Source organism: Pseudomonas sp. DSP3-2-3 (genome assembly GCF_049898225.1).
Taxonomy (GTDB): Bacteria; Pseudomonadota; Gammaproteobacteria; order Pseudomonadales; family Pseudomonadaceae; genus Aquipseudomonas.
In genome coordinates, this window is sequence record NZ_JAFCXH010000016.1 from 56,023 (window position 1) to 113,693 (window position 57,671).

At 59.2% G+C, this 57,671-nt stretch carries 42 protein-coding genes (2 of these 42 only partly in view); 21 read left to right on the forward strand and 21 right to left on the reverse strand.

Features of this window, described 5'->3' with window-relative positions:
* The 3 genes in view from glgB to ACP7E4_RS18790 are tightly spaced (at most 17 nt apart) and all read right to left on the reverse strand, a layout consistent with a single transcriptional unit that may run on beyond the window.
* Positions 1-51, reverse strand: the 5' portion of a protein-coding gene (gene glgB / locus ACP7E4_RS18780) for a 1,4-alpha-glucan branching protein GlgB (protein ID WP_426116854.1). Its footprint begins 2,175 nt before the window's first position; 51 of the gene's 2,226 nt are visible here — the first part of the coding sequence; it begins with the start codon at positions 49-51; its stop codon lies off the left edge, out of view.
* Positions 48-3,374, reverse strand: a complete 3,327-nt coding sequence (treS, locus tag ACP7E4_RS18785) for a maltose alpha-D-glucosyltransferase (RefSeq protein ID WP_426116856.1) — start codon at positions 3,372-3,374, stop codon at positions 48-50. Before treS ends, glgB begins: the two co-directional genes overlap by 4 nt.
* A 17-nt stretch (positions 3,375-3,391) precedes the next feature.
* Complete coding sequence (locus tag ACP7E4_RS18790; RefSeq protein WP_426116858.1) at positions 3,392-5,422, reverse strand: alpha-1,4-glucan--maltose-1-phosphate maltosyltransferase; 2,031 nt, start codon at positions 5,420-5,422, stop codon at positions 3,392-3,394.
* Positions 5,423-5,768: 346 nt separating this feature from the next.
* Between ACP7E4_RS18790 and ACP7E4_RS18795 the strand changes: the two genes are divergently transcribed.
* Positions 5,769-5,945, forward strand: coding sequence for a hypothetical protein (locus ACP7E4_RS18795; RefSeq protein WP_426116860.1), 177 nt, complete (start codon positions 5,769-5,771; stop codon positions 5,943-5,945).
* Positions 5,946-6,007: 62 nt separating this feature from the next.
* On the opposite strand, the gene ACP7E4_RS18800 is transcribed toward ACP7E4_RS18795, so the two are convergent.
* On the reverse strand, positions 6,008-6,541 hold the full coding sequence (locus ACP7E4_RS18800; protein ID WP_426116862.1) for an MgtC/SapB family protein: 534 nt from the start codon (positions 6,539-6,541) through the stop codon (positions 6,008-6,010).
* 172 nt (positions 6,542-6,713) lie between these two features.
* Here ACP7E4_RS18800 and ACP7E4_RS18805 point away from each other — a divergent pair, with 172 nt between their 5' ends.
* From ACP7E4_RS18805 to mapR, 3 genes are all read left to right on the forward strand, one after another.
* Positions 6,714-6,962 carry a DUF3203 family protein gene (locus tag ACP7E4_RS18805; protein WP_426116864.1) on the forward strand — a complete coding sequence of 83 codons (249 nt, stop codon included), beginning with the start codon at positions 6,714-6,716 and terminating at the stop codon, positions 6,960-6,962.
* Between the two features lie 184 nt (positions 6,963-7,146).
* Positions 7,147-8,556 carry a cytochrome c oxidase accessory protein CcoG gene (gene ccoG, locus ACP7E4_RS18810; protein WP_426116866.1) on the forward strand — a complete coding sequence of 470 codons (1,410 nt, stop codon included), beginning with the start codon at positions 7,147-7,149 and terminating at the stop codon, positions 8,554-8,556.
* Positions 8,557-8,600: 44 nt separating this feature from the next.
* Entirely contained in the window at positions 8,601-10,043 is a 1,443-nt protein-coding gene (mapR, locus tag ACP7E4_RS18815; RefSeq protein ID WP_426116868.1) for a GntR family transcriptional regulator MpaR, read from the forward strand.
* On the opposite strand, the gene ACP7E4_RS18820 is transcribed toward mapR, so the two are convergent.
* From ACP7E4_RS18820 to ACP7E4_RS18855, 8 genes are all read right to left on the reverse strand, one after another.
* Positions 10,040-10,786, reverse strand: coding sequence for an SDR family oxidoreductase (locus ACP7E4_RS18820; protein ID WP_426116870.1), 747 nt, complete (start codon positions 10,784-10,786; stop codon positions 10,040-10,042). The genes mapR and ACP7E4_RS18820 overlap by 4 nt on opposite strands.
* A gap of 125 nt (positions 10,787-10,911) precedes the next feature.
* Positions 10,912-13,011 (reverse strand): putative bifunctional diguanylate cyclase/phosphodiesterase, encoded by a 2,100-nt coding sequence (locus tag ACP7E4_RS18825; RefSeq protein WP_426116872.1) that lies wholly within the window; start codon positions 13,009-13,011, stop codon positions 10,912-10,914.
* A gap of 220 nt (positions 13,012-13,231) precedes the next feature.
* Positions 13,232-14,713, reverse strand: a complete 1,482-nt coding sequence (locus ACP7E4_RS18830) for an efflux transporter outer membrane subunit (protein WP_426116874.1) — start codon at positions 14,711-14,713, stop codon at positions 13,232-13,234.
* Positions 14,710-17,817: an efflux RND transporter permease subunit gene (locus tag ACP7E4_RS18835; protein ID WP_426116876.1), complete on the reverse strand. Its 3,108-nt coding sequence runs from the start codon at positions 17,815-17,817 to the stop codon at positions 14,710-14,712. The genes ACP7E4_RS18830 and ACP7E4_RS18835 overlap by 4 nt, the downstream gene beginning before the upstream one ends.
* Before the next feature lie 94 nt (positions 17,818-17,911).
* Positions 17,912-21,007: an MdtB/MuxB family multidrug efflux RND transporter permease subunit gene (locus ACP7E4_RS18840; RefSeq protein WP_426116878.1), complete on the reverse strand. Its 3,096-nt coding sequence runs from the start codon at positions 21,005-21,007 to the stop codon at positions 17,912-17,914.
* Positions 21,004-22,311 carry an MdtA/MuxA family multidrug efflux RND transporter periplasmic adaptor subunit gene (locus tag ACP7E4_RS18845; RefSeq protein WP_426116880.1) on the reverse strand — a complete coding sequence of 436 codons (1,308 nt, stop codon included), beginning with the start codon at positions 22,309-22,311 and terminating at the stop codon, positions 21,004-21,006. Before ACP7E4_RS18845 ends, ACP7E4_RS18840 begins: the two co-directional genes overlap by 4 nt.
* A 173-nt stretch (positions 22,312-22,484) precedes the next feature.
* On the reverse strand, positions 22,485-22,985 hold the full coding sequence (gene tpx / locus ACP7E4_RS18850; protein WP_426116882.1) for a thiol peroxidase: 501 nt from the start codon (positions 22,983-22,985) through the stop codon (positions 22,485-22,487).
* 90 nt (positions 22,986-23,075) lie between these two features.
* Positions 23,076-23,993 carry a LysR family transcriptional regulator gene (locus tag ACP7E4_RS18855; RefSeq protein ID WP_426116884.1) on the reverse strand — a complete coding sequence of 306 codons (918 nt, stop codon included), beginning with the start codon at positions 23,991-23,993 and terminating at the stop codon, positions 23,076-23,078.
* Positions 23,994-24,114: 121 nt separating this feature from the next.
* On the opposite strand from ACP7E4_RS18855, the gene ACP7E4_RS18860 reads away from it, so the two are divergent.
* A complete protein-coding gene (locus ACP7E4_RS18860; RefSeq protein ID WP_426116886.1) occupies positions 24,115-25,110 on the forward strand; it encodes an aldo/keto reductase in 996 nt (331 codons plus the stop codon).
* Between the two features lie 91 nt (positions 25,111-25,201).
* On the opposite strand, the gene ACP7E4_RS18865 is transcribed toward ACP7E4_RS18860, so the two are convergent.
* From ACP7E4_RS18865 to ACP7E4_RS18875, 3 genes are all read right to left on the reverse strand, one after another.
* Positions 25,202-28,891 (reverse strand): translocation/assembly module TamB domain-containing protein, encoded by a 3,690-nt coding sequence (locus tag ACP7E4_RS18865; RefSeq protein ID WP_426116888.1) that lies wholly within the window; start codon positions 28,889-28,891, stop codon positions 25,202-25,204.
* Positions 28,888-30,621: an autotransporter assembly complex protein TamA gene (locus ACP7E4_RS18870; protein ID WP_426116890.1), complete on the reverse strand. Its 1,734-nt coding sequence runs from the start codon at positions 30,619-30,621 to the stop codon at positions 28,888-28,890. Before ACP7E4_RS18870 ends, ACP7E4_RS18865 begins: the two co-directional genes overlap by 4 nt.
* Positions 30,622-30,688: 67 nt before the next feature.
* Positions 30,689-31,339 (reverse strand): GNAT family N-acetyltransferase, encoded by a 651-nt coding sequence (locus tag ACP7E4_RS18875; RefSeq protein ID WP_426116892.1) that lies wholly within the window; start codon positions 31,337-31,339, stop codon positions 30,689-30,691.
* A 217-nt stretch (positions 31,340-31,556) separates the two neighbouring features.
* Here ACP7E4_RS18875 and xthA point away from each other — a divergent pair, with 217 nt between their 5' ends.
* Positions 31,557-32,369, forward strand: coding sequence for an exodeoxyribonuclease III (xthA, locus tag ACP7E4_RS18880; RefSeq protein ID WP_426116894.1), 813 nt, complete (start codon positions 31,557-31,559; stop codon positions 32,367-32,369).
* Between the two features lie 217 nt (positions 32,370-32,586).
* Entirely contained in the window at positions 32,587-33,879 is a 1,293-nt protein-coding gene (locus ACP7E4_RS18885; RefSeq protein ID WP_426117022.1) for a substrate-binding domain-containing protein, read from the forward strand.
* A 202-nt stretch (positions 33,880-34,081) separates the two neighbouring features.
* On the opposite strand, the gene ACP7E4_RS18890 is transcribed toward ACP7E4_RS18885, so the two are convergent.
* Positions 34,082-35,314, reverse strand: coding sequence for an acyl-CoA dehydrogenase (locus ACP7E4_RS18890; RefSeq protein WP_426116896.1), 1,233 nt, complete (start codon positions 35,312-35,314; stop codon positions 34,082-34,084).
* Between the two features lie 169 nt (positions 35,315-35,483).
* Between ACP7E4_RS18890 and ACP7E4_RS18895 the strand changes: the two genes are divergently transcribed.
* From ACP7E4_RS18895 to ACP7E4_RS18925, 7 genes are all read left to right on the forward strand, one after another.
* Entirely contained in the window at positions 35,484-36,434 is a 951-nt protein-coding gene (locus ACP7E4_RS18895; RefSeq protein ID WP_426116898.1) for a LysR family transcriptional regulator, read from the forward strand.
* A gap of 129 nt (positions 36,435-36,563) precedes the next feature.
* On the forward strand, positions 36,564-36,965 hold the full coding sequence (locus ACP7E4_RS18900) for a MerR family transcriptional regulator (RefSeq protein WP_426116900.1): 402 nt from the start codon (positions 36,564-36,566) through the stop codon (positions 36,963-36,965).
* Positions 36,966-36,994: 29 nt separating this feature from the next.
* Positions 36,995-37,894, forward strand: coding sequence for a hydroxymethylglutaryl-CoA lyase (locus ACP7E4_RS18905; protein ID WP_426116902.1), 900 nt, complete (start codon positions 36,995-36,997; stop codon positions 37,892-37,894).
* Between the two features lie 710 nt (positions 37,895-38,604).
* Positions 38,605-39,768 carry an isovaleryl-CoA dehydrogenase gene (locus tag ACP7E4_RS18910; RefSeq protein WP_426116904.1) on the forward strand — a complete coding sequence of 388 codons (1,164 nt, stop codon included), beginning with the start codon at positions 38,605-38,607 and terminating at the stop codon, positions 39,766-39,768.
* 74 nt (positions 39,769-39,842) lie between these two features.
* Entirely contained in the window at positions 39,843-41,450 is a 1,608-nt protein-coding gene (locus ACP7E4_RS18915) for a carboxyl transferase domain-containing protein (protein ID WP_426116906.1), read from the forward strand.
* A gap of 19 nt (positions 41,451-41,469) precedes the next feature.
* Positions 41,470-42,300, forward strand: a complete 831-nt coding sequence (locus ACP7E4_RS18920; RefSeq protein WP_426116908.1) for a gamma-carboxygeranoyl-CoA hydratase — start codon at positions 41,470-41,472, stop codon at positions 42,298-42,300.
* On the forward strand, positions 42,297-44,258 hold the full coding sequence (locus ACP7E4_RS18925; RefSeq protein ID WP_426116910.1) for an acetyl/propionyl/methylcrotonyl-CoA carboxylase subunit alpha: 1,962 nt from the start codon (positions 42,297-42,299) through the stop codon (positions 44,256-44,258). Before ACP7E4_RS18920 ends, ACP7E4_RS18925 begins: the two co-directional genes overlap by 4 nt.
* 84 nt (positions 44,259-44,342) lie before the next feature.
* Here the strand turns inward: ACP7E4_RS18925 and ACP7E4_RS18930 are convergent, their stop codons facing one another.
* A complete protein-coding gene (locus tag ACP7E4_RS18930; protein ID WP_426116912.1) occupies positions 44,343-47,828 on the reverse strand; it encodes an indolepyruvate ferredoxin oxidoreductase family protein in 3,486 nt (1,161 codons plus the stop codon).
* A 176-nt stretch (positions 47,829-48,004) separates the two neighbouring features.
* Between ACP7E4_RS18930 and ACP7E4_RS18935 the strand changes: the two genes are divergently transcribed.
* The 3 genes from ACP7E4_RS18935 to ACP7E4_RS18945 all read left to right on the forward strand — a co-directional run bounded on the left by ACP7E4_RS18935 (position 48,005) and on the right by ACP7E4_RS18945 (position 50,702).
* On the forward strand, positions 48,005-48,472 hold the full coding sequence (locus ACP7E4_RS18935) for an Lrp/AsnC family transcriptional regulator (protein ID WP_426116914.1): 468 nt from the start codon (positions 48,005-48,007) through the stop codon (positions 48,470-48,472).
* A gap of 445 nt (positions 48,473-48,917) precedes the next feature.
* Entirely contained in the window at positions 48,918-49,463 is a 546-nt protein-coding gene (locus ACP7E4_RS18940) for a DUF4880 domain-containing protein (RefSeq protein ID WP_426116916.1), read from the forward strand.
* A gap of 99 nt (positions 49,464-49,562) precedes the next feature.
* On the forward strand, positions 49,563-50,702 hold the full coding sequence (locus ACP7E4_RS18945) for a M14 family metallopeptidase (protein ID WP_426116918.1): 1,140 nt from the start codon (positions 49,563-49,565) through the stop codon (positions 50,700-50,702).
* Between the two features lie 329 nt (positions 50,703-51,031).
* Here ACP7E4_RS18945 and ACP7E4_RS18950 read toward each other — a convergent pair whose 3' ends face one another.
* Positions 51,032-51,577, reverse strand: coding sequence for a cytochrome b (locus ACP7E4_RS18950; protein ID WP_426116920.1), 546 nt, complete (start codon positions 51,575-51,577; stop codon positions 51,032-51,034).
* A complete protein-coding gene (locus ACP7E4_RS18955; protein WP_426116922.1) occupies positions 51,574-52,671 on the reverse strand; it encodes a catalase family peroxidase in 1,098 nt (365 codons plus the stop codon). The genes ACP7E4_RS18950 and ACP7E4_RS18955 overlap by 4 nt, the downstream gene beginning before the upstream one ends.
* Positions 52,672-52,843: 172 nt before the next feature.
* On the opposite strand from ACP7E4_RS18955, the gene ACP7E4_RS18960 reads away from it, so the two are divergent.
* Positions 52,844-53,356 carry an RNA polymerase sigma factor gene (locus ACP7E4_RS18960; protein ID WP_426116924.1) on the forward strand — a complete coding sequence of 171 codons (513 nt, stop codon included), beginning with the start codon at positions 52,844-52,846 and terminating at the stop codon, positions 53,354-53,356.
* On the forward strand, positions 53,353-54,111 hold the full coding sequence (locus tag ACP7E4_RS18965) for an anti-sigma factor family protein (protein WP_426116926.1): 759 nt from the start codon (positions 53,353-53,355) through the stop codon (positions 54,109-54,111). Before ACP7E4_RS18960 ends, ACP7E4_RS18965 begins: the two co-directional genes overlap by 4 nt.
* Positions 54,112-54,211: 100 nt before the next feature.
* On the opposite strand, the gene ACP7E4_RS18970 is transcribed toward ACP7E4_RS18965, so the two are convergent.
* Entirely contained in the window at positions 54,212-55,420 is a 1,209-nt protein-coding gene (locus ACP7E4_RS18970; RefSeq protein ID WP_426116928.1) for an MFS transporter, read from the reverse strand.
* A 105-nt stretch (positions 55,421-55,525) separates the two neighbouring features.
* Between ACP7E4_RS18970 and ACP7E4_RS18975 the strand changes: the two genes are divergently transcribed.
* Entirely contained in the window at positions 55,526-56,101 is a 576-nt protein-coding gene (locus tag ACP7E4_RS18975) for a TetR/AcrR family transcriptional regulator C-terminal ligand-binding domain-containing protein (RefSeq protein ID WP_426116930.1), read from the forward strand.
* 3 nt (positions 56,102-56,104) lie between these two features.
* On the forward strand, positions 56,105-57,403 hold the full coding sequence (locus tag ACP7E4_RS18980) for a leucine-rich repeat-containing protein kinase family protein (RefSeq protein WP_426116932.1): 1,299 nt from the start codon (positions 56,105-56,107) through the stop codon (positions 57,401-57,403).
* A 63-nt stretch (positions 57,404-57,466) separates the two neighbouring features.
* On the opposite strand, the gene ACP7E4_RS18985 is transcribed toward ACP7E4_RS18980, so the two are convergent.
* Positions 57,467-57,671, reverse strand: partial view of a YebC/PmpR family DNA-binding transcriptional regulator gene (locus ACP7E4_RS18985; protein WP_426116934.1) — the final stretch only. It continues 500 nt past the right edge of the window; the window shows 205 of its 705 coding nt (coding positions 501-705); its start codon lies off the right edge, out of view; it ends in the stop codon at positions 57,467-57,469.

A 57,671-nucleotide genomic window follows, 5' to 3' on the forward strand; every position in this document is an offset into this window, starting at 1 on the left:
GGCTGCGGGCATCAACTGCGGAGCCGCGCCGGTTTTATCAGGCGCATTCATTGAGACTCTCCATCAGACAGGTTGAGCAGCCCACGCAAGCCTTGCAACGGCACCGACAACCAGGTCGGGCGGTTTTCAGCTTCGTAGACCACTTCATAAGCAGTTTTTTCAAGGGTGAAAAGCTCAAGTGCGGCACTTTCACCCTTGGCATCTTTCCAGGCATGCGCCAGTTTCGTGGTCGTCGAGCGGTAGCCGTCGATGAAAGCTTCACGGGCCTGACTCAAATACGCCTCGGCGACACGACGGCGCGCAGCGCCAGCCTCCGGTGAAGTATCGACACTTTGCGCACTGCGCACGGCCATGGCCGCGGCATAGTCAAAGGAACGCAGCACACCGCTCACGTCTTTGTACGGGCTGTGCTTGGCGCGTCGTTCGTGCATCGGGCGAGCCGGTTCGCCTTCGAAATCGATCAGGTAGGCATCGCCCTTGACCACCAGGATCTGGCCAAGGTGCAAGTCGCCATGCACCCGGATACGCAAACCGCCCACCGAACGCTTGGCCAAAACCTGCACGTGATTGAGGATTTGCTTGCGCTTGCCCAACAGATCGGTCACCAGTTTCTGATCAACCGCGTCAAGGTGCGACTTCTGCTGCTCCAGGTACTGCAAGGCGCGCTCAATTTGTGCTCCCACGCTTTTACCGGAAGTCTGGCTTTCCTTGACCGTCGTTACTTCGGCAGTGAAGTCGGCATTGTCGGTTTTGGCCGCCAGCACCTGATGCATTTCGCCGAGGCGTTGCCCAAGGTTGCGGGAAAAATCAGCCAGCTCCAGCAATGCGTTGTAATGCTGTTCCTGTCCGGAAACCCCGTGCGCCATTTCATCGCGCACCGCACGTTCCAGGTTGTTCTGCGTCCATTCCCACGCGTCGCCCTGATTGCTCAGATAACCCTGGGCAATCATCAGCAGGTTAGGTTCGCCATCATTACCCACCCGCACCACCGAACCCAGCAACGGTGAAATGTGCATGTAGCCCGCATTGGTCAGGTAAGCACCCATTTCCAGCTCCGGGTGAACCCCTGCCGTGACCTTACGGATCATCTTCAGCACCACGCTGCCGCCCACGACTACCGAACTGTTGGACTGTTCGGCAGACAGGTAGCGCACTTCCGATTCAGTATTCAGCCCAAGCGGTTCGAGCAACGCGGTGCGCTCGAATCGCAACTCACCTTCGCTGCTGTGCAGCACGGTTTCAGCCTGCATGCCTTGAATGACCGCACGAATGAAGGTTTCCAGGGTGAAGGCGTCGGTGATCAAGCCGACCTGACGTCCGCGACGAACACGGGCCAGCGCCAGTTGCTGAGGCAATGCGCTGCTGATGTCATCCTCAGCCAACAGGCCGAACGGCAACTGATAGCGGCCTTGATGATCACCAGCGGTGACTTCGATTTCGCTGAGCAGAACCGGGTGCGATGCATCGCCAAAACGCACTGCATAGGCGATGTGCACCTTGTCGATGGCCTTGTCCTTGGCCGCAAACCAGCGGCGTTTAGGCAAGTAGACCGCCAGCGAGTTGTTTTCCATCGTGCTGCGCAACGGTTCGTCGAGCAGCTCTTCGAGTCGTTTTTTCAGAACCATGGTCGGAAAGTCCGGGATGCTCTGCGCGGGCTCTACGTGCCAGCTTGGCATCTGATTCTCCGATGCCAACAAAAACCAGTAAAAACCATAGGGCGGCAAAGTCAGTAGATAGTTGAGCTGGCCAATAGGCGGAAACGCACTGCCGCCCAACATCTCGACCGGCACCGTGCCTGCATGATTGGACAAATCCAATTCTGCGGCCTGCGACGCACTGGAAACGTTAGCCACGCACAGGATGATTTCGTTCTTGCCATCCGGTCCGGTGTACTCGCGAATATAGGCCAGAATCCGTCGATTGCTCGGCGAAAGCATTTTCAACGTGCCGCGACCAAAGGCTTTCTGCTGCTTGCGCACAGTCAGCATGCGCCGATTCCAGTTCAATAGGGAATGCTTGTCATTGTTCTGGGTTTCAACGTTGACCGACTGGTAACCGTACAGCGGGTCCATGATCGGCGGCAGCACCAGGCTGGCCGGATCGGCGCGGGAAAAGCCACCGTTGCGGTCGATAGACCACTGCATTGGCGTGCGCACACCGTCCCGGTCGCCGAGGTAAATGTTGTCGCCCATGCCGATTTCATCGCCGTAATACAAAGTCGGCGTGCCGGGCATCGATAACAGCATGCTGTTCAGCAATTCAACCCGACGGCGGTCGCGCTCTACCAGCGGCGCAAGACGTCGACGAATACCCAGATTGATACGAGCGCGGCGGTCAGCAGCGTAGTAATTCCACAGGTAATCACGCTCACGATCGGTGACCATTTCCAGGGTCAGCTCATCGTGGTTGCGCAAAAAGATCGCCCACTGGCAGTTGGCCGGGATTTCCGGGGTCTGACGCAGGATGTCGGTGATCGGAAAGCGGTCTTCCTGCGCCAGCGCCATGTACATGCGCGGCATCAACGGGAAGTGGAAGGCCATATGGCATTCATCGCCATCCTTGCCTTTGGTTTCCCCGAAATACAGCTGGGTGTCTTCCGGCCATTGATTGGCCTCGGCCAGCAACATTCGGTCCGGATAATTGGCGTCGATTTCGGCGCGAATCTTCTTCAGAACCGTGTGCGTTTCCGGCAGGTTTTCGTTATTGGTGCCGTCACGTTCGATCAGGTACGGGATCGCATCCAGACGCAGGCCATCAATGCCCATATCCAGCCAATAGCGCATCACTTCCAGAACCGCTTCCATAACCGCCGGATTGTCGAAGTTCAGGTCCGGCTGGTGGGAGTAGAAACGGTGCCAGAAGTACTGGCCCGCCACCGGATCCCAAGTCCAGTTGGACTTCTCGGTGTCGAGAAAGATGATTCGCGTACCGTCGTATTTCTGGTCGCTGTCGGACCACACGTAAAAATCCCGAGCCTTGGAGCCCGGCTTGGAGGTGCGGGCCTTCTGAAACCATGGATGCTGGTCGGAAGTGTGGTTGATGACCAACTCGGTGATCACCCGCAAGCCACGTTTATGGGCCTCGGCAATAAACTTCTTCGCGTCAGCCATGGTGCCGTAATCGCTGTGCACACCCCGATAATCGGCGATGTCGTAACCATCGTCGCGGCGCGGCGACGGGTAGAACGGCAACAGCCAGATGGTGTTGACCCCAAGCTCGGCAATGTAATCCAGCTTGGCGATCAGGCCGGGAAAGTCACCAATCCCGTCGTCGTTCGAATCGAAAAAAGACTTCACGTGAACCTGGTAGATCACTGCGTCCTTGTACCAGAGCGGGTCATTGATAAACGCCGCGCTCTTGGGCTTCTTCGCCATAAATGTGTCCCTGCTGCTTAATTCGTGGACTGGATACGCCAGATGCCGAAAGGCTGGTATGCCGGGTCAAGACGCGTGGTCTGGGTTTTCCCGTACCAGGTCCAGCGATGCCCGGTCATCAAATCTTCGCCGGAGGTTGCGGCATCGTCAGGCAGCCCCATTTCCCACAGCGGCAGTTCAAATTGCCCCTCTTGCACATTGAACGGATCAAGGTTGATGGCCACCAGAATGAAGTTGCTGCCATCTGCACTGCGCTTGCCGAAGTACAAAATATTGTCGTTCCAGACGTTATAAACCTTCAGGCCCAAGTGGGTCTGCAACGCCGGATTCTGGCGTCGGATACGATTCAATTGAGCGATTTCGGGGATGATATTGCCGGGCGCCGTAAAGTCTCGTGGACGCAGCTGGTATTTCTCCGAGTCCAGATACTCTTCCTTGCCCGGTACTGGCGCGGCTTCACACAGCTCGAAACCGGAATACATGCCCCACAAGCCGGAGCCCATGGTCGCCAGTGCCGCCCGTATCAGGAAGCCAGCACGCCCGGACTGCTGCAGGAACGGCGGGTTGATGTCCGGGGTATTGACGAAGAAGTTCGGACGGTAGCATTCGCGCCACGGCGACTCGTTGAGCTCGGTCAGGTACTCGGTCAATTCGGCCTTGGTGTTGCGCCAGGTGAAATAGGTGTAGCTCTGGGAGTAGCCGACCTTGCCCAGGCGCGCCATCATGCCCGGCTTGGTGAACGCCTCAGCCAGGAACATGACTTCCGGATGCTGACTGCGAATATCGGCAATCATCCATTGCCAGAAAGGCAGCGGTTTGGTGTGGGGATTGTCGACACGGAAAATCTTGACCCCTTCCTTGACCCAGCCCAGGACCACGTCGCGCAGCTCCAGCCAGAGGCTCGGAATCGCGTCAGGCGCATAGAAATCGACGTTGACGATGTCCTGATATTTTTTCGGCGGATTTTCCGCGTAGCGGATCGTGCCGTCCGGGCGCCAGGTGAACCAACCCGGATGTTGCTTGAGCCACGGGTGGTCCTGAGAACACTGAATGGCGAAATCCAGTGCGATCTCCAGACCATGCTCGGCAGCAGCGGCAACCAGATTACGGAAGTCCTCACGGCTACCCAATTGCGGGTGAATGGCATCGTGACCACCCTCCTCGCTGCCGATGGCATACGGGCTGCCCGGATCGTCAGGTCCGGCGGTCAGTGAGTTGTTCGGGCCTTTACGGTGCGAGCGGCCAATCGGGTGGATCGGCGGGAAATACAGCACGTCAAAGCCCATGTCGCGGATGGTGGGCAGACGCGAGTGAACATCGTTAAACGTGCCATGACGCTCGGGACTGTCGGTGATCGAGCGCGGAAACAATTCGTACCAGCTGGCAAACTGCGCGAGCTCTCGCTCCACATCCAGCGGAAACTCGACGCTGCGACTCAGGAACGCCTGATTATCAGCCTGCTCCATCAGCGCAGCCGTTTCACTGTGCAGCAACAACGCGACTTTTTCCTCGGCCTCGGCGGCTTCAAGCTCGCCAATCGCTGCTTTAATCTGCTGCTGCAGCTCGCCCTTGCTGCGTTCGGCGGCATGTTCCAGCTGAATACGACCTTCAATCAACTCCAGCTCGATTGAAACGCCGGCACTGAATTTTTTCTCTAGTTCATAGCGATAGCTGGCGAACTGATCGATCCAGGCCTCCAGGCGGAAGACGTGGCCCTTGACAGAGGTCGGGGTGAACTCACCGACCCAGTTGTCATTGACCAGCTCGCGCATCGACGCGGTGTGCCAATGGGCTTCATCGGCAGCACGCCAGCGAATCTTGACCGCCAGTTTATCGTGCCCGTCAGCGAATACCTTGCTGGTGACGGGGACTGGCTGGCCCACGATTGCCTTGGCGGCAAACAGCCCACCGTCGATCACCGGAGTCGTGTTTTCGATCACGATGCGCGGCAATTGCAAGGCTTGGGTCAGGGTTATAGGTCGAGCCGGGTGTTGGGTATCGGTGGCCAGGGAATCCGGACCAAATGGCTGATCGGCAGTCACATTCATCGAGCATCACTCCTCACGCCCCAGGGACGCTCCTGTGCGAATCCATGCAATAAAGGTTGCGTACAGCCCGAAACAGGCTGCTGGACAAAAATTTGGCAACCGGAGCAATTCATACTGACTCGTGTGATCCGGTCGCCTAGTTTCCGAGCGGTGCGGCAGGCTAAAAGTTCAAAGAGCTTTCAAGTGGACCGAGCACTGGCGCTTGTCAGCGTAGACACAACTGGAGAGGAACGTGGAGTCATCTGCAATAGCACGCTGTCCAAACCTTCGAGCCTGACGTGACCGCCATTGCTGGCAGGTCCTGCACGCCACACTCCACAGCGCATCCAATAGCAAGGTGAAGCCAATGAGCATTCCGATCCCGCCAGAAACGCCCGATCCGATGATTGATGATCCTGCATTGCCGGTACCCAAGCCTGATGAAGATCCGCCGCCGACCATGCCGCCGGTGATCCCGACGCCCATGGGCGATCCGCCAGCTGAAGAGCCGCCAGCGATTCTGGGCGAAGATTTCCCGGAGTAATTTTCCAGAGCAAAAAGCCCCGGCGTAAATAGCCCCCGGAGCAAACCGCTGAACGACAGCAGTCAGGGTTTTTCCGAGCCATCGTCCTTGTCGCGATTTTCCTCGGGTGGGTCGAGCCGGGCCACAATGGCCGGCATCAGACTGAGAATGCCCCAGGCCAGTATGGTGCTCAGCACTGCGGTGGCTTCACGTCCCATTCCCGCCGCGATGCCAATCGCGGCGGTCATCCACAGACCTGCGGCGGTCGTCAGCCCTTTGACCTGACCGGTCTGCTGCTCGCGTCCCTTGAGGATCGTGCCCGCACCGAGAAAACCGATGCCGGCCACAATGCCCTGGATAACCCGGCTCATTGCCGCATCGTCAGCCCCCGCCAGACGCGGCGCCAGGACAAACAACGCCGCCCCCATCGCCACCAGCATATGCGTGCGAACCCCGGCAGCCTTGCCCTTCTGCTCACGTTCAAAACCAAGAATCCCGCCCAGCAACGCGGCGATCAACAACCTGACCGTAACCCGGGTCAGCTGAGACGCATCGGTGATATCGGAGAATTCCTGTTGCAACGTGACGCCGACTTCGTGCCACCACGGGTGATCCATTGGAGCTCCTGCATCGAATAGTAAATAGAACACCACAGCCCCGCTCCTGCAGAGGACGTGCCACGTCTGAAATAGACAGCGCCTCCAGCCCGGAGTGCTGGCACACCGCTTAGAACGTTGCCCTCGGCAAGCGGTCGTAAACCAAGTAGGCCTCATTTCAAAGGAGTTCACCATGCCACTGGAATTTGATAGCACCAACGAACACTGTTCAGCAGAAATCGACGGCGTTCGGCGCAGCAGCCGGGTGGTCGACATTGCGATCACCACCAATGATGCGACACATATGTCCGAGGCCGAGATCGATGGGATAAAAGTACCCATTACCGAGGCTGAAGCGGATGCGCTGACCATCTACAAGGCCAAGGATCTGCGCCACCACACGGTGGACCGCGACCCCGAGGATCCACTGACGGTCGTTTGATCCAGCACAGCCCGGCAGTCGACGGATTGACTCAGATCACGCTGACTGCCGCTTTGCTTGCATCCCGTAAACATTGCCCGAAACCTCATCTGATACGGTTTTTTATCGTCAAGCTGAATCTGTTTTGAATACAGACCGGCGCGCATAGTCTCGTCACCTGATTAGCGGCAGATGAGTACTTGGCATGAGCGACAGAATCCCCGTACAGAGCATTGAGCCCGGCCAACCGGTTCGTTCCAGATCCCGGCCAACATCCGGCAGCCTGATCCACACCCGCAGTTTTACCGGCCTGTTCCGCTCCCTGCGTTTGAGTGGTACCGGGCTGCTTTTCCTGCTGTTCTTCGGCACGGCCTGGCTGCAATGGGGCAATCGCCAGGCGGTCTTGTGGGACCTGGCCGAGAGCAAGTTTCATATATTCGGCGCCACGTTCTGGCCGCAGGACTTCATCCTGCTCTCCGCGCTGCTGATCATTTGTGCATTCGGACTGTTTGCTATCACTGTGTTTGCGGGACGGGTCTGGTGTGGTTACACCTGCCCACAGAGTTCCTGGACGTGGATTTTCATGTGGTGCGAAAAGCTCACCGAAGGCGAACGTCACCAGCGTATCAAGCTTGAGGCCGCGCCCTGGGGCGTCGACAAACTGCTGCGCCGTTCGGCCAAACACACGTTGTGGCTGCTGATCAGCGTGCTGACCGGCCTGACCTTCGTCGGCTATTTCACGCCCATCCGCCCGCTTGCCGAGGAGTTGCTGACTCTGGAAATGGGCGGTGTCAGCCTGTTCTGGGTGGTGTTCTTTACGGCGGCCACCTACATCAATGCCGGCTGGCTGCGCGAAGCGGTGTGTCTGCATATGTGTCCGTATGCGCGATTCCAGAGCGTGATGTTCGATCAGGACACCTTGACCGTTGCTTATGATCCGGCGCGCGGCGAACAGCGCGGACCGCGCAAGCGCGAAGCCGATCCGGCGGCATTGGGCCTGGGCGACTGCATTGACTGCCAGGTCTGCGTTCAGGTCTGCCCCACCGGTATAGATATTCGCGACGGCTTGCAAATGGAATGCATCGGTTGTGCAGCGTGCATCGACGCCTGTGATTCGATCATGGACAAAATGGGCTACGAACGCGGCCTGGTACGTTATGCCTCCGAGCGGGAATTGGAAGGCGGCACGACCCATCTGCTGCGCCCGCGTCTGCTGGGTTACTGCGCGGTGCTGCTGCTGATGATCGGCGCCCTGGCCCTGGCACTGATTGAACGGCCCATGGTGTCCCTGGACGTCAGTAAGGATCGCGGCCTGTTTCGGGAAAACAGCGAGGGCCAGATCGAGAATATCTATAGCCTGAAGATCATCAACAAGACCCAGCACACACAGCACTACCGGCTGGCCCTCGCTGACAGCCCGGGCTTCGAACTGCATGGCAAGACCGACCTGAGCCTGGCCGCCGGGGAAATCACCGACTTGCCAGTGTCCGTAGCAATGCTGGCCGAACGACCCGGCAGCAGCTCCCAGACTATTGCCTTCGAGGTGGTCGATCAGGATCAGCCTGAAATCCGCAGCCTGGCGACCAGTCGCTTCGTTGCACCTCTGAACCGTTGATCGAGTAGCGTATGCTTTGCACGCCCTCCAGCCCGCGAGACACCATGAAGCGCTACGAGAAGTACGCCGACGATATTGCCGAGTTGATTCGCAGCGGCGTCCTCGCGCCCGGTGCGCGAGTGCCGTCGGTGCGTTACGCCAGCCAGGCCCACGGCATCAGTCCCTCGACAGTGTTCCAGGCCTATTACCTGCTGGAGCGCCGTGGCCTGATTCGCGCCAGGCCGCGCTCGGGTTATTTCGTTAACCCCAGCGTTCTCGTGCAGCCGGCGCAGACGCTCCGCGAGCCGCAGGTCAGCGAATCCACGGAGGTGGACGTCAGCGAACTGGTGTTCTCGGTACTGGACTCTATCAAGGACCCAAATACCGTGCCGTTCGGATCGGCGTTCCCCAGCCCGCTGCTATTTCCGCTGCAACGCCTGTCCCGCTCCCTGGCCAGTGCCAGCCGGGACATGGACCCGCGCATGGTCGTCACCGACATGTCGCCGGGGCACCCGCAGTTGCGTCGGCAAATCGCCCTGCGCTATTTAGTCAACGGCACGGTCGGCGGCCTGATGCTGCCCATGGAAGAGCTGCTGATCACCAACGGAGCGCTGGAAGCGCTGAACCTGTGCCTGCAAGCCGTCACTGAGCCGGGCGATCTGGTGGCAATCGAAGCGCCAGCGTTCTACGCCTGCCTGCAAGTGCTGGAACGTTTGAAACTCAAGGCGGTAGAGATTCCGGTGCATCCCCAGGACGGCATCGACCTGGGCATTCTGGCGCAAACCCTGGAACGCTATCCGGTCAAGGCCGTCTGGTGCATGACCAGTTTCCAGAATCCCAGCGGCGCCTTGATGCCTGAGGCACGCAAACGCGAATTGGTCGAGCTGCTGCGCGAGCATCAGGTGCCACTGATCGAAGACGACGTGTACGCCGAGCTGTATTACGGGCCGCATGCGCCGAAACCCGCCAAGGCTTTCGATACCGATGGACTGGTGATGCATTGCGGATCGTTTGCCAAGAGCCTTGCCCCGGGTTACAGAATCGGCTGGGTAGCGGCAGGACGTTATGCGCAGAAAATCGAACGACTCAAATTGATGACATCGCTGTGCGCTTCGATGCCAGCACAGGCGGCCATCGCCGATTATCTCGAACACGGGGGCTATGACCGTCATCTGCGCAAGCTGCGCTACGCCCTGGAAGATCAGCAACGCGCCATGCTCGCGGCCATCGGTCGCTATTTCCCGGCGCAAACCCGGGTCAGCCAGCCAGTAGGCGGTTATTTTCTCTGGCTGGAGTTACCCGACTCAGTGGACTCGTTGCAGGTATTCAGGATTGCACTGGCCCAAGGCATCAGCATCGCGCCAGGACCGATATTTTCCCCGACCCAACGCTTTGCGCATTGCATCCGCCTCAACTACGGCAGCCCGTGGAACGACGCAGCGGAAAAGGCCATGGAAACCCTGGGCCGGATCGTGCGCTCGATGCTTGTGGCACCGGAGCCCGCTTAGCGTCCACCCGCCAGATCAATGAAAGTTCCGGTGGCATACGACGCTTTTTCCGACAACAGCCAGACAATCGCTTCGGCGACCTCTTCAGCCGCACCGCCACGGCCCATGGGAATCCCCGGCTCCAGCTTGCTGACCCGAAACGGGTCGCCGCTCAAGGCGTGAAAGTCGGTAAAGATATAACCCGGCCGCACTGCATTGACCCGAATCCCCTCGCCCGCCACTTCTTTGGACAACCCGATGGTGAAGGTGTCCAGTGCGCCCTTGGAAGCTGCGTAGTCAACGTATTCACCGGCTGAACCCAGGCGAGACGCCGCCGAGGAGACGTTGACGATGCTGCCGCCCTTGCCGCCATGGCGCGGCGACATACGCAACAACGCGTGCTTGCTGCACAGCATTGGTCCGACCACGTTACTCATCATCATCTTCAGCAAGCGAAACTCGGACATCTCTTCGACGCGAGACGCATGGGCGACGGTTGCGGCATTGTTGACCAGATGCGTGACGCGCCCCAGATCAGCATCGATACGACTGAACAGACGGATGATTTCGTCTTCATTGCTGACATCGGCCTGAACCGTGATTGCCTGGGCGCCCAATTCCCGGACCTGACCGCAGACCCGTTCGGCAGCCGTGTGATCGGACAGGTAGTTGATACAGATTCGATAACCCTGAGCGGCGGCAAGCAAGGCCGTAGCGGCACCGATACCCCGTGAACCTCCAGTGATGAGCAGAATTTTGTCCATTATCTTCTCGTGACGTGTTTCAGAAACCGATTGTGAGTGCCTGCTGCCCCGACGAGCCCGGCAGGGAGGCGGCAAACCATGATCCTGCCAGCGATCAACCATAAACGCCACCACCAGCGACGCACTTACTTCTCAGTCTGGACCGTCTGAAACTTGCGCGCCTCGGCGGCGTGGATATCGGCGATGAACTGCGCAGCGGGCAGCGGATGTCCCAGCAAGAATCCTTGCAAGGAATCACAGCCTAGCCGGGTCAGGAAATTCTGCTGCCGATCGGTTTCGACGCCTTCCGCCACGATACGCAGATTCAGCGCCTGACCCAGGGCGACGATGGCCGAGACAATGGCCGCGTCATCGCTGTCGTGCTCCAGATCCCGAACAAAACCACGGTCGATTTTAAGCTCGTTGGCAGGCAACCGCTTGAGGTACATCAGGCTTGAATAACCCGTGCCGAAGTCGTCGATGGACAAGTCGACACCCATGTCCGACAACTGTTGCAACACCATCATGCTGGCGTCGGCGTCGTTCATGGCAGTGGTTTCCGTGATTTCCAGGGTCAGGCTGTTAGGCGGCAGTTGATGACGCCTCAGGGCCTGAGCAACGATATCCACCAGATTGGCATGGCAGAACTGCAGCGCAGACAGGTTAACCGCCACGCGCCAATGGGTGTAACCCATCTCAAACCACACGCGCATCTGCCGGCAGGCCTCGTTCAGCACCCATTCGCCAATGGGAATGATCAAACCGGTCTTTTCCGCGAGGCCGATGAACGTGTCCGGCAACAGAATGCCCTTTTGCGGATGTGCCCAGCGCAACAACGCTTCAGCACCAATCGGCAGACCGCTGATGGCGTCGAATTTGGGCTGGTAATACAGGCAAAAATCATTCTGCTTGAGGCCCGCGCGCAAATCCTGCAACAGCTCAAGCTGAATGCGCGCATTGGTGTTCATGGTGGCATCGAAGAACGTGTAACCATTCTTGCCCGAGTGCTTGGCGTGGTACATCGCGGCGTCGGCGTTCATCAGCAATTCCTGCTGCGTATTACCACTTCCAGGATAAAGGCTGATCCCGATACTGACCGAGATCTGCAAGGCCTGCTCCGCGACCCGGAACGGCTGAGCGATGACATTGACCTGACGCGCCGCGATCCTGGCCGCGTCTGCAATGTCATCCAGCTCGACCAGCAACACGAACTCATCGCCACCAATGCGCGCCAGCGTGTCGTGGCGATGCAGATTGGAACGCAGACGCAAGCCCACTTCGCGCAACAACTGGTCGCCCACATGATGGCCGAAGGCATCGTTGACCGGTTTGAAGCCGTCCAGATCCATGAACATCAGCGCAAAACGACCACCTACTGCGTCTACCTTGCGCATTGCCTGTTCGATTTTTTCGGCCAGCAACACGCGATTCGGTAAACCGGTCAAGGTGTCATGCAGCGCCAGATGCGTCAGTTCGCGATTGGCTTCGGTGAGTGACTGGGACAACGCAGCCGTGCGGGTTCGCAAATGCGCATCCAGAACCAAGACCAGCAGCGTGATAGTCAATATCGCCAGAACCGTGACCAGCACCAGTGAATCCAGGCCATCGGCGCGCATTCCATTATTCAGTGCGCCGCAGACGCTGCCGTCGGCAAAACTTGCCGCCGCCATGGCGATGTAATGCATACCGATGATAGCCCCGCCCATCACCAGCGCTGCCAGCAATCGCACCGTGCGCGCATAGGCAGTCTGCTGGCGCAGGCGCATTGCGATCCACAGCGCCACAGCCGATGCCGCAATGGCGACCAGCACCGAAGTCACGACCGTTACGACGTCGTAGGTGATATCCGGCTGCATGCGCAGCGCGGCCATGCCGGTGTAGTGCATCGCGCTGATGCCAGCGCCCATGAACAACGCCCCGAGCCCCAGCAGCAGCCGGGGCAAGGCAGGCTGGCTCACCAACCACAGGGCAAAACCGGAGGATAAGATGGCGATCAGCATCGAAAGCAGAGTAATCGGCAGATCGAATGCCAGTTCGATAGGCAGATGAAACGCCAACATCCCGATGAAATGCATGGCCCAGATGCCAATGCCCATGGAAAACGCGCCACCACCGATCCACGCCAGCAAAGCACGACCCTGGGACGTCGCAATGCGCCCGGCAAGATCCAGCGCGGTGTAGGACGCAAGGATGGCAACGAAGATGGAAACCAGAACTAGCGAAGGAGTGTATTGACCAATCAACATGAGCGGCTCGCGGCGTAGAACAACGAGCTAATCCATGCCCAGTCAGAGCCGCGGGATTCTACGCAGTTTCCGACAAATGTCGCGGTCCGTCGTCGCAAATGTGGCGCATAGCCATTAATAATTTCCCGCGCTCTGAACCTTAGCCTGAAAAACCCGCAAAGCCCCGGAATACGAGGCCTCAAGCATCATCTTTCGAAGCAATCTTGACGCCAGTGACCCGTCAGTCTTGCAGTTTCAGGCCGCTGTCAGACTCCCAACCGCCGCCCAGTGCCGCGATCAACTGCACGCTGGCAATCAGGCGACTTTGCAGCAAGGTCAGCACGCTGCGTTCGTTGCTCAGCGCGGTGGTCTGGACATTGACCACGTCCAGATAACCGATCAGACCGGCCTTGTACTGATTGCTGGTCAAACGCAACGAATCACGAGCCGCAGCCAATGCTTCGGCGCGCACGCCCGCCTCTTCCTCGTAGACCTTGAGCTGCACCAAGTAGTTTTCCACCTCCTGGAACCCGTTCAGCACCGTTTGCCGATACTGCGCCACGGTCTGATCGTAGACCGCTTCGGTGCGATCGACTTCAGCCGAGCGTTGCCCGCCGTCGAACAGGGTCATTGCCAACTGCGGGCCAACTGACCAGAAGCGATTTGGCAGACTGATCCAGTTGGCGAAGGTACTGCTGCTGTAGCCGCCACTCAGGCTCAGGGTCAGGTCTGGATAATAAGCCGCCTTGGCGATGCCGATATTGGCGTTGGCCGCCATGACCGAACGCTCGGCCGCCGCGATGTCAGGCCGCCGCTCAAGCAACTGTGAAGGCAAGCCGACCGGAATCGCTGGTAGCGCCGGAATCGACGTGCTCGCCGCCAGATTGAAGTCCGCTGGCGCCTGACCCATCAGCACGGCGATGGCGTTCTCGAACTGAGCGCGTTGCCACATCAGATCAATCAAATCGGCTTGTGTGCTTTTCAGCTGGGTTTGCGCCTGCGCCACCGCATCGCGTCCGGAAATGCCCGCACGGTATTGGTTTTGGGTCAAGGTCAAGGAACGCTGGTACGCATCGACCGTGGCTTCAAGCAGACGCTTTTGTTCGTCGATGACGCGCAATTGCAGGTAATTCTGCACCAGTTCCGATTGCAGGCTCAGCTGCATGGCGGCCAGATCGCCAAGGCTCGCCTGGGCGCTGGCCGTATCAGCCTCCAGCCCGCGCCGCAGCTTGCCCCAGATGTCGGCTTCCCAGCTGACGCCCAGTTGCGCGTTGTAGGTATCGCGAATCCCGCTGCTGGAACTGCTCAGGCTCGAACTGCTGCTGCCGGTGCCCTGGCTGGAGCGGTTTTTACTGGTGGTCAGGTCGAGAGTCGGAAAGAACGCGCCCCGTGAGCTGCGGACCAACGCCTTGGCCTGGCGGTATTGCGCCTCATATTGGGCGACGGTCTGGTTGGAACTGTTGAGTTTTTCCACCAGCCCGTTGAGCTGTGCGTCCCCGTACAACTCCCACCAGGCGCCACGGGCCAGCGAATCACTTGGCGTGGCCTGACGCCAGCCCTGCGCGGCCTTGAACTGTACCGGAGCCGCCATCTCAGGCTTGTGATAATCCGGGCCGACCGCGCAGGCACTCAAGAGCAGAACGCACAGCCCCAGGCCCAGACCACGCGCGGCATTGCGCGCAGGCCATTGTTTGACGGCTTTGATTTTCTGGCGTTCGGTCATAGCGGAGTTTCCAAAGCAGCATCGGTGCGCACGCCGCGCCACTTGTTGAAACGGTGGCGCAGACGGTCGAGGTAAAGGTAAACCACCGGGGTGGTGTAAAGAGTCAGGATCTGGCTGACGACCAGCCCGCCAATAATCGTCAAGCCCAGCGGCCGGCGCATTTCCGCGCCTTCAGCACTGCTCAGCAATAACGGCAGCGCACCGAGAATGGCCGCCAGGGTCGTCATCAGAATCGGCCGCAGACGTTGCAGGCAGGCACTGCGGATCGACTCCAGCGGCGTCATCCCGCCGTGACGTTCCAGTTGCAGCGCCAGGTCGATCATCAGGATCGCGTTCTTCTTCACCACGCCGATCAGCAGGAATAACCCGAGCAGGGAAATCAGACTGAACTGCCCGCCCAGCACATAGATACTGAGCAACGCGCCGACACCTGCCGACGGCAGCGTGGAGAGAATCGTCAAAGGGTGAATGTAGCTTTCATAAAGAATACCGAGCACCAGATAAACCGCCAGCAACGCGCCGAGAATCATCCACGGCTGGCTCTTCTGGGTCGCGGCGAACGCGTCAGCAGTGCCGGCCATTTTCGCGATTACATCTGACGGCAAACCCACTGCCGCCACTGCGCGTTCGATCGCCACGGTGGCGTTATCGAGGCTGACCCCTTCGGCCAGGTCGAACGACACGCTGTCCGAAGCGAACTGCCCTTCATGGGAAACCCGGTCGTTTTCGAGGCTGCGTTCATAGTGGGCAATGCTCGATAGCGGCACACGCTGACCATCGGCGGTAATCACCTGAACCTGCTCCAGGGTGACCGGGTCCTGGGCGTATTTCGGATTGACCTCCATCACTACCTGATACTGGTTCAGGCTGTCGTAGATGGTGGACACCTGGCGCTGGCTGTAGGCGTTATTGAGCACCGAGGTGACCATGTTCATGTCGATGCCCAGGTGCTTGGCGGTGTCTCGGTCGACTTGCAAGGTCACCTGTTGCGCGCCGCGGCCTTCGCGGGCGTCGATGGCGGTCAGTTCCGGCAAGGATTTGAGCGCCGCGACCACTTTCGGATACCACTCGCGCAGACTGCCCAGATCGCCGCTTTGCAGAATGTACTGATATTGCGAAGTGGTCTGCTCGCGGCCGCCGCCCAGCTGTAAATCCTGGTCAGGCATCAGGAACACCCTGCCCCCCGGCACCTTGGGCATTGTTTTGCGCAGGCGCTCGACGACCTGTTCTGCGGATATCTTGCGCTCCTGAATGTTCTTCAGGCGCACGATCATGAAAGCGTTGTTGGTGCCGTTGTTGCCGCCGATGAAGCCGGCGACGGTATCGACTGCCGGGTCGGCCATCACTGCGCGCCGGAATATTTCCATCTTGGGCTGCATGACGGAAAACGACAGGCCATCGTCGCCCCGCACAAAGCCGATCAACTGCCCGGTATCCTGGGTCGGCAGGAACGTCTTGGGCACTACCACATACAGCGCGATGTTCACGCCGATGGTGATCAGCAGGCTGAGCAGCGTCAGCCGGCGATGGCGCAGGACCCAGCCCAGGCTGCGGTCATAACCATCGACCATGCGGTCGTTGATGCGCTGGCTCCAGCGTTGCAAGGCGTTTTCTTCGCCAGACACATGCGGCTTGAGCCAGCGGGCGCAGAGCATCGGCGTCAAGGTCAGGGACACCACCAGCGAAACGATGATCGACACCGACAGCGTGATGGAGAACTCGCGGAACAGACTTTCGACCAGCCCGCCCATGAACAGGATCGAAATGAACACCGCGACCAGCGATACGTTCATCGACAGCAACGTGAAGCCCACTTCCTTGGCGCCCAGATAAGCCGCCTGCATCGGCGCAACGCCCTTGTCGATATGCCGGGAAATGTTTTCCAGGACGACGATGGCGTCATCCACCACCAGACCCGTGGCGAGAATCAGCGCCATCAGCGACAGGTTATTCAGGGAAAATCCGCACAGGTACATGATCGCGAAGGTGCCGACCAATGAAACCGGAACCGCCAATGTCGGAATCAGTGATGCGCGGAAATTGCCAAGGAACAGGAACACCACCAGGATCACCAGCACTACGGCGATCAGCAGGGTCATTTCTGCTTCATGCAGCGTGGCCTTGATGACCGGCGAGCGGTCCAGGGCCACTTCGAGCTTGACGCTGGCCGGCATCACCGCTTCCAGCGCCGGCAGCTGCGCGCGAATCTGCGCCACGGTTTCGATGATATTCGCCCCGGCCTGGCGGTTGATCACCAGCAGCACGGCGGCCTTGTCGTTGAAATAACCGGCGTTGTAGCGATCTTCCACGGCGTCGCTGACCTTGGCCACATCCTTGAGCCGCAATGCCGCGCCATCCTGATAGCGAATGATCAGCGGCTCGTAATCCTTGGCCTTTTCCAGCTGGTCATTGGCCTGGACTTGCCAGTTGCTCTCGGCGGTTTCCACCGAACCTTTGGGCCGTCGCACGTTGGCGCCGGTAATGGTCGTGCGCACTTCGTCGAGGGAAACGCCGTACTGATTGAGCAATTGCGGCTCAAGTTCAACGCGCACGGCGGGCAGCGAACTGCCGCCAATCTGCACCTCGCCGACGCCGGTAACCTGAGACAAGCTTTGCGACAGGATGGTCGACGCAAGATCGTAAAGCTGGCCTTTTTCCAGGACATCAGAGGTCAGCGCCAGGACCATGATCGGCGCCTGGGACGGGTTGACCTTCTTGTAGGTCGGCATGCTGCGCATACCGCTGGGCAGCAGATTGCGCGACGCATTGATTGCCGCCTGCACCTCGCGCGCCGCACCGTTGATGTCGCGATCCAGATCGAATTGCAGAATCACCCGTGTCGAGCCCTGGCTCGAACGGCTGCTCATGGTGTTGACCCCGGCGATGGTGCCCAGCGACCGCTCCAGTGGCGTGGCCACGCTGGACGCCATGATTTCCGGGCTGGCGCCCGGCAGGCTGGCGGACACCACGATCACCGGGAAGTCCATGTTCGGCAGCGGCGCCACCGGCAGCAGGCCAAAACTGACGCCACCCAGCAACATGATCGCCAGACTCAGCAGCATGGTCGCCACCGGCCGGCGGATGAATGGGCCGGAGAGGTTCATGGGCGTAAGCTCCGAGCGGCAAGCCACAAGCTAAAAGAGCATAAGCCTTGTGCTTTAAGCTTGTAGCTAAAGGCTTGCCGCTTGAGACTGAGCATCACCCCGCCACCTCAGCCTTCTCCGAACGACCGAAACGACGTCCCAATCGATCGAAGTACAGGTAAATCACTGGCGTGGTGAACAGCGTCAGCACCTGGCTGAGCATCAAGCCGCCGACCATCACCAGACCCAGCGGCTGACGCAGTTCAGCGCCGGAGCCGGTCGCCAGCATCAGCGGCACGGCGCCGAACAGGGCCGCCATGGTAGTCATCAGGATCGGCCGGAAGCGCAACAGCGCCGCTTCGTAGATGGCCGTTTCCGGATCCACACCCCGGTTACGCTCGGCGTCGAGGGCGAAGTCGATCATCATGATCGCGTTCTTCTTGACGATCCCGATCAACAGAATGATGCCAATGATGGCGATCATGCCCAGATCATTGCCGCTGATCAGCAACGCCAGCAGCGCGCCCACCGCTGCCGAGGGTAACGTGGACAGAATGGTGATCGGGTGGATGTAACTTTCGTACAGCACGCCCAGCACGATGTACATCGTGATCACTGCTGCAAGAATCAACAGCAGCGTGCTGGATAACGACGCCTGAAACGCCTGCGCCGCGCCTTGAAACTCGGTCTGCACACCGGTCGGCATGCCAATGTCCTGCTGGGTTTGCTCGATGATCTCCACCGCCGCCCCCAAAGCCACGCCCGGCGCCAGGTTGAACGACATCATCACCGCCGGGAATTGCCCCAAATGGGTAATCGCCAGTTGTGCCTGGCGCTGCTCGATGCGCGCCAGACTCGACAGTTTGACCTGCACGCCATCGGTGGTCTTGACGTGAATCTGCTCCAGCGCCTGCGGCCCCAGCTCGCCCGCCGAATCGGCCTGAAGTACCACTCGGTACTGGCTGGCCTGGGTGTAAATCGTCGAGATCTGCCGCTGGCCGAAGGCGTCATACAGCGCATCGGTAATATTGGCCACCGTCACCCCGACACGGCTGGCCGCATCGCGATCGATCAGCAGGTAAACCTGCAACCCCTTGTCCTGCAAGTCGCTGGCGACATCCGTCAGTTCGGTGCGTTTGCTCAGCGCGTCGACCAGCTTGCCGCTCCACAGCGCAAGCATGTCGGCGTCCGGCGACGACATGCTGAACTGATACTGCGTGCGGCTGACGCGATCCTCGATGGTCAAGTCCTGCACCGGCTGCATGAACAGGCGAATCCCGGACAGCTTGTCGAGCTGCGGCTGCAAGCGCTGGATGATCTGCGTTGCGTCCAGATCCCGCTGGTTATGCGACTTGAGATTGATCAGGAAGCGCCCGCTGTTGAGCGTGGTGTTGTCGCCGTCGACGCCGATATACGACGACAGGCTGACCACAGCCGGATCCTGCAGAATGATTTTTGCCAGGGATTGCTGGCGCTCGCTCATGGCGGCGAATGAAACCGACTGCGGCGCTTCGGAAATACCCTGAATCACGCCAGTGTCCTGCACCGGGAAAAACCCTTTGGGCACGATCATGTACAGAAATACCGTCAACGCCAGGGTCCCAACGGCCACCAGCAAGGTCAGCGGCTGATGCTTAAGCACCCAGCGTAATTTGCGCCCGTAAGCCTCGATCAACCAGTCCAGCCAGGCACCGCTGGCGCGGTAGAAACGGCTTTGCTCTTCAGGTTTGGGTTCGCGCTTGAGCAGACGCGCGCACATCATCGGCGTCAGGGTTAGCGACACCACCAGCGAAATCAGGATCGCCACCGCCAGGGTGATGGCGAACTCACGGAACAGCCGCCCGACCACGTCCGCCATGAACAGCAACGGGATCAGCACCGCAATCAACGAAATGGTCAGGGACACCAGCGTAAAGCCAATCTGTTTCGCGCCCTTGAGTGCCGCCTGCATCGGCGACTCGCCCTCCTCGATATGCCGGGAAATGTTCTCCAGCATCACAATCGCATCGTCGACCACAAAGCCGGTAGCGATGGTCATGGCCATCAAGGTCAGGTTGTTGACCGAGAAACCGGCCAGATACATCACGCCAAAAGTACCGACCAGTGACAGCGGCACAGCAATCGAGGGAATGATCGTCGCGCTGAAACGGCGCAGGAACAGGAACGTCACCAACACCACCAACACAATGGCGATCAACAGCTCGTGCTGCACGTCGGTCACCGAGGCGCGAATGGTTTGCGTGCGGTCGGTCAGAACCACGACATCCAGACCGGCCGGCAGGTTATCGGTGATGCTCGGCAACAAGGCCTTGATGCGATCCACCACTTCGATCACGTTCGCGCCGGGCTGGCGCTGGATATTGAGCAGTACCGCCTGGTTTTCATTAGCCCAGGCCGCCAGACGCTCGTTTTCCGCACCGTCGACAATCTGCGCCACATCTTTCAGACGCAGTGGACCGCCGTCTTTATAGGCGAGGATCAGATTGGCGTATTCCTCGGGCGACTTGAGCTGGTCGTTGGCGTCGAGCATCGACACCCGGGTCGGGCCATCGAAGTTACCCTTGGGCTGATTGACGTTGGACGCACCCACCAGAGTCCGTACATCAGCCAGATTCAAGCCAGCCGCCGCCAGGGCATCAGGATTGACCTTGATGCGCACCGCCTGACGCTGACCGCCGGCGATGCTGACCATGCCGACGCCGCTGATCTGCGCGATCTTCTGCGCCATGCGCGTATCGACCAGATCGTTGAGCTTGGGCAACAGCATGGTTTTGGAGGTGATCGCCAGGGTCAGCACCGGCGTATCGGCCGGGTTGACCTTGTTGTACACCGGCGGCGCGGGCAGATCGGTCGGCAGCAGATTGGTCGCGCCGTTGATCGCCGCCTGCACTTCCTGCTCGGCGACGTCCATGTTGATTTCAAGGCTGAAGCGCAGGGTGATGACCGATGCGCCGCCAGAGCTGGTCGACGCCATCTGGGTCAAGCCCGGCATCTGCCCGAACTGACGTTCAAGCGGCGCAGTGACCGCGCTGGTCATCACTTGAGGACTCGCCCCCGGATACAGGGTCATGACGCGGATGGTCGGATAATCCACCTGCGGCAAGGCCGAAACCGGCAGCAATTTGTAGGCAATCAAACCGGCCAGCACCAGCGCCAGCATGCTGAGCGTGGTGGCTACCGGGCGCAGGATGAACAGCCGTGAGATGTTCATGCGTGGTCTTTTTCCGCCTTGTCAGCCGCTGCCGATTCGCCGGATTCCTTCGATGGCTTGCCTTGCAACTGCTGGCCTGGAGTGCTTGGCACATCCTTACTGTCATTGACGATTTCGACGTCGCTGCCGTCGCGCAAGCGGTCAGTGCCTTCCAGCACTACCCGATCACCGGCGGCCAGACCTTCATTGATCACGGTTGACTGCTCGTCGCTCGGGCCGGTCTTGAGGCCGCGCACCTTGACCTTCTTGTCGCCGTCCATGACATAGACAAAGGTGCCATTGGTTCCGAACTGCACCGCTGCGGTCGGCACCAGCACTGCTTGCTTCAGGGTGTCGGCGCGCAGGCGCACATTGACGAACTGATTGGGGAACAGCACTTCGTCCTGGTTCTCGAAACGCGCCTTGAATTTCAGGGTGCCGGTGGCGACATCGATCTGGTTGTCGAGACTGGCGAGAACGCCGTTGGCCTGCAGCTTCACATCGCCGCGATCCCAGGCTTCCACGGGCAGCTTGTCGCCGCTGCGATAACGCGCAATGACCGCCGACAGGTCCTTCTCCGGCAAGGTGAAATTCACTGTGATCGGCTTGGTCTGGGTAATGATCACCAGCGCAGTGGTGTCATTGGCGGCCACGAGGTTGCCGACGTCCAGTTGCTTGAGCCCGGTGCGGCCGGCAATCGGTGCCCGAATGCGGGTGAAGTCCAGATTGAGCTTGGCGTCGCCCACCGCTGCCTGATTGGTCTTGATCGTGCCCTGATACTGATTCACCAGCGACTCGGCGGTGTCCAGCGTCTGCTTGGCGATACTGTCTTCGGCGTACAGCCCGCGATAACGTTGCACATCAAGCTGGGCGTTTTTCAACAATGCCTGGTTGGTGGCCAGCGTACCTTCGGCCTGCTGCAAAGCGATCTGGTAACTGCGCGGGTCAATCTCGGCCAGCAAATCGCCAACCTTGACCATCTGGCCTTCCTGGAAGTTGAGCTTGACCAATTCCCCAGCGACCCGGCTGCGCACATTGATGGTGTTCATCGCCGTCACGGTGCCCAACGCTTTGTAGTAGATCGGGAAATCCCCGAGCACCGCAGGCGCTACACGCACCGGAACGGGCCCGGTCGCGCCGCCAAAGCCAGGTCGCGCCGGGCTCGCCTTCGCCGCACTGGCTGATCTGCTGGCGCCAGAACCTTTGCCAGCATCCTTATTGGCGGCAGAGGACGGCCAGAACCACCAGCACAGGCCGATGATCACCAACAGGACAAGCAGACTGATCAGCCAGCGGCGGGAACTACGGGAACCAGACAATTGCATGAATAATCAACCAATGCGGATGGGGCTTCTTCAGGAGTTGAACAATAAGCACAGACGGACGGTAAGCAAAGCGCCTTTACCGGCAATTTACGTTGGCGTTACTTCTGTTAAACACCTGAAGCATAAATAAAAACGGCCTGAGCAGGTTCAGGCCGTCCAAGTGTTGCCGGGTATTACTTCAATACGGACAACGCAGCGTCATAATCAGGTTCCTGACCGATTTCCGGAACCAGTTCGCTGTGCAGTACTTTGTCGTTTTCATCAAGCACCACAACGGCGCGAGTGGTCAGGCCCTGCATCGGGCCATCGGCGATCTCGACACCATAGTTCTTCATGAACTCGGTGCCACGCATGGTGGACAGGTTCTTGACGTTTTCCAGGCCTTCGGCACCGCAGAACCGCGCCTGCGCGAATGGCAGATCAGCGGAGATGCACAACACCACGGCGTTGGTCAGGTCGTTGGCCTGGGCGTTGAATTTGCGCACGGAAGTCGCGCAGGTCGGGGTATCGACACTTGGGAAGATGTTCAGCACTTTGCGCTTGCCGGCAAAGTCAGCCAGGGTCACATCGGCCAGGTCACCACCGACCAACGTGAACGCCGGAGCAGCACTGCCAACTGCTGGCAGGTCACCGTTGATTTGGACAGGGTTGCCTCTACGAGTCACTTGAGCCATGAACTGAGTCCTTTTTCCAGGGTTTGGGAAGAGCCGGAAGTTAACCACGAAAGCGCCCCGCGACCTAGATCGGATGCGGCTGAATTTGCTTCACCCATTGAGTTTTTCGAGCAGTTCCGTGCGCGCGCACAACTCCACCAGCCAATCGACAAAGACCCTCACCCGGCGCGACATCTGCCGATGCGGCGGGTAAAGCGCGAGCAGCGCCATCGCCGGTGGCCGGTAGATCTTGAGCACCTCCAGCAAGGTCCCGCGACGTAACTGCTCGGCGATATGGTAATACGGCGTCTGCACCAGCCCGTAGCCCGCTTCGCACGCCGCCAGATAACCATCGGCACTGTTGATCGACATCGCCTTGGGCAGGCTGAAATCCTTCACCTGTCCATCGATCATGAACTCCAGGCCGTAACGCTTGTTGGAGCTGGCAGAGAAGTATTCGATAACCTTGTGGCGCGGCAGATCCGCCAGGGTCTGCGGCGTGCCGTATTGCTCCAGATAGCGGCGACTGGCGCAGGTCACCTGAACCATGCGGGTCAGCGGCCGCGCCACCAGCGAATCATCCCGTGGCGGCCCGGCGCGCAGCACGCAATCGACCCCTTCGCGAATCAGATCCACCGGGCGGTCACTCATGCCGATCTCCAGCTCGATCATTGGATAGCGGGCACTGAATTGCGGCAACGCGGGGATCAAGATCATCCGCCCGAATCCCACCGGAATATCGATGCGCAATACTCCCTTGGGCGCGATGCTGGCAGAAGAAAAAACAGCTTCGGCCTCGTCCAGATCAGTCAGCAGACTGACACAGCGCTGATAGTAAGCCTGACCGTCCAGCGTCGGGCTGACTTGCCGGGTCGTGCGCTGCAACAACTGCACGCCCAGATGCGCTTCCAGCTGCTTGATCAGGATGGTCACCGAGGCTCTAGGCATGTGCAGGCTGTCGGCGGCCTTGGCAAAGCCGCCAAGTTCGACGATGCGGGTAAACACGCGCATGGCGTTGAATCGATCCATTGCAAAACCCTTGGCGCTTAATTATTTAGATTTTCTAAACAGTGAAAGCACTTTTAGCGGGTTTATCCAGATTTTGTCGAGGAGTAAAACTGTCGCCACTTTCAACGACAGGAGTTCATCAATGCAAACCCGTCAATTGGGCCGTAATGGTCCACGCGTTTCCGCCATCGGTCTTGGCTGCATGGGCATGACCGATTTCTACACCACCGGCAGTGACCGCAAGGAATCGATTGCAACGCTGCATCGTGCCTTGGAGCTCGGCGTCACCTTGCTCGATACCGCCGATATGTACGGGCCACACACTAACGAAGAACTGCTCGGTGAAGCCTTGCAAGGCAAGCGCGATCAAGTGTTCCTGGCCAGCAAGTTCGGTTTCGTCCGCGACGCCAATGACCCCACTGCTCGTGGCCTGAATGGCAGCCCTGAATATATTCGCAGCGCCATCGATGGCACCCTGAAGCGGCTGAACATCGAAACCCTCGACCTCTACTATCAGCACCGCATCGACCCGCAAGTCCCGGTTGAAGAATCGGTGGGGGCCATGGCCGAACTGGTCAAGGCCGGCAAAGTCCGTTATCTGGGCTTGAGCGAGGCGTCCGCAGAAACCCTGGAACGCGCGCACAAGGTCCATCCGATTACCGCGCTGCAAACCGAGTATTCATTGTGGAGCCGCGATCCCGAGGAAAACGGCAGCCTTGAAGCCTGCCGCCGTCTGGGCATCGCCTTTGTGCCTTACAGCCCGCTGGGCCGAGGATTCCTGACCGGCACGTTGAAAAGCCCGGACGACTTTGCCGCAGATGACTATCGCCGCAGCGCGCCGCGCTTTCAGAGTGAGAACTTCGCCAGGAATCTGCTTCTGGTCGAAAAGGTCCAGAAACTCGCCGCCGACAAGGGCGTGACCGCCGGACAACTGGCGTTGGCCTGGGTATTGGCACAAGGCGACGACATCGTGCCGATTCCAGGCACCAAGCAACGCAAATACCTGGAAGAGAACGTCGCGGCACTGGATATCAAACTCAGCGCCGGGGAATTGAAAGCGTTGCGGGATTTGTTTCCGGTTGAGGCGATTGCCGGGCAGCGGTATGGCGAGGCTTCGTTGAAGTTGGTGAATGGCTGATTGAAGTTTTATTGGGTATTTCGCTGCGTTGCTGAAACAGCGCGGTCCTGCTGCAAGCACCGAACATAATGTGGGACGAAGCGAACTGACCTCAAAAATCCCGCTTATAAAAGATATCCAGCGAACTGGCGATGCCGCTGGCGGCTTCCAGATACACCCTCTTGCTGAGCATGTAACGCAACGCAATGGTATTGGCCGGTTCGAATACGCCAACGCCATAACGCAGACTCAGTTTCTCGGTGATCTTGCCGCTGGCGACAACGTTGGTCTTGTCGCCGCTGCCTTGGGTGTCCAGTTCGAAATCCTTGATCCCCAGATTGTTCGCCAACTTGCCGGTAGTGGATTCGCTGCCGGCCAGCCCCAGGGCCAACGCGGCCTGGGCCATCATGTTGCTGTCTTCGCCGGTATTGTTCAGTGGCCTGCCCAGCACCAGATAAGACAACGCCTGCTCCTGACTCATGGCCGGTTCAGAAAACACCGTGGTGGTGGGCTGTTCAGCACTGCCGGACAGGCGGATGCCGGCAATCACATCGTCGGTCTGACGTATCGCCTCGACATCCAGATAAGGCTGGTCAGCGGGCCCGGCAAACAGCAGCCGCGCCTTGCGGATTGTCAGTCGTTGACCATAGGCGCGATAGCGACCGTTTTTCAGGTTAAGTTCGCCGCGAGTATCGAGGTTGTCGCCGATGTGTACCTGGCCGACCAGATCGGCGGTGAGGCCGAAACCGGTGAAGCTCAATTTTTCTTGCCCAACCTGGACATCGACATCCATCGCAATCGCCATGGGCGGCGCACCTTGTTCGGTCTGATGCCCGACGATCACAGTGTCGCCGGACAATTTCACGGTGGAAGGCGGCAGCTCACGCACCGTAATCACTCCCTTGGGAATCAGCACTTTGCCGGAAACACCAAGCCGATCGCCGTGCATGGATATTTTCAGATCAGGCGCAGCTTCCAGCGTCGCATAAGGTTCGACGGTAATCGGCAGGTGCGAGCCTTTCAGGTTCAAATCCACCCGCAGCGCCTGTCCCCAGCTGACTTGACAGTCCAGACTGCCTTGCCCCGCCGCACCACTTTTCCAGCCACCCTGAAGCTGAATGCTTTCCCCGGCAATCAGCGCCTTGATCTGCAGATCCTGCAGGCTAATGGGTAACTCCGGCCCGGAAATCTCGCCCCCGCTCAACATCACATTGCCGTTGACCTGCGGCGCCAGCAGCCCCCCAGACAGGCGGCCAGTGCCGTTAAGTCGTCCAGTGAGCTTTTGCACCATGGGCAGGAAAGGTCGGGCAATCGAAATATCCAGGCCGCTGAGGCTGAAATCACCACTGAGCGTCTTGTTCTCGGCCAGCGGATCGATCTTGGCGTTGAGCAGCAATGTGCCGAGTTTGCCACCGCGAAAATCCAGGCGACTGTCGATGAGCTTAGGTGTCAGCGTGCTGTTCAGCACCAGACTTTCGTAAGGGAAATCCAGCCATTGCTGTTTATCCCGCACGCGCAACGTACCGCCGTTGGCATTGACGATGATCTGGCCATTGGGGCCGGCAGCAGGCACGTCGAGTTGAACATCGGCGTTGAGCGAACCTTTCCAGGCGAAATCCTTGGGCATCCATTGCGCCAGGCTGTCGAGGGGGAAGTTTTTGAGGTGGTAGCGCAGGCGCGGTTCCGGCATCAGGCGCTGGTCTTCGCCGCACAGACTGGCAGGCCCGGAAAGCCAGCAGTGCGCGCCGAAATTGATTTTGCCATCGGCCAGTCGTTCGAGCCTGGCAGGTTGCTGCAGACGCCAGTTCTGACCGCCACTCTGCAGCGTGCCGCTTGCCAACCGACCACGCCAGTTGCCTTTGTCCAGATTGCCGTCCATAGCCAGTGCCAGCTTGAGCAATGGTCCCTGTAAATCGATTTTCAACTGCTGACGCTTGATATCGCCCTGGCCAGCCAGAACCAGTGTTCCCAGCGGGGTGTCGCCCGCCTGAATGCCGCTGCTTTTAAGGTCAATAACCGCCCGCTGAGCGTTGTCGAGCTTGCCGTTCAAGGTCAGGCTTTGCAGGCGATTGTCCTGAAACGCCAACTGCGCACCTTGCAGTGCCAGCACGCCTTGGGGCGCTTGCACTGTACCCGCCAGATCCAGGCGACCCTTGACTTGTCCTTGCAGCCCCGGCCAAAGCTGACCCAGACGCGGCAGGTTCAAATCCAGCTGACCGAGCAGACGCTGCTGCATACTGCCGCTGCCCTGAACACGATTGTCGCCAAGACGAATATCCAGAGCGCTGACATTCCATTTGTCGCCACTGCCGTCCGCCTTGGCTTGCAGCACCGCCGGTTGTCCTCGCAAACGACCCTTGAGATCAAGATCGGCACTCAGACTCAATTGTTCGTTCTTGAACTGGCCTTTGCTGCGCAGCGGACCTGCCAGGGTTCCGGGCATCTGCGCCAGCCAGTAGGAAGGATCAAGTGCACTCAGGTCCAGCGCCGTATCCCAGCCAATGCCGTCGGCAAATTGCAGATTCAAATGACCGCTGGCCTTGCCCTGCCCCGCAACCATTTCCAGCTGCGGAAGAAAGACCTGGGTAAGGTCGCCACTGAACGGGCTGCTCAGGCTGAACGCCCCCGCAGGGCCGTCCAGATCAGAGCTGAAATTGCCCAGATACTTGCCGTCGGTGTAGGAGACTTCGCCATTGAACTTGCGCATTGCCACTTGCGGCTCAGCCACTTCGGGATACAGGCGATGCCAGGGGAAATCCAGCCAGGCGATTTTTGCGTCGGCGCGCAAGCCTTGTTCCCAGTTCAGTTTGCCGGTCAGGTTCAGGCGCTGTTGCGGATTGGCGCTCAGGTCCAGCGCGTCGATATCAGCACTTTTTGCATCGACTCTGCCCTTGATCGCAAGCGCAACCGGGCCTTGTTCAGCCGGTAAACTGGCAGTGCCAGCCAGCTGATAACCAGCTTTGAGATCACCTTGGGCATCCAGCACCAATTGATTGAGCTGCAAGGTGGCCGGCAGCGCCGCGCTGGCCTTGAACGCATCTGACGTGATCCTCAGTTGCGCTGGCAGATTTTCCACAAGGGGCTGCAACTCACCCGTCAGTTGGGCTTGCAGATAACCACTGCTGATCGCATTCAGCTTAAGGGTTTTCAGCAGGTCGCCCTGGATATCCAGATTGACCACCCAGGCTTTGTCGTCCTGAGCAGGCAGTTTCAGCAACCCGCTGGCCGTCAAAGGCCAATCGCCGTCTGGCTTGAGCAAACCAGCCAGGTCCAGCACCAGATCGTCGCGTTGCAGATGCACGCTATCAATGCGCAGCCCTTCCTGGGTCCAGTGCGCCGCCAACTGCACGTCACGCAGTTGCTCGGCGCCATCCAGTTGCAGGCTGCCAATCCGCACGTCACCCAGGCGAACGGCCAGCGGAAGCTTGAGATCCGGCAAGGTAATCGGCCCGCCACTGCTTTCGTCGCTGCCGGGGGCCAGTTGCAGACGGATTTGCTCGGCCTGGAACTGATCAACGCACAGGGTCATTTTCAGCAAGCAGCTTGGTGACCAGGCAAACACCGGGGCGTCAAGCTCGGCCTTGGTTTCGGCTTGTTGCCAGACCAGACGGTCGGCGCTCCAGCGTCCGCCGAGCGTGCCATTGAAGTGATCCACCTGAAGACCCGGCACCTGCTGCAGCGCCCAACGGCTGCCCGCCTGGGTTCCAAGCAGTAACCAGAGCCCGGCAACGACCAACAGCAATAGGGCGACCACGCTCAGGCCGACAATCTTCAGCGAGCGCTGCCAGGTTAGAGTCTTCACAGTTCCGGCCCCATGGAGAAATGCAGGCGAATGCCGCCGTCGTCGTCCAGCGCGTGAGCCAGATCCAGACGCAACGGGCCCACTGGAGACACCCAGCGCACGCCAATGCCCACGCCGGTCTTGAGGCTGGGCAGATTCAAGGTGTTAAACGAATTGCCCTGGTCGACAAAGGTCGCCACGCGCCATTTTTCGGCGATTGAATATTGATACTCCACGCTCCCGGCCACCATGTAGCGCCCACCGATGCGGTCGCCGTCGGAATTCTCCGGCGAAAGGGTCTGATAGTCATAGCCGCGCACGCTCTGATCGCCACCGGCGAAGAAACGCAGGGACGGCGGGATCGACTTATAGCCATTGGTGGCGTTGCCGCCAAACTGCACCCGACCCAACAGGCGATGGTTCTGCCCCAACGTCGTCAACCCTTTAAGCAGCACATTGCCATGCAGCAGGTTTGAGTCGGACATCAACCCCTCCTTGGCGACCTGTGCATCAAACTGCAAGCGATAGCCGTTGTGCGGATCGATCCGGTTGTCGCTGCGCAGGAAGGAATAGCTGATGCCCGGCATCAGCAAGGTGCTCAGCCCGGAGTCGTCGCCAAGACGGTATTCCTCGCGCTGCCATTTCAACGAAATCACGCGCTCCCAGCCGCTGGGCAACCTGCTGTGCCATTCCGGACCGACCGTCAGCAGTTTGCTCAACGAGTCAGTGCCGGCGATCTCCTCATATTGATAGCCGCCGGCATAACGCAGCTTGTCGGTCAGCGGCGGATCCAGGGGAATGTCATACCAGAGGCCGACGTTCTGGCGCGGCGCCGACAGCTCTGATTCGATGCCATAACTGTGCCCCTGCGGATTGACCCAATGGCGCGTCCAGTTGGCCTTGCCACGCGGCCCGACGTCCGTGGAATAACCCAGGCCGAGTCCCATGGTGCGGGGCTTGCGGGTATCCAGCGCGACCGTCACCGGGATGCTCTGCCCGACGGCCGCAGTGGGAGCCGCGTCCACCCGGACACCTTCAAAATAGCCACTGGCTTGCATGGCCTGATTCAGCTCGGCAATCAGCTCCGAATCGTAGGGCGTGCCTTCCTTGAATGGCACCATACGCCTGAGCAAATCATCGTCGAAGGGCGCATCGCCACTGAAACTGACTTTGCCAAGGGAGTAGCGCGGGCCGCTGTCATAGACCAGATCAATGTCCGCCACACCCGCCGCCGGGTCGACCGACAGGCGCTGCTGCGTAAAACGACCGGAGAAAAAACCATAACGCGAGGCCTGATTCAGAATCAGCCGCTTGGCATCTTCGTAATGGCCATGATTGAGGACGGCGCCGCTTTTCAGGGCGGCGCTTTCGGGGATGCGAAACGCTTTGAGAGAAGCAGCCGGGCCGTCGACCCGCACGGTGACATTGCGCAGGTGGATCGGCTCGCCAGCTTGAACATTGATCACCAGCTGCAAGGTGCCGTTTTTGCCTGTGACCACTTCGCTGTCGACGCGCGCCTGATAATAACCCAGCGCCTGCGAAGCTCGTTGCGCCTGCTCCAGGGCGCCGATGCTGAAGTGTTCAAGACTTTCCTGATCGCGCTCGCCCGGGCTGCCCACGTAGCCTTCAATATTGGCTTTGAGTTCAGAATTGGCGGGGGTGATTTTCACATCGAGTTGCGCGGCAGCCGAGGCCGCGGCGCTGGTGAAAACAAGAAATAAACCGCTGATTATTTTTACAAAAGGCTTCATAGGCGCGAATGCTAACACGTGCGACAGGCGCCACTAAAACTCACCGAAAGGTATAAATTTCATACCCTTACGCCATGGCTTTGAGTGAAACCTGCGGATTAGGATGGAAAAACACGTGCTCTCGGATCGGTCCTACAGCCACTTCGCCGATTTCCTCGTAGCCCTGTCGCTTATAGAACTCAAGGTAACGAGGATTCCCAGTATCAACGACGATTCCTTGTGAGTTTTCGTCCACCGCGCACCAATCGTGCAACGCGTGCAACAACTGTTCGCCCAAGTGTTTGCCCTGGAACTCGGGATGGATGCCCAGCAGCGGCAAGACGTGCACCGACTCAGATGGCAGGCAGGCCAGCACCGCGTTGTAATACTCCAGATAACGCTTGGTGCAGTTGAAACCGGTGCTCAAGACCATGCGCAAACGCCAGGCCCAGCTTTCGGTAATGCCCAGTCGACGCTGCGGCGGCGCAATCAGTGCGGCACCCACCAGACGGTCTTCGACAAAGAGTCCCAGCGCAGGCAGATCCTGCAGAAAGTGCTGCTTGACGAGTTCGCGAACCGTCGCCCTCACCCGCTGATCAAACCCGGCCCGCTGGGAGTTGAACAGGTAAGCAAAACTAGGCTCGTGGCGATACGCGTGATACAGCAGCGAACGCGTTTCCCGGGAATAACCGCTGTCGAGCTGGCGGACTTCGGCCACGATGGCAGACGATTCAGGCATGAAAATTAACCTCATAGTGACGCAGCTGCTCGAACGGCAGCGTTTTGGTGATGCTCAGGCTTCGAGTCCCGGCCTGTGCCGAAAGTTGCGATAAACCTTCGCATGCGGCCTTGAGCGTAGCAGTCGGCTTATATTGGGGTTGCGGCCGACAGTACACTGGCCGAGAACTTACAGGTGGGCTAGCATCGCTTTTTGTTTTTGTCAGGACTGCCGTCACATGAAAATCGTCTCGTTCAACATAAACGGTCTGCGCGCCCGACCTCATCAGCTGGCGGCGCTGATTGAAAAGCATCAGCCAGACGTTATCGGCCTGCAGGAAACCAAAGTCTCGGACGAACAATTCCCTCAAGCCGACATTGAGGCGCTGGGTTATCACGTGCATTTCCACGGGCAGAAAGGCCATTACGGCGTCGCCCTGTTGTCCCGCAAGATGCCGCTGGCCCTGCACAAGGGTTTCGACACCGATGATGAAGAATCGCAAAAGCGTTTCATCTGGGGGACCTTCGCGGACAACAACGGCCAGCCGGTGACCATCATGAATGGCTATTTCCCACAAGGTGAAAGCCGCGATCACCCGACCAAATTCCCGGCCAAACAGCGCTTCTACAATGATCTGCAAACCTTGCTGGAAACCCGCTTCAGCAACGACCAGCCACTGGTGGTGATGGGCGACGTGAATATCTCGCCGCAGGATAGCGACATCGGCATCGGCCCGGACAACGCCAAGCGCTGGCTGAAAACCGGCAAATGCAGTTTCCTCCCGGAAGAACGCGAGTGGATGGAACGCCTTAAAGCCTGGGGTCTGGTTGACAGCTTCCGCCATCTTTACCCCGAAGTGATTGATCAGTTCAGCTGGTTCGACTACCGCAGCCGCGGATTCGAGGATGAGCCCAAGCGCGGGTTGCGCATCGACCTGATCATGGCGTCCCATGGCCTGCAACCAAGAATCAAGGCCGCAGGTGTGGATTACGATCTGCGCGGGATGGAAAAACCGTCTGATCATGCGCCGATCTGGCTCGAACTGGTTTGATCTGATGGCAAAAAATCTGGCCAGCCACTGTCGCTGGCCAGATCGCCACGCAACAAAACCGCGATGTTACCGCTCCGTCACATTCCAGTAACTTATCTGACTTATTCTCCCGGCACTTTCCTCCTTCCATAAGGTGCCGCAGATGCTGCGCGCTGTGTTTTCTCTTCGAGTCAGCCACCTTGTGCCGGCCTTGCTGGCGGGCATTTTTCTGGTGCCCATGAACGTTTCAGCGGCGCTACCGATTCCTGCTGATAACACCCCGGCCCTGCGTATTCAGGGCTCCAATACCATTGGCGCGCAATTGGGTCCGGCGCTTGTCGAAGGTTTGCTGCGCAAGCAAGGCCTGCAATCAGTGCATAGCGAGCCTGCGGCGATGCCGAACGAAGTGCGGATATCTGCCACCACTACTGAAGGCAAACCGGTTTTCATCGAAGTTGCGGCCCACGGCTCGGGTACGGGCTTTGCCGCGCTTAAAGCCAGTCTGGCCGACATCGCCGCCTCTTCGCGCCCCATCAAGAATCAGGAAGCACTCGACCTGGCAGGTTTTGGCGACCTGCGCAGCCGCAAGGCCGAACAAGTCATCGCAATCGATGGCGTCGCAGTGATCCTGCATCCCGGCAACCCGTTGCGGGAATTGACGACCGAGCAACTGGCGAAGGTATTTGCCGGGCAAATCAGCAATTGGGAGGAACTGGGCGGCAGCAGCGGCCCCATTCACTTGTACGCACGGGACGAACAATCCGGGACCTATGAAACCTTCAAAGAACTGGTGCTGCTCAAATACGGCAAAACACTGTCACGTACTGCCAAACGCTTCGAGTCCAGCGAACAGTTGTCGGATCTGGTCAGCCAGGACCGTTTTGGTATCGGGTTTATCGGCCTGCCCTATATTCGTCATGCCAAAGCCGTAGCCGTTGCCGATGGCGAGGCCAAGCCGATGTTGCCAACGGCAAGTCTGATCGCCACCGAAGACTATCCCCTCTCGCGACGCCTGTATTTGTACCTGCCGCCCGACCTGCATCAACGCTGGGCCAACGCCCTCGTGCAGTTCGCGCAAAGCCCGGACGGACAAGCCATCGTCGCGCAGAACGGTTTCGTGGCGCAGACGGTGCAAGCGATCAAGGTTCAGGCCACGCCGGAAATGCCACGTGACTACCAGGCCCTGACCCGCGAAGCGCAGCGGCTTTCGGTAAACTTCCGCTTCGCCCAGGGCAGCGCGAAACTCGACAACAAGGCGCAGCTGGACCTGAAACGCGTCATCGATTACCTCAAGCGCAACGACAAATTGAACCAGAGCGTTACGCTGGTGGGTTTTGGCGATGCCAAGACTGACCCTGAGCGCGCCACCCTGCTGTCCAGGCTGCGTGCCATGGCTGTGCGTCGGGAGTTGCTGAAAAACGATGTGATCCTGCGCGAAGTTCGGGGATTCGGCGACGAAATGCCCGTGGCGGGCAATGATGTGGACGAAGGCCGGATCAAGAATCGTCGGGTTGAGGTTTGGGTGAATTGAACCGTGGGACCGGATCTATCCGGGAAGGCGTCGGTGCAGTCAGCGAGACAGTTGGAGCCTGGCCCGGCCTCTTCGCGAACAAGTTCGCTCCCACAAGTTCGAAATCGGCACGAGCTCGTGGGACCGGATTTATCCGGGAAGAGGCACGGACATCCGCCCCATCTTCACCGGACAAAACACCCATTCGCGAATGAATTCGCTGCTACAGAGGTCGCTCTTTGGCGTATTCCTTCGGCACATACTTACCCAGCTCGAACTTGCCAATGGCCGCGCGATGGACTTCGTCCGGGCCGTCCGCCAGGCGTAGCGTGCGCTGCATGGCGTACATGTAGGCCAGAGGGAAATCATTGGAAACCCCCGCACCGCCGTGAATCTGAATAGCCCGATCAATCACCTTCAGCGCAACGTTGGGCGCCACTACCTTGATTTGGGCAATCTCGCTTTTCGCCACCTTGTTACCGACGGTATCCATCATGTACGCGGCCTTGAGCGTCAGCAGCCGCGCCATGTCGATTTCCATCCGAGAATCGGCGATCTTGTCGACATTTCCGCCCAAACGGGCCAGCGGACGCCCGAAAGCCACCCGACTGATCGCGCGTTTGCACATCAATTCCAGCGCGCGCTCGGCCATACCGATTGAACGCATGCAGTGGTGAATGCGCCCTGGCCCAAGTCGACCCTGAGCGATTTCAAAACCCCGCCCCTCACCCAACAGGACATTCTCATAAGGGACTCGCACGTTTTCAAACAGCACTTCGGCATGGCCATGGGGCGCGTCGTCGTAGCCGAAAACCGGGACCGGCCGCACGATTTTCACGCCGGGCGTGTCGGTTGGCACCAGGATCATCGAGTGCTGCTGGTGCCGTGGGCCATCGGGATCGCTCAGGCCCATGAAGATCAGAATCTTGCAGCGTGGATCGCAGGCGCCGGAGGTCCACCATTTACGGCCGTTGATGACCCACTCATCGCCCTGCCGCTCAGCGCGGGCCGCCATATTGGTGGCATCCGAAGACGCGACGTCGGGTTCGGTCATGGCAAATGCCGAGCGGATTTCGCCGCGCAATAACGGCTCAAGCCATTGGACTTTCTGCGCTTCGCTGGCATAACGCACCAGCACCTCCATATTGCCGGTATCCGGTGCCGAGCAATTGAAGGGTTCCGGGCCCAGCAGCGAACGACCCATGATTTCCGCCAGCGGGGCATATTCCAGGTTGGTCAGCCCGGCACCCAATTCTGATTCTGGCAAAAACAGGTTCCATAAACCTTCAGCCTTGGCCTTGGCCTTGAGCTCTTCCATGATCGCAGTGGGCTGCCAGCGGTCGCCCTCGGCGACTTGACGCTCAAACACCGGCTCAGCGGGATAGACGAAGGCATCCATGAACGCGGTGACGCGTTCGCGCAATTCCTGAACCTTCGATGAGTACGCAAAATCCATGGGTAGCTACCTTCTAATGAGGTTATCTGGTCATGAATTCGATGCTAGGCCAGAGACCAACATTTATCTAACCTATTCTCAGCGTGTATAAACATTCATAACCGATATATAGTCGAGCCACGCAGCCAACGAGCCGCGACACAACAAAAACAGCAACGAGGCGTATCGAATGAACCTGAGCAAGGTCGATCTCAATCTATTCATCGTGTTTGACGCGATCTATACCGAAGCCAATCTGACCCGCGCCGGGCAGATCGTCGGCATCACCCAACCAGCGGTTTCCAACGCCCTGGCCCGTCTTCGGGAAACCTTCAACGACCCGCTGTTTGTCCGCACCGCCCAGGGCATGGTGCCCACGCCCATGGCTCAGAACATTATCGGCCCGGTACGCAACGCGTTGTCGCTGCTCAGGGTTTCGGTGCAGGAAAGCCGGATTTTCAACCCCCTTCAGGCCAACAAGAACTACCGCATCAGCATGACCGACCTGACTGAAGCGGTAACGCTGCCCGCTTTGTTCCAGCGCCTGCGCCGCCTGGCGCCCAATGTCACCATCGAAAGCTTCCTGTCCAAACGCCGGGAAACCACCAAGGAACTGGCAGCCGGACGTCTTGATTTTGCGGTGGACGCCCCGCTCAACACTGACCCTCAGGTGCGACACGTCAAACTCATGGAGGACAAATACGTCTGCGCCATGCGCCGTGGCCATCCGCTGGCTGGCAAGGAGTTGTTCAAGCTCGAAGACTATCTATCACTGACGCATATCCATATTTCCAGCCGCCGCAGTGGCCTTGGTTACGTTGATCTGGCGCTTGGGAAAATGGGCATTCAGCGCAAGGTTGCCTTGCGCTCGCAGCATTACCTGATGGCGTCGCAAGTCCTGCAACAAACCGACATGGTCATGACAGTGCCGGAGCGCTTTGCCCGGCGGCACGACCTGCATTACGTTGCATTGCCGGTCAACGACGTGCCCTCGGTAGAAACCCATCTGTATTGGCACGAAAGCACCGATCAAGACCCGGCCAATCGCTGGATGCGTGAGCAAATCATCGAGCTGTGTCAGACCATTACGGCGAAGGAAAACACTTCGAAAGAACTTCATCTAGAACATGCAACTACATGATTTAGTTACTATTAGACTCACAACTTAATACTGTTTAGAGACTGGACGGACACAGCGACCGGCTTGATTGCTTGACGTTAACGTCAACGCCGCCGTAGGTTAGGCCTACGTTTTCCGTCGAGCGTTCTCATGAGTAACCAGACCTATAGCATTTCCGATCTCGCTCGCGAGCTGGACATCACCACCCGGGCGATTCGCTTTTATGAAGAGCAAGGCATGCTGGCCCCGGAGCGTCGAGGGCTGGAGCGCGTCTATTCCGCACGCGACAAGGTCACCCTGAAATTGATCCTGCGCGGCAAACGCATCGGCTTTTCCCTGGCTGAATGCCGGGACCTGATCGGGCTCTACGATCCAAGTGGCGGCAACCGCAAGCAATTGCACACCATGCTGGAGAAGATCATCGAACGTCGTAATCAGCTCGAACAGCAGTTGCTGGACATCCAGCAAATGCAACTGGAGCTGGATACTGCTGAGGAACGCTGCAAACTTGCCTTGGATAAAATTGATGAAAATCAGTTGATTACTGAATAAATCTCGAAAATATCTAGATGGAGTCCGGTATGTCGCTGCCCAAAAAAGTACGCCTGGTAGAGGTCGGCCCACGCGACGGCCTGCAGAATGAAGCGCAGCCCATCAGCATCGCGGACAAGGTTCGGCTCGTGGACGATCTGTCCGCGACAGGCCTGAGTTACATAGAGGTCGGCGCCTTTGTCTCGGCCAAATGGGTGCCACAGATGGCCGGTTCCGCCGAAGTTTTCGCGCAAATCCAGCGCAACGAAGACATCACGTACGCAGCACTGGCGCCGAACTGGCGAGGCTTCGAAGATGCGCTGGCCGCTGGCGTGAAGGAAGTCGCGGTGTTCGCCGCAGCTTCAGAAGCGTTTTCCCGGCGCAACATCAACTGCTCCATCAGCGAGAGCCTGGAACGTTTCGCGCCAATCATGGAGGCCGCGCGCCTGCATGGCATCAGGGTGCGCGGTTATGTTTCCTGCGTCCTCGGCTGCCCTTATGAAGGTAAGGTGGCGCCACAACAAGTCGCTGCGGTCGCCAACGAGCTGCTCGCCATGGGTTGCTACGAGATATCCTTGGGCGACACCATCGGCACCGGAACGCCCGGAGCCACGCGTGACTTGATCGATGTGGTCGCCGGGCAAATTCCCCGAGGCAAACTGGCCGGACATTTTCACGATACCTACGGGCAAGCGCTGGCTAACGTCTACGCGAGTCTGCTGGAAGGCATCGAGGTGTTCGACAGCTCGATTGCCGGGTTGGGCGGCTGTCCTTATGCCAAAGGCGCCAGCGGTAATGTGGCGACCGAGGATGTGCTGTACATGCTTAATGGTCTGGGCATCGACACCGGAGTCGATCTGGACAAACTGATCAGCGCAGGTCAACGCATCTGTCAGGTACTCGGGCGGGAAACCGGTTCGCGCGTGGCGAAGGCGCGCCTGTCGGACTAGCGTGCGACAACTTGTCACAGAGTGTTACCCTGCGCACCGCAACGTAGGCGGCGAAACGACGCAAACGGGTAACACGGAAACAGATTTCGCTGAACTGGCCAGCTTCAGCTGTCCTCGAGTTCTGCGCAGCCCCCGAATTTAAAGGACTTGCCAAAACTGGCACGGGTCCTGCTATATCCCACGTACAACAAGAATAAAATGTGCAGTAACCCAATAAAAACAATACGTAACGGCTCTGACATAACAAGAACAACACGGACAGAGACGCAGCTAACAGATTTTTTTGGAGTGGATTCGCTTTTCGAAGCTTCTGGATTTCAGAACCTTCACAACCGGACAGAGAACAACAAAACTACCTTCAGGTAGCTCCAGAACTGGTTGAATCGATTGATAAAAGCAGCATCAGCGCTCAAAAAAATACGTTTGCTCTTGATCCCGCATGGGGATCGCTCAAAAAAAGCAGTCAAGGCCAGGTCGCCAAAAACAACAACAGGCCAGCCGATAATAAAAAATGAGCATGCAAAAATACCTTGAAGGGGAGCTTAGGCTCCCCTTCGTGCTTTCTGGCGTTTGACCTGTCATCCCCTTCCTGCCTGGCCCTCTCCCTCTATCCGATGCCGTCATTGTGCGTTTGACACTTCTCAGCTGCAGGTTTACGTTAACGTAAAGGTCATAGCGACCCATCTAACAACAACAAAGGAACGCTACCCATGAGTTACCCAAGCCTGAATTTCGCCCTGGGCGAAACCATCGACATGCTGCGTGATCAGGTCCAGTCCTTCGTCGCAGCAGAAATAGCCCCGCGAGCTGCGCAAATCGACAAAGACAACCTGTTCCCGGCTGACCTGTGGCGCAAGTTTGGCGATATGGGCCTTCTCGGCGTCACTGTCGATGAAGAGTATGGCGGCGCAGGCCTGGGTTATCTGGCCCATGTGGTGGCGATGGAAGAAATCAGCTGCGGCTCGGCGTCGGTGGCGTTGTCCTACGGCGCGCACTCCAACCTGTGCGTGAACCAGATCAACCGCAACGGCAACCCGGCACAGAAAGCCAGATACCTGCCCAAACTCATCAGCGGCGAGCACGTTGGCGCCTTGGCCATGAGTGAGCCAAACGCAGGCTCTGACGTGGTGTCCATGCGCCTGCGTGCCGACAAGCGCGGCGACCGCTTCGTGCTCAATGGCAGCAAGACCTGGATCACCAACGGCCCGGATGCCAACACCTATGTGATCTACGCCAAGACCAGCCCGGAAAAGGCTGCTCACGGCATCAGCGCGTTCATCGTCGAGCGCGACTGGAAAGGATTTTCCCGCAGCAACAAGTTCGACAAGCTCGGTATGCGCGGCTCGAACACCTGCGAGCTGTTTTTCGACGACGTCGAGGTGCCTGAAGAAAACCTGCTCGGCGCGCTGGACGGCGGTGTGAAGGTGCTGATGAGCGGCCTGGATTACGAGCGCGTGGTGCTTTCGGGCGGTCCGACCGGGATTATGCAGGCGTGCATGGATGTCGTTGTTCCGTACATCCATGACCGCAAGCAATTCGGCCAGAGCATCGGCGAATTCCAGCTGATTCAGGGCAAGGTGGCAGATATGTATACGCAATTGAACGCCAGCCGGGCTTATCTTTATGCCGTGGCCCAGGCCTGCGAGCGCGGCGAAACCACCCGCAAGGACGCTGCCGGGGTGATTCTATACAGCGCCGAACGCGCCACGCAAATGGCCCTGGACACCATCCAGATTCTGGGCGGCAACGGCTACATCAACGAATTCCCGGCTGGGCGGCTTTTACGCGACGCCAAGTTGTATGAAATCGGCGCGGGCACCAGTGAAATTCGCCGGATGCTGATCGGTCGCGAACTGTTCAATGAAACCAGATAAAGCAGTTGCAAGCTGCAAGCCCCAAGATTCAAGCCGCATGCGGCAATCTGGATTCAGCGTTTAGGGAATAACTAATGGCCATTTTGCATACCACTATCAATACGCGCTCAGCGGCATTTTCCGCCAACAGAGCAGCGATGCTGGAGCACGTCTACGGCTTGCGCCAGTTGCTGGAGAAGATCCAGCAAGGCGGCGGCGCCAAAGCTCAGGAACGCCACGCTTCGCGGGGCAAACTGCTGCCTCGGGAGCGTATCAATCGCTTGCTCGACAGCGGCTCGCCGTTTCTTGAAATCGGCCAGCTCGCTGCCTTCGAGGTCTATGACGAAGAGGTCCCTGCCGCCGGAGTCATCGCGGGCATCGGTCGGGTCGAGGGCGTCGAATGCATGATCATCGCCAACGATGCCACGGTAAAAGGCGGTTCGTACTACCCGCTCACAGTGAAAAAACACCTGCGCGCGCAGACGATTGCCCAGCAGAATCGCCTGCCGTGCATCTATCTGGTGGATTCTGGCGGCGCCAACCTGCCGAGGCAGGATGAAGTGTTCCCGGACCGCGAGCACTTCGGGCGGATTTTCTTCAACCAGGCCAACATGAGCGCCCAGGGCATCCCGCAGATCGCCGTGGTCATGGGCTCCTGCACGGCGGGCGGCGCCTACGTGCCGGCCATGGCCGACGAAGCAATCATGGTCCGTCAGCAAGCGACGATCTTTCTTGCCGGTCCGCCGCTGGTCAAGGCGGCCACGGGCGAAGTGGTTAGCGCTGAAGACCTCGGCGGAGCCGACGTGCATTGCCGCACTTCCGGGGTTGCCGACCACTATGCCGAGAACGACGAGCATGCTCTGGAGCTGGCGCGTCGCTGTGTCGCCAACCTTAACTGGCGCAAACAAGGGCAACTCGAAGCGATCGCACCCATTGCCCCGCTGTACGCTATTGAAGAGCTATACGGGGTGATTCCTGCCGACGCCAAACAGCCTTTCGATGTGCGGGAAGTCATCGCCCGGTTGGTGGATGGATCGCAGTTCGATGAGTTCAAGGCGTTGTTCGGCACGACGCTGGTGTGTGGTTTCGCGCGCCTGCATGGCTACCCCGTCGCAGTTCTGGCCAACAATGGCATTTTGTTCGCCGAGTCTGCACAGAAAGGCGCGCACTTCATCGAGCTGGCCTGTCAGCGCGGCATTCCCTTGCTGTTTCTGCAAAACATCACCGGCTTCATGGTCGGCCAGAAATACGAAGCCGGCGGCATTGCCAAGCACGGCGCCAAACTGGTAACCGCGGTAGCCTGCGCCAAAGTGCCAAAGTTCACGGTAATCGTCGGCGGCAGCTTCGGTGCCGGGAACTACGGCATGTGCGGCCGCGCCTACGACCCGCGCTTTCTGTGGATGTGGCCTAACGCGCGCATCGGCGTCATGGGTGGCGAACAGGCGGCTGGCGTGCTGGTGCAGGTCAAGCGCGAACAGGCGGAAGGTAGCGGCCAGCCTTTCTCAGCCACTCAGGAAGCCGAGATCAAGCAACCGATTCTCGATCAGTACGAGCACCAGGGGCACCCGTACTACTCCAGTGCCCGCTTGTGGGACGACGGCGTCATCGACCCGGCCCAGACCCGGGATGCTCTCGCCCTGGCGCTGTCCGCCGCGCTCAACTCCCCCATCGAGCCCACCACATTCGGCCTGTTCCGCATGTAAGCCGGTGCGCGCCCAAGGAATGACCATGACCGATTTTCATACCGTAGAAATACACCGCGACCCACGCGGCTTCGCCACTGTATGGCTGAACCGTCCGGATAAAAACAACGCCTTCAATGCCCAGATGATTCGCGAGCTGATTCTCGCGCTGGATCAGGTGCAAAGCGACTCCAGCCTGCGTTTCCTGTTGATTCGCGGACGCGGCAAGCATTTCAGCGCCGGTGCCGATCTGGCCTGGATGCAGCAATCGGCCAATCTGGATTACAACACCAATCTGGATGACGCTCGGGAACTCGCGGAACTGATGTACACCCTGGCGAAGCTGAAAATCCCCGCCCTGGCCGTGGTGCAAGGCGCGGCATTCGGCGGCGCATTGGGCTTGATCAGCTGCTGCGACATGGCCATTGGTGCCGAGGATGCGCAGTTCTGCCTGTCGGAAGTGCGCATCGGCCTCGCTCCGGCGGTGATCAGCCCGTTCGTGGTACAGGCCATCGGCGAACGCGCAACCCGGCGCTATGCCCTGACCGCTGAGCGTTTCAGCGGCGCCAGAGCGCAGCAGATCGGCCTGCTTGCCGAGTGCTACCCCGCCCGCGAACTGGAACATCACGTCGAACAATGGATCGACAATCTGCTGCTCAACAGCCCGCTGGCCATGCGTGCCAGCAAGGACTTGCTGCGTGAAGTCGGCAATGGCGAGCTGAGCCCGGCGCTACGCCGCTATTGCGAGAACGCCATCGCTCGAATCCGCATCAGCGCCGAAGGCCAGGAAGGTCTGCGCGCGTTTCTGGAAAAGCGTACGCCCGGCTGGCAGGCCGCCGTAGCCGATAACCACAAGGAGCCACGTTCATGAGCGTCCCGAAACTGACTACGCTGCTCGTTGCCAATCGGGGCGAAATCGCCTGCCGGATTATGCGCACGGCGAAAAAAATGGGCTTGACCACCGTCGCTGTACACAGCGCGGTGGATCGCGATGCGCGGCACAGTCGCGAAGCCGATATTTGTGTCGATCTGGACGGCAGCAAAGCGGCTGAAAGCTACCTGCTGATCGATAAGCTGATCGAAGCCGCCAGATCCAGCGGCGCCCAGGCCATTCATCCGGGCTACGGCTTTTTATCCGAAAACGCCGATTTCGCCCGAGCTATCGAAGCTGCAGGACTGATTTTCCTCGGCCCTCCCGCCTCGGCCATCGACGCCATGGGCAGCAAAGCCGCCGCCAAGGCCTTGATGGAAGACGCAGGCGTGCCGCTGGTGCCGGGTTATCACGGGCAGGCGCAGGATGTTGCAACCTTTCTCGACGCGGCCCAGCGTATCGGTTATCCGGTCTTGCTCAAGGCAACGGCGGGCGGCGGTGGAAAAGGCATGAAGGTCGTCGAACGGCCCGAGGAAATGGCTGAAGCCCTGGCCTCCGGGCAACGCGAAGCTCAGGCGTCCTTCGGCGACTCACGCATGCTGGTGGAGAAATACCTGCTCAAACCGCGTCATGTGGAGATACAGGTGTTCGCCGATCAGCAGGGTCACTGCATTTATCTGCATGATCGCGACTGCTCGATTCAACGCCGTCACCAGAAGGTCGTCGAAGAAGCGCCAGCGCCAGGCTTGAGTGCTGAGCTACGCCAGACCATGGGCGAAGCGGCTGTCCGTGCTGCGCAAACCATTGGTTACGTCGGCGCCGGGACCGTAGAGTTCCTGCTGGATTCCCGTGGCGAATTCTTCTTCATGGAGATGAACACACGTTTGCAAGTCGAACATCCGGTCACCGAGATGATTACCGGCGTGGATCTGGTCGAATGGCAGATCCGGATTGCCCAGGGCGAAGCCCTGCCCGTCTCCCAGGAACACGTGTTGCGTAACGGCCATGCGATTGAGGTCCGCCTCTACGCTGAAGACCCCGATCACGACTTCCTGCCCTCGACGGGAACTCTGGAGTTGTATCGGGAGTGCTCACTGGGCCACGGCAAACGGGTCGACAGCGGCGTCAACGAAGGCGACAGCGTTTCGCCATTCTACGACCCGATGCTCGCCAAGCTGATCGCCTGGGGGGAAACCCGCGAAGAGGCACGCCTGCGGCTGCTGTCCATGCTCGATGAGTTCGTGGTTGGCGGAGTCAAGACCAACCTGCCCTTCCTGCGGCGCATTGTTGGCCATCCGGCCTTCGCGACAGCCGAACTGGACACCGATTTCATCCCGCGCTATCAAGCGCAGCTGTTGCCCGCGCCTGCCGAATTGTCCGCTGGGTTCTGGCAGGCCGCTGCCGAGGCGTTCAGCCAGAGCACCACGGCTCGCGTTGATCGGGACGACGCTTATTCGCCCTGGGCCGCCAATAAGGGACTGCGTCTGGGGCTACCCAGTGAAATTGACCTGCATCTGAGTTGCAATGGTCAGCAGCACGTCATCAAGTTGCGCAATAGCAGTACATCGCTCGCGCAGTGGACCGGGGAACAGCTGCAAGTCGTCACTGATGGAATAACTCGCAAGCATCTGGCTTTGCGACGCGGTGATACGTTGTATCTGCAATGGCAGGGTGAAGTACACGCCATCACGCGTCTGGACCCGATTGCCGAGGCCGAATCCAGCCATGGACCGCAAGGTGGCCTGACCGCGCCCATGAACGGCAGCATCGTTCGGGTGCTGGTCGAAGTGGGTGAGCGAGTTGAGGCCGGCACTCAACTGGTGGTGCTGGAGGCGATGAAAATGGAACACAGCATCCGCGCCGCCCATGCTGGCGTGGTCTCGGCTTTGTATTGCAGCGAAGGGGAAATGGTCAGCGAAGGGACGGTGCTGGCGGAGCTGGAGGGCAATAGCGTTTGATCATTCACGGGCGACTGTGACCCGTAGGACCGGCCTCAGCCGGGAGAGCGCTCTCCCGGCTGAAGCCGGTCCTACGGCATCCAATCAAGCCGCCACTTCATACAACTTCGGCAACTCCACTTCCCCGCTGATCAAGCTCTGGCGCATGCGCAGAGCTTGCAGGGCTGCGGCTTTCATGGCGCTTTCCTTGATGTGACCGTAACCGCGGATTTTCTCCGGCAGTCGCGCCAGGCTCAATGCCGTATGGCGATTGGACGCGGACAAGTGCTGGAGGATCAGCTCGATGTCGCTCACATAAGACTCGATCAGCTCCCGCTCCTGGCGGCGTTCCAGGCTGCGACCGAAGGGATCGATAGCCGTGCCACGCAGGAATTTGAACTTAGCCAGTACATCGAAGGCCTTGAGCATCCACGGGCCGAAACTGCGCTTGCGCGGTTGCCCGGTAAGCTTGTCACGCTTGGCCAGCCATGACGGCGCCAGGTGGAATTCCAGACGATAGTCACCTTCGAACTGGTCCTGCAATTGGCGAGCGAAATCGCCGTTGCTGTACAGCCGCGCCACTTCATATTCGTCCTTGTAGGCCAACAGCTTGAAGTAGTTGAAGGCCACCGCCTCGGTCAACGCCAGTTGCTGTCCTGGGAACAGTCGCGCCTCGGTTTCCTGAACCTTGCTCACCAGCCGCATGTAGCGCTTGGCGTAGGCGTCATTCTGGTACGCCGTCAGGCTTGCCACATTGGCCTGCACCCGTTGATCAAGGCTCAGCAATTGCGGTACTTCGGGAATCTGACCGGTTGGGTTGGCCGCAGCCTGTACGGCCGGCAGATCATGAGCCGCGCGACGGCCCCAGAGAAATGCCTGCTGATTGAGTTTGACCGACACACCGTTGAGTTCGATGGCTTTCTCGATGGCCGCCGAACTCAGCGGGATCAGACCCAACTGGAAGGCATACCCGAGCATGAACAGGTTGCTGGCAATGGTGTCGCCAAGCAGCTTGGTCGCCAGATCCGTCGCTTCAACGAAGTGGGTATGCTGCACACCCACTGCGTCGCGAATGGTCTGTTTCATCGCGTCGGCCGGAAACTCGGCGTCCGGGTTACGGGTGAACTCGGCGGTCGGGGTTTGCTGGCTGTTGACCACGGCATGGGAAAAGGTCGAATTGAGCTTGGCAATCGCATCCGGACCGGACGCCACCAGCAAATCACAGCCCAGCAACAGATGCGCCTCGCCGGCGGCAATACGCACCGCAAACAGGTCTTCCTGCCGCGCCGCGATGCGGATGTGGCTGACCACCGGACCGAACTTCTGCGCCAGACCGGCCTGGTCAAGCACGCTGCAGCCCTTGCCTTCCAGGTTGGCGGCGAAGCCCAACATGGCGCCAACCGTGGTCACGCCAGTACCGCCGACACCCGACAACAGAATGTTGTGCGGTTTGGCCAGGCTTGGCAGTTGCGGGTCTGGCAGTTGAGCAAAGGCTTGCACCTGCGTCGGCAGGCTCGGCTTGCGCAAAGCGCCACCATGAACAGTGACAAAGCTTGGGCAGAAACCTTCGACGCAGCTGAAGTCCTTGTTACAGGCGTTCTGATCGATTTCCCGCTTGCGGCCCTGAGCCGTTTCCTTGGGCAACACGGACAAACAACCTGATTTGACCCCGCAATCGCCGCAGCCTTCACACACGGCTGGATTGATCAACGCACGCTTTTCCAGATCCTTCATGGTGCCGCGTTTGCGCCGACGACGCTTCTCGGTGGCACAGGTCTGGTCATAGATGATCACCGAAACGCCTTTGAACTCACGCAGCTCGCGCTGCACGCTGTCCAGATCCCGTCGGTGGTGGAAGGTGGTGATCGGCGCAAAACCGTCACGGCTCGGGTATTTGTCCGGCTCGTCGGAGACCAGCGCAATGCGCAGCACCCCTTCGTTGAAGACCTGACGGCTGAGCTGATCAACCCGCAAAATGCCATCGATGGGCTGCCCGCCGGTCATTGCCACCGCGTCGTTGTAGAGAATCTTGTAAGTGATGTTGACCCCGGCCGCGACCGCCGCCCGTACGGCCAGATGCCCGGAGTGAAAGTAAGTCCCGTCGCCCAGGTTCTGGAACACGTGCGGCGTTTCAGTAAACGGCGCCTGGCCGATCCAGGTCACGCCCTCGCCGCCCATCTGGGTGAAGGTCTCGGTGGCACGATCCATCCAGATGGTCATGTAGTGGCAACCGATACCGGCCAGCGCGCGACTGCCTTCGGGCACCCGTGTCGAGGTGTTGTGCGGGCAGCCGGAACAGAAATGGGGGGTGCGCTGTGTATTGAACAGCGGCGCTTGCAACGCTTGTTCCTTGTCAGCCAGGAACTGCAGGCGCGCCTCGATTTGGGGGCTGCTGTAGAAAGGCGCCAGACGCTTGGCAATGACCCGGGCAATCATCGCCGGAGTTAGCTCACTGAGGTTCGGCAAAAGCGAACGCCCTTGCTCGTCAAATTCGCCGACGACCACCGGACGACGGTCCACCGGCCAGTTGTAAAGCTGGCCGGTGAGCTGATCTTCGATGACACTGCGTTTTTCTTCAACGACGAGAATTTCTTCCAGCCCTTCCGCGAAATCGTGCACCGACACCGGTTCCAGCGGCCAGCTCATGCCAACCTTGAGCACCCGAATGCCGACCTGCGCGCACAAGTCCTGATCAATGCCCAGCTCCTCCAGCGCTTGCCGCACATCCAGATAGGACTTGCCGGTAGTGACGATGCCCAACCGAGGCTGGGGCGAATCGATAACCACTTGATTGAGCTTGTTGGCCCGAGCGAATGCCCGGGCAGCGTAGATTTTGTAGGTATTGAGGCGTGCTTCCTGAGCCAGCGGCGGATCAGGCCAGCGAATGTGCAGACCGCCTTGGGGAATGTCGAAGTCTTCAGGAATGTGCGTGACGACGCGCAGCGGATCAACTTCGACGACTGCCGAAGAGTCGACATTCTCGGCGATGGTTTTCATCGCCACCCAGCATCCGCTGTAGCGCGACAGCTCCCAGCCGATGATGCCGTAGTCGAGAATTTCCTGAACATTGCTCGGATTGAGCACCGGAATCATCGCGGCGATGAACGCATGTTCGCTCTGGTGGGCGATGGTCGAAGATTTGCAGCCATGGTCGTCACCCGCGAGCACCAACACGCCACCATTGTTGGCGACGCCTGCGGAGTTGGCGTGTTTGAACACGTCGCCGCAGCGATCAACGCCCGGACCTTTGCCGTACCAGAGGGCGAACACGCCATCGTATTTGCCTTCGGGGAACAGATTGACCTGCTGACTGCCCCACACCGCCGTCGCCGCCAACTCTTCGTTGACGCCGGGCTGGAAATGGATGGCGTTCTGTTTCAGGTAGTCCTTGGCATCCCAGAGACTTTTGTCGAGGTTGCCCAAAGGCGACCCACGATAGCCCGAGATGAACCCGGCGGTATTAAGGCCACGCGTCTCATCGCGCTGCTTTTGCAGCATCGGCAGGCGGGTCAATGCCTGGGTGCCGGTCAAATACAGATTGCCGGTCGCGAGCCGGTACTTATCGTCCAGACGAATATCAGCCAAAGACATTCAGGTGCTCCTTTTATTTTTATGAGCAGTTCAGGCTGTTGCGCCGAGCAGGTTCGACTCGGCAGTCACTAGCAAAATACTGCCTGTAGCAAAGGGGCTTTTTCTTTCTAATTTGGCGTAAATCTGCTGATATTCGACATGTTCATTTCGATAACAATAAAAAACAGGGTCAATTCATGCAGATTAAATTAAGCCCCATCGACCGCAAGATCCTGCGCCTGCTGCAACACAATGCCGACCTCTCCGCCGCCGAGATCGCCGAACGGGTCGAGCTGTCCCAATCGCCCTGCTGGCGCCGCATCAACCGCCTGCAGGAAGAAGGCGTCATCGAGCGCAAGGTCGCCCTGCTCAACCCGAAAAAGCTCGGCCTGACCATGACGGTTTTCGTCAGTGTGAAGTTGTCGGGGCATGGCCGGCGCTATCTGGCCGAGTTCGAAGAAGCAATCACCGGCTACCCGGAGGTGCTGGAATGCTATGCGATGGCGGGGAATATGGATTTCTTGCTGAAGGTCGTGGCCCAGGATATTTCCAGCTATGAACGCTTTTTGCGCGATCACCTGCTGCAACAGCCTCATGTACAGGAAGCGCACTCCAACATCGCCATGAGCGAAGTGAAGCGCACCACTGAATTGCCACTGGATTGAGGCTCTGCGGCCTCGTCACCGATTGCTTTTCTGCATGGACGCAAGAAAAACATTTGACTTGCAAATGATAATGATTATTATTGCATCAGCTGATCGCGAGATCAGTTGGATAACTCAGGAGTCTTAGGTCGGCTCCTGGATTATCTCCTCATCAGGCTAATCACGGTTTTTGACCCGGATTTTTTCCGGGTCTTTTTTTTGGTTTTTGCATTGCTTCAGGCTAATGAAGACGTGTCATTCTGCGATGGCGCGGATCATAGCAAAAAGAATATTGAACGGGACGGTGAAGTTGGTTTTCTCAGACTTTAGCGCCCAGATAAATAGTAAATGATGAGAAATCTCCGTTGAGAGACGTTCTCATCACCAAATGAGTTCATCAGCATCAGGGATGATGCGCCCCAACTCTTCAAGGAAGAACGACATGACACCAGCGAGGCGATCGATCATGAGTACCCAGCTCTCGTCTTTTAGCGCCCTTGCGGATCACCAGCCGGATGCACCGCTCAGCCGACAAACGCAGGACCTGCGCATCGGCCTGCAAAAGCTGTCGCGCCGCACGCAACAGATATTTCTCATGAGCCGGCTGGATGACCTGCCCTATGCAAACATCGCCAGTTTTCTGGATATGGACCTGCACGCTGTCGAACGCGCCATGGTGCGAGTCCTGCAACAAAGTCGCCCGCATGTGGCCGCGTCCATCGCGCCGCTTGCCGACAGCATCAACGAAGCGGCCAGCCGTTGGTACGTGCATTTGCAAAGCCCGCAGGCCACCGCCAGCCAGCGCATCGAATTTCGTCACTGGCTGGATGCTGACCTGAATCACCTTCGAGCTTTCGAGGCGACCGAACGACTGTGGCGTCAGTTATTGGTTCCGGCTACTGCCATGGGTGCCAGCGGCTGGCATCGTCGCAAGCGCCGCGCCTTCCTGGGATGGTGGTTGCTTTCGGCGTTCGTGGGCGGGCTGCTGGTCACTGCCGAAGCTTTCTCCTGAGTCGACGATGGCCGTTTGACTGAAGTTAACGTCGCCGTGGCCCGCAGTGTTCCGTGTAAAGTAGCTGTCACATTTGGCACTGACGTACAGGAACCCACCGTGACCACTCTCAGCATCAGCGCGGACTTCGACAGCGGCAATATCGAAGTAATAGACGCGAGCAGCCCTGCACATATTCAGCTGGCAATGCGCCCGGACACCAAAAGCCCGCATTTCCAGTGGTTTCATTTCAAGGCTGAAGGCCTGCACGTCGGCGAACCGCACCATTTCAGTCTGAACAATGCCAGCCAGTCCAGCTACAACCGGGCGTGGACCGGCTACAACGCCGTGGCGTCCTACGACCACCAGGACTGGTTCCGCGTGCCCTCGACGTTCGACGGCAAGGCGCTGAATTTCACCCTCACGCCGACCCACGCCGAGGTGTATTTCGCCTACTTCGAACCTTACAGCCGCGAACGCCACGACTGGCTGGTCAAGCACGCGCAGGAAAATGCCGGCACCGAACTGCTGGCCACCGGCAAAAGTGTCGAAGGTCGAGACATTCCCCTGTTACGCAAAGGCAACGGAGCACCGGGCAAGCGCAATATCTGGATCATTGCCCAGCAGCATCCTGGCGAACACATGGCCGAGTGGTTCATGGAAGGCTTGATCGAGCGTCTTGTGGAACAGAATGATCCGCAGCTGGCGCAATTGCTGGATGCGGCCGATCTGTATCTGGTGCCGCACATGAACCCCGATGGTTCGTTCCATGGTCATTTGCGCACCAATGCCAACGGCAAGGACCTCAATCGCTGCTGGCAGGATTCCACCGCAGACACCAGTCCCGAAGTGTTCTTCGTCAAGCAGCAGATGGAAAAGTATGGCGTGGACATGTTCCTCGACGTACATGGCGATGAGGAAATCCCCTACGTCTTCACCGCAGCCTGCGAAGGCAATCCCGGCTATACCCCCAAGCAGGCTGAGCTGGAAGAACACTTCCGCCGCCGCTTGAGCGAAATTACCCGGGATTTCCAGACGCGTTACGGCTATCCCCGCTCGCAACCCGGTCAAGCCAATATGAACCTGGCCTGTAATAGCGTCGGCGAGCGTTACAAGTGCCTGTCACTGACCCTGGAAATGCCGTTCAAAGACAATGACAACGCCCCCGACCTGATAACGGGTTGGTCCGGTAAACGCTCGAAGCAGCTGGCCAAGGATGTTTTGACTACGCTCGCGGAAATGGTCTCTGTGTTGCGTTGACGTTGAAAGCCCGTTGGAGCGTGGCTTCGGCTTTTGATTTTCGCTTTTCGTGCCGCAATTTGGCAAACACCGCCAAACGCGCGTCGGGAGGCTGAGCGCAGGTGTCGTGGGGTGGGGCGACCGGCATGGATGCCGGTCGAGCGCCGTTGCGCCATGAATGGCGCGTCGGCGCGTACCCACACCACGGCACCGGAGCGAGGGAACCCGACGAAGTCGGGCCGGACGTCAGCGCAGATGGTTTTCGTCTATTTTGCCGTAACAAAATGGACTCGACCGTCAGGGCGAAACCTCCCTGCGCAACGCTGAAAATGTTGTTGCTGCCACCCGACTCAACCTTTGCTTTCACCCCGCAACATACTACCCAACACCTCATCGCGGCGAACCCAGCCATGGAACAGCGCGGCGGCGACGTGCAGCAGGATGGTCAGAAACAGTAGATAAGCCAGGTACGTATGTGCCTGGCGCAGAAACGCAAAGGTATGCGGGTTGGCCGCTACGATCGATGGCAATCGCAGCGCACTACCCAGCATCACCGGATCTCCAGCGGCAGAAATCATAGACCAGCCAATCAATGGCATCGCCAGCATCAGTGCGTACAGCAGATAGTGGGAGAGCTTGGCGGACAACGCCTGCCACGTCGGCAAGTCGGCGGGCAATGGCGGTGTTTGCGTGGAAAAGCGCACGATCAGGCGCAGGATGACCAGCACCAGGATCGCAATCCCCAATGGTTTGTGCAGGTTGAGCAACCACTCATGGCGCTGGGATACCGAAGCCACCATGCCCGCGCCGATAAACAGCATGGCGATGATCATCAGCGCCATCAACCAATGCAGCAGTCGCGCCAGCGGGGCGAAATGTCGGATGGGTGCGCTCATGATTTTTTCTCCGGAACGGGCGCCGCTTTCGGTAATTGATCAACTTCGCCAGTACGTCGCTGATAAGAAGATGCATAGGCCGCCGAACGGGCCGCCAGCAACGGGTCTTCAGAGCCAGCAATACCGGCAGGCAACACCAACGGATCAAAATTGATATCACGGCAATCGCCATCTGCTTGCGGTTGCGTGCTGGCGATCACCAGCGTGCCGACATTGATGGCGCGACGTTCGGCGGGCCATTGCTTGCTGGCGTCGTCAATCGGGTCGTTCGGTTCAGCCAAGGTAATCATCAGATTCCAACGCAGCGGACCACGGGCGAGTCGGTCGGCAAGATCCGGCTCCAGATAGTCCTTGGTATCCGGCGCGGGGCTGGCCGCCTTATCCTGATTGACCGGCACCATGTTCCAGCGCACCGCTTGCCGCTTGCCATCGGCGTTGACCAGATAGAACGCATTGATGCTGTTGTAGGTTTCCGTGGCGTAGCTGGCGGAAGGCTTGGCAGTCTTGACCCAGGTGAGGAATGGCATAGCCTCCGGATGCCTGGCGAAAAACGCCGCAGGCTTGGCCGGATCAGGCTTGCCAGTGGCTGGATCGGGTGCCTGCGCTTGCATCAGTTCATAAAAGGCTTGCGGCGTGCCAACCGGGAAAACCGGCATGGCGTTCATTCCGGTGCGCCATTGCTGGCCGTTTGCCTGGGTAAAGCGCAGCGCCATACTGCGCAACGGCGCGGCACTGTCCGGCGAATAGGGATTGCCGGTCGGCAGGGCAAATCGGCCTTCGACCGGGGTGCGTGTCGCGGAAAACACCTGGGCGCTGGAATACTGCGCAGCGCTGCCGTTGCTTTCAAAGTAACCTGCGACACACACGCCCTTGGGGTGGTTGCGCCTGAATCCGGGATGCACGCCGTTGTTGCGCTCCAGTCCATCGACCAGACGGGCCGGGGTCAGACGCTGCGGATCCAGATAGCCGCCGACGTAAGCCAGTGCGGTGGCGGCCGCCAATACAACAACGCCGATACCAGCCAGCCGCAGCAATGTACTGCCAAGGCTCAAGGGCGGTTTTTGCTGTTCAGGCGGCGGAAAGCGCTCGACCATGGGTGATCTCCTGGGCCGTTGGCCTGTAGGTAAGTGGACGGTAAGACGCCCCCGGTAAGCATTTATTCCCAGCACCGAAATTAATTGTATATATGGAGGAATAAACGCTGTGGAGCGTCGTCTCTCTGATCACACGCCTACCTGATCATAGTTGCAGACCGGAAACCCGCCCATGAACGAGCTTGATGAACAGTTACGGGAGTTGATCCCGCGCATGCGCAGGTTTGCCCTGTCGCTGACCCGCAACCCCAGCAGTGCCGACGATCTGGTGCAGGCCAGTCTGGAAAAAGCGCTGTCGGCCTGGGGTAACAAGCGACCGGAGGGCGATCTGCGCGCCTGGCTGTTTTCCATCCTGTACCGGCAGTTTCTGGACGCCCATCGCCGCTCCCGGCGCTATAGCCGAATGCTGGAGCTGTTCACCGGCGGTCGCGACGATCATTACCAGCCCAGCGTCGAACGCACCGTGGTGGCGCAGTCGACTCTGGGTGCATTCGAGCGTCTGAACACCGAACAGCGCGCATTGCTGCTCTGGATTTCGGTGGAAGGCTTGAGTTACAAGGAGGTCGCCGAGATTCTCGATGTACCTGTTGGCACCGTTATGTCCCGCCTGTCGCGCGCTCGCCAGGCTCTGCGCCAGATCAGTGATGGCGAAATTCTGTCCCCTGTCCTGCGGATATTGAAATGATTACCTTGCCCCCCAGCGAACACGTATTGAATGCCTACGTCGACCATCAGCTCAGCGATGCCGACCGGGCAACACTGGAAACCTGGCTCGCCGCGCATCCCGACGTCGCCTTGCAGGTCAAGCAATGGCAGGAAGATGCGCAACAGCTGCGCGCGGCCTTGAGCGGCCAGTTGCAACGCCAAGCCAATCCTGAACTGGACCCGACCTTCATTCGCCAGCGCATGCGCCGCAACAGCTATCGGCATTACGCCACCGCAGCGGTGTTGCTGGTGGCGGTGAGTGTCGGCGGTCTGAGCGGCTGGCACGCCAGGGAACTGACCTTGAGCAACGCGACGCTGCCCATGTCCGATGCGGTGCAGGCGTACCGGATGTTCGCGGTCAACGACGACATGGCCAGCGACTGGAGCGCCGAAAAACCCAACGACGCCCAGGGCTGGCTGGACCGCAACTTTGCCCGGGCCGAGCGCCTGCCGAATATGGAAGCAGCCGGTTTCCGGCCGGTCAGCGGGCGTATGACCAGCACCGAACAAGGCGCGGCAGCCATGGTCGTGTACAAAGACCGCGAAGGCCGCACCCTGAGTTTCTACATCCGCCCGCCAGGGGCGCAGCATCATCTGCTACCCCGTGGCAGCCGGCTGGATGGCGATTTGCAGGCTGATTACTGGTCCAGTGGCAGTTACAACTATGCGGTCGTAGGCGCCGCCAAAGACGAAGCGACTCAACGTGCCCGAAAGGCATTGCCTGAGGCGATTTGATGGGTGGTTGCGAATTTCCAGGACCGGCTTCAGCCGCGAGAACGCTCTCCCGGCTAAAGCCAGTCCTACGGAATGACGCGGTGATTCAGCAACAAACCGCTCAAGCAGCCAACCGCCGGCCATTGCTGCGCTGCACCAGCAACCCCAGCAATGCCGTCAGCGCCAGGGCAATCACCACCGCACCGTAGACGTTGGTGGTGGCGATCAGACCGAAGCTGTGCGCTGAAAACCCTGCAGCAAGCGCTGGCACACAGAACGCCAGGTAACTGAGTACGTAGAACGCCGACATCAAGCCCGCCCTCTCATGGGCATGCGCCAGCGGCAGCAGCAAGCGCAAGGCGGCGAGAAAGCTAGCGCCGAAGCCTAAACCTGATACTACCGAGCCCACCAAAAACAACCATAACCAGCCCAGGTTCACTGCAATCAGGATCACCCCGACCCCGACCGTCAGCAAGCCTGAGCCAAGCCATAAACCAAAGGCTGGCGGGCGCTGGCGCAGGATGAGGATCGCCATTGCACCGCTCAACGTCAGCACAGCCACAGGCAGCCCGCCAATGATGGCCGACGTCGACCCCGTGGCCGCAGCCAACAACGAAGGACTCAACGACATATAGAAACCGCCCAGCGCCCAGGCGGCGACATCGGCCGGCAACACCAGCCATAAAATACGCCGCGCCTGCGGTGGCACGTGCAGCGAAGGCTTGAGGGACTTCCAGACGCCCGGCTGTCGGCTGACCGTCTCCGGTATGCGCCACAGATAGACCGCCTGCGCCACGAACGCCGCCAGCAACAGGTAGTACGCCAACAACAACGGCAAAGGCGCCAGTTCTACCAGCAATCCTGTTCCCAACGCACCAAGGGCAAGGCCAAACATGGGCGCGATACTGTTGATCAGCGGCCCCTGTTTTTGATCGCTGTCGAGCAGGGCTGCACCCAATGCGCTGGTGGCCATGCCGGTAGCGAAGCCTTGAAGCATGCGCGCCAGCAGCAGCCAGGTCACATCCGTGGCTAGAATGAAAAGCAGCATTGAAACTATTTCCAGCAGCAAAGCGCTGAAAATGACCGGCCGCCGGCCGAGAAAATCCGACAGCGAACCGACGACCAGCAACGCTACCAGCAGCGTCAGCGCATAAACCGCGAAGATCAGCGTCAACATCGCCGCCGAGAAGCCCCAAGCCTGTTGGTAAAGGTGGTACAGCGGGGTCGGCGCGCTGGAGGCGGCGGGGAAGCAAAGCGTGATAAACGCCAGAAAGCCGAGATGACCGCGTTCCTTTTGGCGCATATCCGGTTTCTGGAAAGGAAGGGACATGGGTACACTCTCCACTCAGGCAAATCATTAAAGCTAATACTTAGCGTTTTCGAGTGTGCTAGCTGTTGCCGCTTAAAGCAAATATTTTGTGTTAAGGTCCGCCACATGGCTATTAAAGAAGGAATACGCACCGGCGGCCGCAGCGCCCGGGTGCAAGAGTCGATTCACAGCGCAGTGCGCGATCTGCTGCGTGAACATGAGCGCGCCGACCTTAGCGTGCCGCTGATTGCCACACGCGCTGGCGTTACCCCATCGACCATCTACCGTCGCTGGGGCGACCTCACGACGCTGCTGGCCGATGCTGCGGTAGAACGCCTGCGCCCGGACCCGCCCATCGATTGCGGCAACCTGCGCGACGATCTGCGGACCTGGACCGAGATGTACCTGGACGACGTAGACTCCGCGCCGGGCCGGGCAATGATGCGCGACGTCATTGCCAGCGGCGGAGCCGGCTGTTCGGGAAAATGCCTGGCGATTACCCGCGAGCAACTGCAGATCATCATTGATCGCGCAGTGGCCCGTGGTGAAACCTCACCCAGCGCCGAGGACCTGATAGACCGGGTAGTAGCGCCAACGATCTACCGCGTTCTTTATGCCGAAGCCGCGCCAACCCTCGCCCGCGTTCATCAATGGGTCGACGGCTGCCTGGCAGACGCCAATGCTCAAATGGAACGCGGCTGATCCATGCACAGCCTTGAAGCGCTGCGCGCTGGCAAACTCGTCGGCATCAAACGACTGGACCTGTCTTGCGGCCTGACAGCATTTCCTGGGGAGATCTTCGAGCTGGCCGACTCGCTGGAAGTCCTTAATCTCAGCGGCAATGCTTTGCAGCAACTGCCCGATGACCTGCATCGCCTCAAGCGCCTGCGCGTGTTGTTCGGCTCGGACAATCTGTTCACCGAGTTGCCCGAGTGCATCGGCCAGTGCCGCGAACTGCAGATCGTCGGCTTCAAGGCCAACCAGATCCAGCATGTCCCGGCCCAGGCGCTACCGCCACAATTACGCTGGCTGATCCTGACCGACAACCGGATTCAGCACCTGCCCGAAGCGCTGGGCGATTGTCCGGCCCTGCAAAAACTGATGCTCGCCGGCAATCAGTTGAAGTCGCTGCCCGCCAGCCTGGCCCGTTGCGAACGCCTGGAGTTGATCCGCATCGCGGCCAATCGACTGACGCATTTGCCCGCATGGCTGCTGGAACTGCCTTCCCTGGCCTGGCTGGCTTACGCGGGCAATCCGCTCTGCACCGAACACGAACAGCCCGCCGTGCGGCAGATTCCCTGGCAGGAGCTGCATGTTCAGCAGCAGTTGGGTGAAGGCGCCTCCGGCATCATTCAGCAGGCGCGCTGGCAAAACCCTGGACAGGCTGACAAGGCCGTCGCACTCAAACTTTATAAAGGCAGCGTAACGTCCGATGGCTCGCCGCTCAACGAAATGGCGGCGTGTATCGCCGCCGGCAATCACCCCAACCTGATCGGCATCGAAGGCCAGATCCTTGATCACCCCAAAGGCCAGGCCGGTCTGGTCATGCAATTGATTGCGCCGAGTTTTGCCAATCTGGCAGGACCACCGAGCCTGGAATCCTGCACGCGGGATATCTATCCAGCCGATCTGCGCCTGTCGCTGCCTGTGGTTTTGCGTGTCGCCCAAGGCATCGCGTCGGTTACCGCCCATTTGCACGCGTGCGGCATGACTCACGGCGATCTGTACGGGCACAACATTCTGTGGGAAGCCGATGGAGCCTGCCTGCTGGGGGATTTCGGCGCAGCGTCGTTTCATCCGAGCGCAGCCTTGGGAAAGGCGCTGGAGCGCATTGAAACGCGGGCGTTCGGGATTTTACTGGGGGAGTTGCTGGAGCGCTGTGACGCCGAGGCATCGCAGATGGCGGCGTTGCGTCAGTTACAGGCTCGCTGTGTGCAGCCGGATACTGGCGCGAGGCCGATGCTGCAAGAGGTTTATGACTTGCTACAGACCCGCGAAATCTGAAGCTGGATAAAATCTCTGTGGGAGCGAGCTAGCTCGCTCCCACAGAATGGGGTTTACCGCTGCTTACCCCGCCAACCCTACATAAACGTTTTGCACATCATCATTGTTGTCGATGGCTTCAAGGAAGGCTTCGACTTCGGCCATTTGCTCGTCGGTCAGGCCGTCCACGGTGCTTTTCGGACGGTAGCCCAACTGCGCGGACTGCACGGTAAAACCGAACTCTGGCAGCTTTTTGCAGACTGCGTCCATGTCGGTCGGTTCAGTGAGG

What these genes read in the sequence shown, in the direction of transcription:
- treS (WP_426116856.1), bottom strand. Translation starts at nt 3,374, where the DNA reads ATGGCGAAGAAGCCCAAGAGCGCGGCGTTTATCAATGACCCGCTCTGG.
- ACP7E4_RS18790 (WP_426116858.1), bottom strand. Translation starts at nt 5,422, where the DNA reads ATGAATGTGACTGCCGATCAGCCATTTGGTCCGGATTCCCTGGCCACC.
- ACP7E4_RS18795 (WP_426116860.1), top strand. Translation starts at nt 5,769, where the DNA reads ATGAGCATTCCGATCCCGCCAGAAACGCCCGATCCGATGATTGATGAT.
- ACP7E4_RS18800 (WP_426116862.1), bottom strand. Translation starts at nt 6,541, where the DNA reads ATGGATCACCCGTGGTGGCACGAAGTCGGCGTCACGTTGCAACAGGAA.
- ACP7E4_RS18805 (WP_426116864.1), top strand. Translation starts at nt 6,714, where the DNA reads ATGCCACTGGAATTTGATAGCACCAACGAACACTGTTCAGCAGAAATC.
- ccoG (WP_426116866.1), top strand. Translation starts at nt 7,147, where the DNA reads ATGAGCGACAGAATCCCCGTACAGAGCATTGAGCCCGGCCAACCGGTT.
- mapR (WP_426116868.1), top strand. Translation starts at nt 8,601, where the DNA reads ATGAAGCGCTACGAGAAGTACGCCGACGATATTGCCGAGTTGATTCGC.
- ACP7E4_RS18820 (WP_426116870.1), bottom strand. Translation starts at nt 10,786, where the DNA reads ATGGACAAAATTCTGCTCATCACTGGAGGTTCACGGGGTATCGGTGCC.
- ACP7E4_RS18825 (WP_426116872.1), bottom strand. Translation starts at nt 13,011, where the DNA reads ATGTTGATTGGTCAATACACTCCTTCGCTAGTTCTGGTTTCCATCTTC.
- ACP7E4_RS18830 (WP_426116874.1), bottom strand. Translation starts at nt 14,713, where the DNA reads ATGACCGAACGCCAGAAAATCAAAGCCGTCAAACAATGGCCTGCGCGC.
- ACP7E4_RS18835 (WP_426116876.1), bottom strand. Translation starts at nt 17,817, where the DNA reads ATGAACCTCTCCGGCCCATTCATCCGCCGGCCGGTGGCGACCATGCTG.
- ACP7E4_RS18840 (WP_426116878.1), bottom strand. Translation starts at nt 21,007, where the DNA reads ATGAACATCTCACGGCTGTTCATCCTGCGCCCGGTAGCCACCACGCTC.
- ACP7E4_RS18845 (WP_426116880.1), bottom strand. Translation starts at nt 22,311, where the DNA reads ATGCAATTGTCTGGTTCCCGTAGTTCCCGCCGCTGGCTGATCAGTCTG.
- tpx (WP_426116882.1), bottom strand. Translation starts at nt 22,985, where the DNA reads ATGGCTCAAGTGACTCGTAGAGGCAACCCTGTCCAAATCAACGGTGAC.
- ACP7E4_RS18855 (WP_426116884.1), bottom strand. Translation starts at nt 23,993, where the DNA reads ATGGATCGATTCAACGCCATGCGCGTGTTTACCCGCATCGTCGAACTT.
- ACP7E4_RS18860 (WP_426116886.1), top strand. Translation starts at nt 24,115, where the DNA reads ATGCAAACCCGTCAATTGGGCCGTAATGGTCCACGCGTTTCCGCCATC.
- ACP7E4_RS18870 (WP_426116890.1), bottom strand. Translation starts at nt 30,621, where the DNA reads ATGAAGCCTTTTGTAAAAATAATCAGCGGTTTATTTCTTGTTTTCACC.
- ACP7E4_RS18875 (WP_426116892.1), bottom strand. Translation starts at nt 31,339, where the DNA reads ATGCCTGAATCGTCTGCCATCGTGGCCGAAGTCCGCCAGCTCGACAGC.
- xthA (WP_426116894.1), top strand. Translation starts at nt 31,557, where the DNA reads ATGAAAATCGTCTCGTTCAACATAAACGGTCTGCGCGCCCGACCTCAT.
- ACP7E4_RS18885 (WP_426117022.1), top strand. Translation starts at nt 32,587, where the DNA reads ATGAACGTTTCAGCGGCGCTACCGATTCCTGCTGATAACACCCCGGCC.
- ACP7E4_RS18890 (WP_426116896.1), bottom strand. Translation starts at nt 35,314, where the DNA reads ATGGATTTTGCGTACTCATCGAAGGTTCAGGAATTGCGCGAACGCGTC.
- ACP7E4_RS18895 (WP_426116898.1), top strand. Translation starts at nt 35,484, where the DNA reads ATGAACCTGAGCAAGGTCGATCTCAATCTATTCATCGTGTTTGACGCG.
- ACP7E4_RS18900 (WP_426116900.1), top strand. Translation starts at nt 36,564, where the DNA reads ATGAGTAACCAGACCTATAGCATTTCCGATCTCGCTCGCGAGCTGGAC.
- ACP7E4_RS18905 (WP_426116902.1), top strand. Translation starts at nt 36,995, where the DNA reads ATGTCGCTGCCCAAAAAAGTACGCCTGGTAGAGGTCGGCCCACGCGAC.
- ACP7E4_RS18910 (WP_426116904.1), top strand. Translation starts at nt 38,605, where the DNA reads ATGAGTTACCCAAGCCTGAATTTCGCCCTGGGCGAAACCATCGACATG.
- ACP7E4_RS18915 (WP_426116906.1), top strand. Translation starts at nt 39,843, where the DNA reads ATGGCCATTTTGCATACCACTATCAATACGCGCTCAGCGGCATTTTCC.
- ACP7E4_RS18920 (WP_426116908.1), top strand. Translation starts at nt 41,470, where the DNA reads ATGACCATGACCGATTTTCATACCGTAGAAATACACCGCGACCCACGC.
- ACP7E4_RS18925 (WP_426116910.1), top strand. Translation starts at nt 42,297, where the DNA reads ATGAGCGTCCCGAAACTGACTACGCTGCTCGTTGCCAATCGGGGCGAA.
- ACP7E4_RS18930 (WP_426116912.1), bottom strand. Translation starts at nt 47,828, where the DNA reads ATGTCTTTGGCTGATATTCGTCTGGACGATAAGTACCGGCTCGCGACC.
- ACP7E4_RS18935 (WP_426116914.1), top strand. Translation starts at nt 48,005, where the DNA reads ATGCAGATTAAATTAAGCCCCATCGACCGCAAGATCCTGCGCCTGCTG.
- ACP7E4_RS18940 (WP_426116916.1), top strand. Translation starts at nt 48,918, where the DNA reads ATGAGTACCCAGCTCTCGTCTTTTAGCGCCCTTGCGGATCACCAGCCG.
- ACP7E4_RS18950 (WP_426116920.1), bottom strand. Translation starts at nt 51,577, where the DNA reads ATGAGCGCACCCATCCGACATTTCGCCCCGCTGGCGCGACTGCTGCAT.
- ACP7E4_RS18955 (WP_426116922.1), bottom strand. Translation starts at nt 52,671, where the DNA reads ATGGTCGAGCGCTTTCCGCCGCCTGAACAGCAAAAACCGCCCTTGAGC.
- ACP7E4_RS18960 (WP_426116924.1), top strand. Translation starts at nt 52,844, where the DNA reads ATGAACGAGCTTGATGAACAGTTACGGGAGTTGATCCCGCGCATGCGC.
- ACP7E4_RS18965 (WP_426116926.1), top strand. Translation starts at nt 53,353, where the DNA reads ATGATTACCTTGCCCCCCAGCGAACACGTATTGAATGCCTACGTCGAC.
- ACP7E4_RS18970 (WP_426116928.1), bottom strand. Translation starts at nt 55,420, where the DNA reads ATGTCCCTTCCTTTCCAGAAACCGGATATGCGCCAAAAGGAACGCGGT.
- ACP7E4_RS18975 (WP_426116930.1), top strand. Translation starts at nt 55,526, where the DNA reads ATGGCTATTAAAGAAGGAATACGCACCGGCGGCCGCAGCGCCCGGGTG.
- ACP7E4_RS18980 (WP_426116932.1), top strand. Translation starts at nt 56,105, where the DNA reads ATGCACAGCCTTGAAGCGCTGCGCGCTGGCAAACTCGTCGGCATCAAA.